Source organism: Microbacterium awajiense, assembly GCF_039536545.1.
Classification (GTDB): Bacteria; Actinomycetota; Actinomycetes; order Actinomycetales; family Microbacteriaceae; genus Microbacterium; species Microbacterium awajiense.
Window position 1 is genome coordinate 230159 of sequence record NZ_BAAAYU010000005.1, and the last position, 57671, is coordinate 287829.

Annotated in this window: 43 protein-coding genes and 1 pseudogene (2 of these 44 running past the window's edge); 11 read left to right on the forward strand and 33 right to left on the reverse strand. The window is 70.8% G+C overall.

Features of this window, described 5'->3' with window-relative positions; all coding sequences use genetic code 11:
• The 22 genes and pseudogenes from ABD663_RS07915 to ABD663_RS08020 form a co-directional block, all read right to left on the reverse strand.
• Window positions 1-439, reverse strand: the 5' portion of a protein-coding gene (locus ABD663_RS07915; RefSeq protein ID WP_344737433.1) for a glycosyltransferase. The gene continues 509 nt to the left of window position 1, outside the view; 439 of the gene's 948 nt are visible here — the first part of the coding sequence; it begins with the start codon at window positions 437-439; its stop codon lies beyond the left edge, outside the window.
• Window positions 440-452: 13 nt separating this feature from the next.
• Complete coding sequence (locus ABD663_RS07920) at window positions 453-1949, reverse strand: sugar transferase (protein WP_344737434.1); 1497 nt, start codon at window positions 1947-1949, stop codon at window positions 453-455.
• A 170-nt stretch (window positions 1950-2119) separates the two neighbouring features.
• Window positions 2120-3319 (reverse strand): glycosyltransferase, encoded by a 1200-nt coding sequence (locus tag ABD663_RS07925; RefSeq protein ID WP_344737435.1) that lies wholly within the window; start codon window positions 3317-3319, stop codon window positions 2120-2122.
• Window positions 3316-3480, reverse strand: a pseudogene (locus ABD663_RS15630) (DapH/DapD/GlmU-related protein); the annotation flags it as partial. The pseudogene ABD663_RS15630 and the gene ABD663_RS07925, both read right to left, overlap by 4 nt.
• 392 nt (window positions 3481-3872) lie before the next feature.
• Window positions 3873-5093 carry a polysaccharide pyruvyl transferase family protein gene (locus ABD663_RS07935; protein ID WP_344737437.1) on the reverse strand — a complete coding sequence of 407 codons (1221 nt, stop codon included), beginning with the start codon at window positions 5091-5093 and terminating at the stop codon, window positions 3873-3875.
• Window positions 5094-5175: 82 nt separating this feature from the next.
• Window positions 5176-6408 (reverse strand): hypothetical protein, encoded by a 1233-nt coding sequence (locus tag ABD663_RS07940; RefSeq protein ID WP_344737438.1) that lies wholly within the window; start codon window positions 6406-6408, stop codon window positions 5176-5178.
• A gap of 110 nt (window positions 6409-6518) precedes the next feature.
• Window positions 6519-8357, reverse strand: coding sequence for a DUF4012 domain-containing protein (locus ABD663_RS07945; RefSeq protein ID WP_344737439.1), 1839 nt, complete (start codon window positions 8355-8357; stop codon window positions 6519-6521).
• Window positions 8358-8424: 67 nt separating this feature from the next.
• Complete coding sequence (locus tag ABD663_RS07950; protein ID WP_344737440.1) at window positions 8425-8640, reverse strand: hypothetical protein; 216 nt, start codon at window positions 8638-8640, stop codon at window positions 8425-8427.
• 199 nt (window positions 8641-8839) lie between these two features.
• Window positions 8840-10033 carry an elongation factor Tu gene (gene tuf / locus ABD663_RS07955; RefSeq protein ID WP_344737441.1) on the reverse strand — a complete coding sequence of 398 codons (1194 nt, stop codon included), beginning with the start codon at window positions 10031-10033 and terminating at the stop codon, window positions 8840-8842.
• 182 nt (window positions 10034-10215) lie between these two features.
• Window positions 10216-12330, reverse strand: a complete 2115-nt coding sequence (fusA, locus tag ABD663_RS07960; protein WP_344737442.1) for an elongation factor G — start codon at window positions 12328-12330, stop codon at window positions 10216-10218.
• A gap of 80 nt (window positions 12331-12410) precedes the next feature.
• The gene (rpsG, locus tag ABD663_RS07965; RefSeq protein WP_204978408.1) at window positions 12411-12881 is read right to left on the reverse strand and encodes a 30S ribosomal protein S7; all 471 of its coding nucleotides are present in this window, start codon (window positions 12879-12881) and stop codon (window positions 12411-12413) included.
• Window positions 12882-12886: 5 nt separating this feature from the next.
• The gene (rpsL, locus tag ABD663_RS07970) at window positions 12887-13255 is read right to left on the reverse strand and encodes a 30S ribosomal protein S12 (protein WP_344737444.1); all 369 of its coding nucleotides are present in this window, start codon (window positions 13253-13255) and stop codon (window positions 12887-12889) included.
• 276 nt (window positions 13256-13531) lie between these two features.
• Window positions 13532-14047: a hypothetical protein gene (locus tag ABD663_RS07975; protein ID WP_344737445.1), complete on the reverse strand. Its 516-nt coding sequence runs from the start codon at window positions 14045-14047 to the stop codon at window positions 13532-13534.
• Window positions 14044-15525 carry a DUF5684 domain-containing protein gene (locus ABD663_RS07980; protein WP_344737446.1) on the reverse strand — a complete coding sequence of 494 codons (1482 nt, stop codon included), beginning with the start codon at window positions 15523-15525 and terminating at the stop codon, window positions 14044-14046. Before ABD663_RS07980 ends, ABD663_RS07975 begins: the two co-directional genes overlap by 4 nt.
• Window positions 15526-15527: 2 nt before the next feature.
• The gene (locus ABD663_RS07985) at window positions 15528-17990 is read right to left on the reverse strand and encodes a transglutaminaseTgpA domain-containing protein (protein WP_344737447.1); all 2463 of its coding nucleotides are present in this window, start codon (window positions 17988-17990) and stop codon (window positions 15528-15530) included.
• Window positions 17987-19348 carry a DUF58 domain-containing protein gene (locus tag ABD663_RS07990; RefSeq protein WP_344737448.1) on the reverse strand — a complete coding sequence of 454 codons (1362 nt, stop codon included), beginning with the start codon at window positions 19346-19348 and terminating at the stop codon, window positions 17987-17989. The genes ABD663_RS07985 and ABD663_RS07990 overlap by 4 nt, the downstream gene beginning before the upstream one ends.
• The gene (locus ABD663_RS07995) at window positions 19345-20310 is read right to left on the reverse strand and encodes an AAA family ATPase (RefSeq protein WP_344737450.1); all 966 of its coding nucleotides are present in this window, start codon (window positions 20308-20310) and stop codon (window positions 19345-19347) included. Before ABD663_RS07995 ends, ABD663_RS07990 begins: the two co-directional genes overlap by 4 nt.
• A gap of 31 nt (window positions 20311-20341) precedes the next feature.
• On the reverse strand, window positions 20342-26311 hold the full coding sequence (locus ABD663_RS08000; protein WP_344737451.1) for an Ig-like domain-containing protein: 5970 nt from the start codon (window positions 26309-26311) through the stop codon (window positions 20342-20344).
• Window positions 26308-27444: a serine/threonine-protein kinase gene (locus ABD663_RS08005; RefSeq protein WP_344737452.1), complete on the reverse strand. Its 1137-nt coding sequence runs from the start codon at window positions 27442-27444 to the stop codon at window positions 26308-26310. Before ABD663_RS08005 ends, ABD663_RS08000 begins: the two co-directional genes overlap by 4 nt.
• A 120-nt stretch (window positions 27445-27564) precedes the next feature.
• Window positions 27565-28221 carry a spermidine/putrescine ABC transporter substrate-binding protein gene (locus ABD663_RS08010; RefSeq protein WP_344737453.1) on the reverse strand — a complete coding sequence of 219 codons (657 nt, stop codon included), beginning with the start codon at window positions 28219-28221 and terminating at the stop codon, window positions 27565-27567.
• Between the two features lie 66 nt (window positions 28222-28287).
• Window positions 28288-28758, reverse strand: coding sequence for a hypothetical protein (locus tag ABD663_RS08015; protein WP_344737454.1), 471 nt, complete (start codon window positions 28756-28758; stop codon window positions 28288-28290).
• 1 nt (window position 28759) lies between these two features.
• Window positions 28760-29713, reverse strand: a complete 954-nt coding sequence (locus ABD663_RS08020) for an ABC transporter (RefSeq protein ID WP_344737455.1) — start codon at window positions 29711-29713, stop codon at window positions 28760-28762.
• A gap of 116 nt (window positions 29714-29829) precedes the next feature.
• Between ABD663_RS08020 and ABD663_RS08025 the strand changes: the two genes are divergently transcribed.
• Window positions 29830-30423: a hypothetical protein gene (locus ABD663_RS08025; RefSeq protein WP_344737456.1), complete on the forward strand. Its 594-nt coding sequence runs from the start codon at window positions 29830-29832 to the stop codon at window positions 30421-30423.
• A gap of 9 nt (window positions 30424-30432) precedes the next feature.
• Here the strand turns inward: ABD663_RS08025 and ABD663_RS08030 are convergent, their stop codons facing one another.
• The 4 genes from ABD663_RS08030 to ABD663_RS08045 all read right to left on the reverse strand — a co-directional run bounded on the left by ABD663_RS08030 (window position 30433) and on the right by ABD663_RS08045 (window position 39213).
• The gene (locus ABD663_RS08030) at window positions 30433-31047 is read right to left on the reverse strand and encodes a hypothetical protein (protein WP_344737457.1); all 615 of its coding nucleotides are present in this window, start codon (window positions 31045-31047) and stop codon (window positions 30433-30435) included.
• 115 nt (window positions 31048-31162) lie between these two features.
• On the reverse strand, window positions 31163-35035 hold the full coding sequence (gene rpoC / locus ABD663_RS08035; RefSeq protein ID WP_344737458.1) for a DNA-directed RNA polymerase subunit beta': 3873 nt from the start codon (window positions 35033-35035) through the stop codon (window positions 31163-31165).
• A 44-nt stretch (window positions 35036-35079) separates the two neighbouring features.
• Window positions 35080-38574: a DNA-directed RNA polymerase subunit beta gene (gene rpoB / locus ABD663_RS08040; protein WP_344737459.1), complete on the reverse strand. Its 3495-nt coding sequence runs from the start codon at window positions 38572-38574 to the stop codon at window positions 35080-35082.
• A 300-nt stretch (window positions 38575-38874) separates the two neighbouring features.
• Window positions 38875-39213, reverse strand: coding sequence for a hypothetical protein (locus ABD663_RS08045; protein ID WP_344737460.1), 339 nt, complete (start codon window positions 39211-39213; stop codon window positions 38875-38877).
• Window positions 39214-39445: 232 nt separating this feature from the next.
• Between ABD663_RS08045 and ABD663_RS08050 the strand changes: the two genes are divergently transcribed.
• Genes ABD663_RS08050 through ABD663_RS08060 form a run of 3 tightly spaced genes read left to right on the forward strand, consistent with a single transcriptional unit; the run spans window position 39446 to window position 45296 of the window.
• Entirely contained in the window at window positions 39446-39946 is a 501-nt protein-coding gene (locus ABD663_RS08050; protein WP_344737461.1) for a hypothetical protein, read from the forward strand.
• A gap of 39 nt (window positions 39947-39985) precedes the next feature.
• A complete protein-coding gene (locus ABD663_RS08055; protein WP_344737462.1) occupies window positions 39986-42646 on the forward strand; it encodes a DUF4062 domain-containing protein in 2661 nt (886 codons plus the stop codon).
• 7 nt (window positions 42647-42653) lie between these two features.
• The gene (locus ABD663_RS08060) at window positions 42654-45296 is read left to right on the forward strand and encodes a DUF4062 domain-containing protein (RefSeq protein WP_344737463.1); all 2643 of its coding nucleotides are present in this window, start codon (window positions 42654-42656) and stop codon (window positions 45294-45296) included.
• A gap of 12 nt (window positions 45297-45308) precedes the next feature.
• On the opposite strand, the gene ABD663_RS08065 is transcribed toward ABD663_RS08060, so the two are convergent.
• Both ABD663_RS08065 and ABD663_RS08070 read right to left on the reverse strand, forming a co-directional pair.
• On the reverse strand, window positions 45309-46919 hold the full coding sequence (locus ABD663_RS08065) for a 5-oxoprolinase subunit B/C family protein (protein ID WP_344737464.1): 1611 nt from the start codon (window positions 46917-46919) through the stop codon (window positions 45309-45311).
• Window positions 46913-47668: a 5-oxoprolinase subunit PxpA gene (locus ABD663_RS08070; protein WP_344737465.1), complete on the reverse strand. Its 756-nt coding sequence runs from the start codon at window positions 47666-47668 to the stop codon at window positions 46913-46915. The genes ABD663_RS08065 and ABD663_RS08070 overlap by 7 nt, the downstream gene beginning before the upstream one ends.
• Before the next feature lie 68 nt (window positions 47669-47736).
• On the opposite strand from ABD663_RS08070, the gene ABD663_RS08075 reads away from it, so the two are divergent.
• From ABD663_RS08075 to ABD663_RS08090, 4 genes are all read left to right on the forward strand, one after another.
• Window positions 47737-48597 carry a spermidine synthase gene (locus ABD663_RS08075; protein WP_344737466.1) on the forward strand — a complete coding sequence of 287 codons (861 nt, stop codon included), beginning with the start codon at window positions 47737-47739 and terminating at the stop codon, window positions 48595-48597.
• 125 nt (window positions 48598-48722) lie between these two features.
• Window positions 48723-49250, forward strand: coding sequence for a hypothetical protein (locus tag ABD663_RS08080; protein WP_344737467.1), 528 nt, complete (start codon window positions 48723-48725; stop codon window positions 49248-49250).
• Between the two features lie 29 nt (window positions 49251-49279).
• Entirely contained in the window at window positions 49280-49774 is a 495-nt protein-coding gene (locus tag ABD663_RS08085) for a SprT-like domain-containing protein (RefSeq protein ID WP_344737468.1), read from the forward strand.
• A 72-nt stretch (window positions 49775-49846) separates the two neighbouring features.
• Window positions 49847-50755, forward strand: coding sequence for an alpha/beta fold hydrolase (locus ABD663_RS08090; RefSeq protein WP_344737469.1), 909 nt, complete (start codon window positions 49847-49849; stop codon window positions 50753-50755).
• Window positions 50756-50777: 22 nt separating this feature from the next.
• On the opposite strand, the gene ABD663_RS08095 is transcribed toward ABD663_RS08090, so the two are convergent.
• Window positions 50778-51425 (reverse strand): 2-phosphosulfolactate phosphatase, encoded by a 648-nt coding sequence (locus tag ABD663_RS08095; RefSeq protein ID WP_344737470.1) that lies wholly within the window; start codon window positions 51423-51425, stop codon window positions 50778-50780.
• A 33-nt stretch (window positions 51426-51458) separates the two neighbouring features.
• Here ABD663_RS08095 and ABD663_RS08100 point away from each other — a divergent pair, with 33 nt between their 5' ends.
• Together ABD663_RS08100 and ABD663_RS08105 are read left to right on the forward strand one after the other, a co-directional pair.
• Complete coding sequence (locus tag ABD663_RS08100; protein WP_344737471.1) at window positions 51459-52001, forward strand: hypothetical protein; 543 nt, start codon at window positions 51459-51461, stop codon at window positions 51999-52001.
• A gap of 91 nt (window positions 52002-52092) precedes the next feature.
• Window positions 52093-52776 carry a hemerythrin domain-containing protein gene (locus ABD663_RS08105; protein ID WP_344737472.1) on the forward strand — a complete coding sequence of 228 codons (684 nt, stop codon included), beginning with the start codon at window positions 52093-52095 and terminating at the stop codon, window positions 52774-52776.
• 15 nt (window positions 52777-52791) lie between these two features.
• Here ABD663_RS08105 and ABD663_RS08110 read toward each other — a convergent pair whose 3' ends face one another.
• The 4 genes from ABD663_RS08110 to ABD663_RS08125 form a co-directional block, all read right to left on the reverse strand.
• A complete protein-coding gene (locus ABD663_RS08110; protein ID WP_344737473.1) occupies window positions 52792-54255 on the reverse strand; it encodes an FtsX-like permease family protein in 1464 nt (487 codons plus the stop codon).
• A complete protein-coding gene (locus tag ABD663_RS08115) occupies window positions 54252-55025 on the reverse strand; it encodes an ABC transporter ATP-binding protein (protein ID WP_344737475.1) in 774 nt (257 codons plus the stop codon). Before ABD663_RS08115 ends, ABD663_RS08110 begins: the two co-directional genes overlap by 4 nt.
• A gap of 84 nt (window positions 55026-55109) precedes the next feature.
• Window positions 55110-55748 carry a response regulator gene (locus ABD663_RS08120; RefSeq protein WP_344737476.1) on the reverse strand — a complete coding sequence of 213 codons (639 nt, stop codon included), beginning with the start codon at window positions 55746-55748 and terminating at the stop codon, window positions 55110-55112.
• The gene (locus tag ABD663_RS08125; protein WP_344737477.1) at window positions 55745-56926 is read right to left on the reverse strand and encodes a sensor histidine kinase; all 1182 of its coding nucleotides are present in this window, start codon (window positions 56924-56926) and stop codon (window positions 55745-55747) included. Before ABD663_RS08125 ends, ABD663_RS08120 begins: the two co-directional genes overlap by 4 nt.
• A gap of 212 nt (window positions 56927-57138) precedes the next feature.
• Here ABD663_RS08125 and ABD663_RS08130 point away from each other — a divergent pair, with 212 nt between their 5' ends.
• Window positions 57139-57671 carry the 5' portion of a nitrilase-related carbon-nitrogen hydrolase gene (locus tag ABD663_RS08130; RefSeq protein ID WP_344737478.1) on the forward strand. The gene runs 316 nt beyond the window's last position, so 533 of the gene's 849 nt are visible here — the first part of the coding sequence; its start codon is at window positions 57139-57141; the stop codon falls past the right edge of the window.

Here is a 57671-nt window from a genome sequence, read left to right on the forward strand (position 1 = left end):
CGTAGCCCCACCGACTCGTCTGCCAGGACGGGTACTGCGTGTACGTGAAGACACGGCGACGCTTCTCGAGCAGGCGGCCCGACATGCTCGGCCCGTCGGCGCGTGCCGCGCTCTCGATGTAGTGGGCCGTCGCGCCATGCGCCGCCGCGAGCGGGAGCACGGCGACGGCGGGGCTCGACCCGGTGCTGAACGCCCGGTCGTAGGTGTGCTGGCCCAGCACCTTCTCGGCGATGCGCCGCAGCGTCCACAGATTCCGCAGGTCGCGGGGGGCGACGAACGGCGCGAAGTGCACCTCCCGCTCGGCCAGCAGACTCGTCGACAGACCGTTCTCGAACGTGATCCAGACCTGATCCTCCGGGTCGACGCCGAGCCGCTCGGCGAGGGTGAACAACTGCTTGAGGTGCCCTCCCCCTGAGCACACCATCATCGTCTTGGCCATCGTCGGTCTCCTCTCAGTAGGCGCCGTCGCGCTTGAAGATCTGGGTCAGCGTGCGCAGGATCAGCAGCAGGTCTCCGGTGAACGACCAGTTCTCGACGTAGTAGAGGTCCAGACGCACGCTCTCCTGCCACGTGAGGTCGCTGCGCCCGCTCACCTGCCACAGACCCGTGATCCCCGGCTTCGACAGCAGCCGCCGGGTCTCCGCCCCCTCGTAGCGGTCGACCTCCGCCGGAAGCGGCGGACGCGGGCCGACCAGGCTCATGTCGCCCCGCAGCACGTTCCACAGTTGCGGAAGCTCGTCCAGCGACGAGCGCCGCAGCACCCGTCCGATCCGGGTCACCCGGGGGTCGTCGCGCATCTTGAACATGACGCCGTTGCCCTCGTCCTGCGTCACCAGAGCGGCCAGGCGCTGCTCGGCATCCACGCTCATGGACCGGAATTTGAGCATCGTGAACGGAACGCCGCCGCGTCCGATGCGCTCCTGACGGAAGATCGCGGGGCCCCCGTCGGTGCGGACCAGCACCGCGATCACGGCCAGCAGCGGCGCGAGGACGAGAAGGCCCAGCAGGGTCGCGGTGACGTCGAAGACACGCTTGACCGAGTGCGTGAAGCCCGAGTACTGCGGCAGCTGGACGTGCACCATCGGCAGACCCGCGACCGGACGCAGGTGAATGCGGGGACCTGCGACATCGGTGAGGCGTGAGACCAGGATCAACTCGACGCGGCTGTTCTCGAGCTGCCAGCCCAGTGCGCGGATCTGGTCGCGTCCCCCGGGCAGGTCGCCCGCGACCATGAGCGCGCGGATGCGAGCGGTCTTCGTGGACGCCACGACGTCGTCGTAGTCCACGACGGGCAGACCCGCCACCGCGAGCCGGGCGGACGCCGACATTCCGGCCGGATCATCGGTGATGCAGATCGCGACCGGCCGGTACCCGGCCTTCACGTTGCCGCGGAGCTCGGTCACCGCGCGCGCCACATCGGCTGCCGGGCCCACCAGCATCGCCCCGTTGAGACATCGCCCGTCACGCCGCAGCCGGAGCAGCGTGCGACGCCAGAAGAGCCGGTTCGCCAGCAGCAGCAGCCAGCCGAGGGGCATCGCCAGGGCGACGTACCCGCGGGCGAAGTCGATCTGACCGACGTAGAACACGATGGCCACGAGTCCGAACGCGATGAGCGTCGCGTTCGTGACGCGCTGGTACTCGGCCATGCCCTGGCCGATGATCCGGCGCGCGCGCGACTTCGACGCCCACAGCGTGAGCAGCCAGGTCAGCGCGATCAGCACTCCCGCCGCCGCGGATGCCGCGCTCACGTCGAGGAGCCGCCCGTTTCCCACCCCGAAACGGACGAAGCTCGCGATCACGAGCGACACCGACACCGCGAGCACGTCTCCGACGACGATGCCGCGCACCAGGCGCTGGAACCAGACCAGCGCCAATGGCTGCCGCGGTACGCGTCGAGAGCCGGGCTGCTCGCTCGCCGGCTGCAGGTGCGTCGATAGTGAACCACTCACTGCGACCCCCCAAGGTCATGAGTGTGGATGGGATGGGACTACGTCGTCCAAGGAGTGGGCCCGACGGGCGCACGATGTTCCGATGTTGCGTAGTCGTCGACGTCGCCCACGGGCTCCCGTCGTCGTCCACTGTCAGGCTAGAGCTGTCTCACCGTCGTGACGGACACGTTTCACACGACGTGAGCGAACTCTTCACTTCGATGTAACACAGGCGGGCGGAGCACCAGATCGACGACCGCGCGGTGGCGCGCCTCCCAGCTGTTCTCGGCGAGGAAGGCCGTCCGCTCCGACTCGCTCGCGCTGCCGAGCGCCAGCGCCTCATCCACGCGGCGCGCCGTGTCGGCGGTCGATTCGACGAACAGCACGCGCTCGGAGATGCCGTGCACGGGCGGCAGATCGACCGAGACGACAGGTAGCCCGGCGGCGAGGTACTCGTACACCTTGAGCGGGCTCATCGCCTCGGTCAGGTCGGTACGGCGGTGCGCGAGCAGCGAGAGCTGGCAGTTGCGCAACGCTGCGACGACCTCGGCGCGTCCGACGCCCGGGTGCACGTGGACGTTCGGATGCGCGCCGAGCGCGGCCACGTATCCGATCTCGGGAGCAGGACCCAGCAGCACGATGTGCAGGTCGGGACGAGCGGACGCGAGCACGGCCAGGCCCTCGACGTCGACCCGGTCGTCGATCGTTCCGACATAGATCGCCCGTGGCTGGGGAATGCGCTCGAGCCACGTCGGAGCGGGGGGCGTCGGACCGGCCCACTCGGCCGGGTCGATCGCGTTGGGCACCACGACGTGCGGGCCGCGCGGCCGGATCCGTTCGATGATCTGCGCCGAGACGGCGGCGACGCCGATCTCGGCCTCGCTGATCTGGTCGTAGGCGGCCGCGTAGGCGGGCCAGTACTCGCGTCGGCCGGCGTAGCTGAGCCAGTCGTCTCGCGCGAAGTACGTCACCGCGGACGCCCACGCGAACGGGCAGTAGGCCGCGACCAGCGGGTTGGCGGTCACCACGGCGGGCGAGACGAGCCCCAGCTCCGATGCCGACTCGCGCAGCCACCGGTCGTAGCGCCGATAGCTGCGCACGATCGCCGGGACTCCGACAGGGTCGGCCCGGCGCAACCGCACGGGCGTGACGAGGCGCTGCTGCGGCGTCGGCGGAAGAGCAGCGGCGCGCCGACCGCTCAGACGCCGTGCCGCGACGCCGGGGAGCGAGCGGAACGGGTTGGCGACCAGCAGCCCTCCGACCTCGTCGGACGACATGAGCGTCTGCAGGATGCGATCGGGCGGGCGCATCATGCCGCGCGCGACGGCATCGGCGTAGGTCTCGTACGAGAACGTGAAGACGACGTCCCGCGCGACGGTGGCGGCCGTCACGTCGCGAGCTCTCGGATGACGCGCGCGGGCGCCCCGACCGCCACCGTCCGCGGGGGCACATCCTTGGTGACGACGCTGTTGGCTCCGATCACGGCGCCCGCGCCGATCGTCACCCCCGGCATGACGACGACGTTCTGACCGAGCCATGCCCCTCTTCCGATCCGCACCGGGGCGACGCGGATGAGGGGTTGGTCGCGGATGGGCACGTCCGCGTCGTCGAACCCGTGCATGTGGTCGGAGATGTAGACGCCACGAGCCAGTTCCACCGCCTCCTCGATCACGACCTCGCGCACCGCGGTGATCGACGTCTGGTTCATCCGCACCCGGTCGTGGAGGAAGATCACCGGACCGGGCGTCTCGAGCCGGGGCACCATGAACCACGACGAGGGACCGATCAGCACGTCGCGACCCACGACGACCTTCTGCGGATTGCCGGACCGGAACGGCAGCATGATGCGCGACCCGCGACCGAACGACGCGAAGCCGGTGCCGGCGAGCGCGCTGTACACAGCGTCGCGCACACGCATCGCGCCCTGGATGACCGTCATGCCGTTCACGAGACCCGCTCCCGCGCCACGGCTGCGATGCCCTCGACGTTGGCGAGAGCGAGCTCCCGCACCCGGGGCAGCGCCTCGCGGATCGTGCTCGCGTACCGAGGCGCGCTCGCGAGCGTCGTCGCCACCACGTCCCCCATGCGCTGGGCGAACCCGTCCGATGGCGACACGCACAGCTCGGGAAGACCGAACAGGTCCATGAGGCCCTCGACCTTGCCCTGCGTGGCCACGGTGATCGCCGGGACGCCCGCCATGAGCGACATCACCGCGAGGTGCATGCGACCGGTCACGGTGACGACGGCCCGGGCGGCGAGGCCGCGGATCTCGCGCGGCGACAGCAGGCCCGTGACCATGCCCACGCCCGGATCCTCGGCGAAGCGCTCGGCGAGGGCGCGGCACGGCGGCAGATCGTCGGCACCGTGCCGTGACACGTGCGGGACGACCACGACCCCCAGGTCGGCATCACGCAGACGCCGGATCGTGCGGACGTAGGCCTCAGTCCGGTCCCCGACGAGTCCGGATGCGTTGACGATGGCGAACGGCCCCGACACCGCGTCGATGCCGAGGCGATCGACCGCGCCCGGGTCGGCGGTCTGGGATGCGAAGACGATGTCGGCGCTGTCGAGGGCGGTGAGCCCGTCGGCGCGGGCCCGGGCCGCAGAGCGCGGATCGCGCACGTAGAGCCGCACGCCGGCGGCGTCGGCGCGGCGCAGGGCGGCCAGCGCGCGGGCGTCGGGTCGATCGTTCCAGCTGAATCCCACCACGCGGCTCGACCACCCGCGGTCGGCGAGGCGCTCAGCGAGCGCCGCGCGGTTGACCGAGGCGCGCGGCACGTATGCGCCGTCCATGATGTCGGCGCCCAGCACCGAGAACGAGGCGGCTCCGTCGAGCGCGCGGTCGACCGTCCTCGCATCGCGGGCGTGGCCGAGGGCGGTTCCATAGACCAACGCCGGCACCGGCAGGACGGTCATCCGGTCGGTGAGGTGGGCGGCCACGTCGATGTCCCGCCGCGAGCGCGTCAGCACCGTCACCGGCCCGTCGACGGCCTCGACGAATGCCTCGACGAGGGCCTGGTCGCCGATGTTGCCCGCCCCCGGCGGAGCCAGGAGGATGTGGCGTCCGCCACCGGGTGCGGGGCGCCTGCGCAGTATCGCCGCATCGACCGCGCGGATCAGCGACTCACCGCGCAGCGGGTTGAGCATCCACTCGGGTGGCCTCATCGTTCTCTTCCCCCGATCCGCGTCGCGCGCGCGACGCTGCCGGCGCGTTGCGCGCTGCCGAGCATCCCGACCTCGGCTTCCGTCAGACCGACCACGCCGCTCTCAGCCGGTCGTCCGACGGCATCGGCGCCATCGACTCCAGCCATTGGTCGTCGATCCCCGACAGGGCGGGGTCGCTGGTGAAGCCGCCGGTCGTCACCGTGGGCGCGCGCGTTCCCGACACCGTGCAATCCTTCACGTCGAGCCAGGTTCCGGACACCCCGCCGATGAACACCGAGTCCGCGCCGGACAGCTGGTCGACCGACCCGCTGCCGTTGACAGCCTGTGGAAAGCCCGAGGTGAAGGCGTTCGCGCCGGACGGAAGCGGATACCTCTCGAGCATCCTGTCTCCACCCACCACCAGCGAGTGATCGAAGATGACGCCCGTCGCTGCCCCGGACGGGATGAAGGCCGCATTCGTCGAGGCGAAGATCACACTGTCGCGGATGACCAGGCCCGTGTTGGCAGAATTCCCCGAGAGCTGGAGTGTGTCGCAGTGCGCGCTCGAGCCGGCCTGCTTGTACGAGGGCGAGACGTAGCATCCGATCATCGAGACGTTCGAGATCGACCGATCGACCGTGCGGAACGCCCACGTGTCCGAGTCCTTGAGCTGAGCCTCAGGAGTCACGCACTCGACGAGCTCGACGTCGTCGACGGGGGTCGCCGAATTCCCCGTGATGTTGAGCGCCTGGACCTTCGACCAGCCCCACGCCACGTCGGTCACCGCCGACATGACGACGCTGTACGGGTACGGCCAGAAGCCCATGAACGATACGCCGGAGACCAGCTCGAGCCGCAAGGACGCGCTGTGCTGCACGGTGCCGGCGCCGTCGCGGGGCGCGACCAGGATCCGGTACTTCCGTCCCGCCGCGCCGACGCCCTTGAGCACCGCGCGTGCGGTCGAGCCGGCGCCGTACCCGGGCAATGTGCCGGGCCGCACGAGGATCGCCACCCTGCCGTTGGGCTGCTCGTCGACGGCGCGCGTGATCGCCGCCGCGATGGCCGTCCACGACGCGTCCACCTCGAGCACCATCGTGAAACGGTCGGTCGGCCGGGGCGTGCGCGACGGCCAGTGCCTGCCCGTCGGACCGAATTCGGCCGTCGACAGCAGCGCGGCAGGCCGCGCCTTCGTCGTCGACCACGCGGTCGTCGTGCCCAGCGTCTGGTGAGCGCCGGTGCGTTCGGCCGCGGTCCGCTCCTGCGTGCAGGCGGCCAGCGCGAGCGCCGGGCCCAATGCCAGAAACGCCGTCGCGGTCCGTCGTGAGATGTCTGTCATCCGCGTCCCCCCTTGCGGTCACCGTGCGGAACGCCATTGCCCGACACAGGCACAGTACCCCGGGGGTTGATTCGGGCAGGTTACGGCGATGAAAACGAATGGCGCCGACGTCAGCCGCCGACAGCGGCCGTGCACGTCTGGGACACGTCGACCGGCGTGCGGGTGACGGTCGGGCTGTAGCGCACGGTGAGCGGGCCGTTCGCGTCGTCGGGGATGCTGCTGGTGAACGACACGGTGCGGGACTGACCCATCGGCACGCCGATCGTGATGCTCGCGCCGTCTCGCCCCTGTTCCCGACCCGAGCGCGACAGCGGGGGCACGTCTCCGTCGACGGGGTCCGAACCGGTGATCGTCGATCCCGGGGGCGCGACGTAGACGACGTCCAGGAGCATCGTGGTCCGCGGCATCCCGTACGTGCCGTTGCGCAGGCTCAGCGTGTACTGGCTCAGGTCTTCGCCGGGAACCGCGCTGTTCATCGTGATCGCCGTCGTCATCGTGCCGGCATCGGCGTCGCACGTGACCGCGATGGTCGTCGACAGGTAGTACTCGAGCTTGCCGACGCCGAAGTCATTGAGGAAGATGCCGACCTCGGTACCCTCGGCGTTGTCGGTCGCCAGCGCGCCGTCGATGCCGAGGTCGACCGCCATCTGCTCCTCGTCCTCGCGCGGGAACCACGCGTACACGCGCTGGTCGTCGGCAGACCCCTGCAGCGTCTCGATCATCGTGACCGGATCCCAGCTGCCCGCGATGAGCTTGGTGAACACACCCGCCGCGACGGCGGCGAAGTAGCGGTCGGCCGCCGGTCCGTCATGCCCGAAGCGCTCGTACGTGTCGCTGAGCAGGACCTTGACGGCGTTGTCGGCGGTGAGTTCGCCGCCGTCGATGCCGAGCGGCCCCGCGACGCGCAGGATGTCGGCGAGCACTACCGGATCGATTGCGATCACGCCGTCCACCGGCGTGCCGGTCGCCGCGAGCAGATCCGAGAACATCCGGGCCGAGGTCGGGAAGTCGGGCGTCATGGTGTAGTTCTGCGAGTATCCGGCGAACTCGTCGTAGTACAGGTCGAGGGTCTCCTGCGGCAGATCGGTGAAGACCTTCCCCCCGAGTCCGGCGTCGATGAAGGTCGACGAGCTGAGCTGCCCGACGAGCGTGATCCGGCCGTCGTCGGCGCGCATGAGGGCGGAAGCCGCCGCGTTGCCGCCCGTTGCGCGGATCTCGGCGTTGTTCTGGAAGAGCACGAGATACGTGCGCGGCCCGCTGTCGCCGGCCAGTTCGAGCGCGGGCGGCAGCACCTGCTCGATCGTCCGCAGCAGCGGCGCACCCTGATCGATCACGTCGAGCACCTGTCCGACGGCGTCCGACACGATCGGCACGAGCGCACCGCGGTCGATGTCGGCGACGTGAGCCTCGGCCTCGGCGAAGGCCGCGTTGATGGTCGGCAGTACGGCGATCACCTCGCGGAACGGCTCGAGGTCGAAGCCGCCGCCCTCGAGGCGGATCCGGTCGATCTGCGCGACGCCGAGCACATCGATGCTGGCCGGCAGGGCGTCGCGCACCAGGATGTGCGTCGCCTCGGTCGCGCCGCGCACGGCGGCGACGTTCTGTCCGACCCACGGGACCCAGGTCGCGGCATCCCACAGCGGGCCCTGCACCGTGCGGTCCGCGTTCGTGGTGTGGACGAGGATCTCTGCGGCCGCGGCCTGGAACCCGTCGGCGTCGCCGGCGCGCACGAGGGCCGGAACCTCGGCCATGCCGACCTTGGCCGCCTCGAGGTCGTCCCGCACCGAGAACGCTTCGCGCGCGAACGCGGCCCCGGCGAACCCGACGGCGACCAGCACGATCAGCAGAACGCCCAGAACGCCGACGACCCACGGCCACACGCGACGCCGTCGGCGCCGCTCGCGGCGCTCGACGGGAGTCTCGAGAAGATCGTCCAGGGAGTCGGGCACCCCTGGATCCTAACGAGGGCGGCGGGGAAATCGCCGTGAGGACGCCCTCGCTCGCCCCCGACGACGACTACTTGTCGCCGATGGCGCCGTCGACGTTGTCACGCACGTCGTCGACCGTGCCGTGGAACTGCTCGGGCGCGACCTTCTTGACGAAGTCCGCGGCCGCGTCGAGCACATTGTCGCTGACGTCCTCGACCTGCTCGGACTTCATCACGTCCTCGATCTTGTCCTTGTTCTGGTCGAGGAAGTCCTTGCCCTGATTGACGAGGTCGTCGATGCCCATGTGTCCCCCTTGAGGTGATTGGCCCCATCCTCTCGGTAGGGGGCGCACACGTCAACGGCACCGGGCACGCAGAAGGGCCGGATCCGTATGGATCCGGCCCTTCCGTCAAGCTGAGATCTCGATACGCCGCCTGCGGCGGCTACTCGATCTGAGCGGTTTCGACACGCCGCCTTCGGCGGGTGCTCAACCTAGACTCGGCTCACTTCAGGATCTTCGTCACCGTGCCGGCGCCGACGGTGCGGCCACCCTCACGGATCGCGAAGCCGAGGCCCTCCTCCATGGCGATCGGCTGGATCAGCTCGACCGACATCTCGGTGGTGTCGCCGGGCATGACCATCTCGGTGCCCTCGGGCAGCGTGATGACGCCGGTGACGTCGGTGGTGCGGAAGTAGAACTGCGGGCGGTAGTTCGTGAAGAACGGGTTGTGGCGGCCACCCTCGTCCTTGGACAGGATGTACGCGGTGCCCTCGAAGTCGGTGTGCGGCGTGACCGAACCCGGCTTGACGACGACCTGGCCGCGCTCGACCTCATCGCGCTTGGTGCCGCGCAGGAGCAGACCACAGTTCTCGCCGGCCCAGGCCTCGTCGAGCTGCTTGTGGAACATCTCGATACCGGTGACGATCGTCTTCTGCGTCGGGCGCAGACCCACGATCTCGACCTCGGAGTTGATGGCCAGCGTGCCACGCTCGGCGCGGCCGGTCACGACGGTGCCGCGGCCGGTGATGGTGAAGACGTCCTCGACGGGCATGAGGAAGGGCTTGTCACGGTCGCGCACCGGGTCGGGAATCGACTCGTCGACGGCCTCCATGAGCTCGACGATCTTCTCGCCCCACTCGGCGTCGCCCTCGAGGGCCTTCAGGCCCGAGACGCGGATGACGGGCGCGTTGTCGCCGTCGAAGTCCTGCGACGACAGCAGCTCGCGGACCTCGAGCTCGACGAGCTCCAGGATCTCCTCGTCGTCGACCATGTCGGCCTTGTTCAGCGCGACGAGCAGGTACGGCACGCCGACCTGCTTGGCGAGCAGAACGTGCTCACGGGTCTGGGCCATCGGGCCGTCGGTCGCCGCGACCACGAGGATCGCGCCGTCCATCTGGGCGGCACCGGTGATCATGTTCTTGATGTAGTCGGCGTGACCGGGGGCGTCGACGTGGGCGTAGTGACGCTTGGGGGTCTCGTACTCGACGTGCGAGATGTTGATCGTGATGCCGCGCTGACGCTCCTCGGGAGCCGAGTCGATCGAACCGAAGTCACGAACGACGTTGACATCCGACGGGTACTTGTCGGCGAGCACCTTCGAGATCGCCGCGGTGAGCGTCGTCTTGCCGTGGTCGACGTGTCCGATCGTTCCGATGTTCACGTGCGGCTTGGTCCGCTCGAACTTGGCCTTGGCCACTTGGTCCTCCTCAGGACTGTCGTGTAGAAGCTCCGGGCGCTGGTTTGCGACCGGCTCTCTACGGGGATTCCTCCACCCTAGTGGAGGGGTTTCTGGTGATTCCTTGTATGCAGTTGTGGGCCCGAGCCCCGGATCTCGATACGGCGGCTGCGCCGCCACCCGATCGCCGGGGGCCCGGAGGGCTACTCGCCCTTGTTCTTCTGGACGATCTCCTCGGCGACCGCCTTGGGGACCTCCGAGTAGCTGTCGAACTCCATCGAGTAGACGGCGCGGCCCGAGGTCTTCGAGCGCAGGTCGCCGATGTAGCCGAACATCTCGGACAGCGGCACGAGAGCCCGTACGACCTTGACGCCCGCGGCATCCTCCATCGACTGGATCTGACCACGACGGCTGTTGAGGTCGCCGATGACGTCGCCCATGTACTCCTCGGGCGTACGCACCTCGACCGCCATCAGCGGCTCAAGCAGCACGGGGCTCGCCTTGCGCACGGCCTCCTTGAAGCCCATGGATCCGGCGATCTTGAACGCCATCTCCGACGAGTCGACGTCGTGCGACTGGCCGTCCATCAGCGTCGCCTTCACTCCCACCAGCGGGTAGCCGGCGAGGACGCCGACGTTCATGGCGTCCTGGAAGCCCGCGTCGACCGAGGGGATGTACTCGCGCGGAACGCGGCCACCGGTGACCTTGTTCTCGAACTCGTAGATCTTGTCGGCCGTGACCTCGAGCGGCTCGATCGCGAACTGGATCTTCGCGAACTGGCCCGAGCCACCCGTCTGCTTCTTGTGGGTGTAGTCGTGACGCTCGACGGTCTTGCGGATCGTCTCGCGGTACGCCACCTGGGGCTTGCCGACGTTGGCCTCGACCTTGAACTCGCGCTTCATGCGGTCGACGAGGATGTCGAGGTGGAGCTCGCCCATACCGCGGATGACGGTCTGGCCGGTCTCGGCGTTCTGCTCGACGCGGAACGTCGGGTCCTCTTCGGCGAGCTTCTGGATCGCGAGACCCAGCTTCTCCTGGTCGGCCTTGGTCTTGGGCTCGATCGCGACCTCGATCACCGGCTCGGGGAACGTCATCGACTCGAGCACGACCTGCTGGCCGGAGTCGGACAGCGTGTCACCCGTGGTGGTGTCCTTGAGGCCGATCACCGCATAGATGTGGCCCGCGGTCACCGAGTCGACCGGGTTCTCCTTGTTTGCGTGCATCTGGAAGATCTTCCCGATGCGCTCCTTCTTCTGCTTGGTCGCGTTGACCACCTGCGAGCCGGAGTCGAGCTTGCCCGAGTACACACGGATGTAGGTGAGGCGACCGAAGAATGGGTGCGACACGATCTTGAACGCGAGGGCCGCGAAGGGCTCGTCGGCGTCGGCGTGACGCTCGATGACGACCTCTTCGTCCTTCGGGTCGTGAGCCTCGATCGAGGGCACGTCCAGCGGCGACGGCAGGTAGTCGACGACGGCGTCCAGCATCGGCTGCACACCGCGGTTCTTGAACGCCGAGCCGCACAGGACGGGGTAGACCTCGGAGGAGATGGTGAGCTTGCGGATCGCGCCCTTGATCTCCTCGGGGGTCAGCTCCTCGCCGCCGAAGTACTTCTCGAGCAGCGTCTCGTCGCTCTCGGCGACGGTCTCGAGCAGCTGCTCGCGGTACTCGTTCGCCTTGTCGACGAGGTCGGCGGGGATCTCCTGGATCTCGTACTTGGCACCCATGGTGACGTCACCCTTGGCATCGCCGGGCCACACCAGTGCACGCATGTAGACGAGGTCGACGACGCCGACGAAGTCGTTCTCGACGCCGATCGGGATCTGCAGCACGAGCGGCTTGGCCTTCAGACGCGACACGATCGTGTCGACGGTGAAGTAGAAGTCGGCGCCCAGCTTGTCCATCTTGTTGACGAAGCAGATGCGGGGCACGTCGTACTTGTCGGCCTGGCGCCACACCGTCTCGGACTGGGGCTCGACGCCCTCCTTGCCGTCGAAGACGGCGACCGCGCCGTCGAGCACGCGAAGCGAGCGCTCGACCTCGACCGTGAAGTCGACGTGGCCGGGAGTGTCGATGATGTTGATCTGCGAACCCTCCCAGAAGCACGTGACGGCCGCCGACGTGATCGTGATGCCGCGCTCCTGCTCCTGCTCCATCCAGTCGGTGGTCGCAGCGCCGTCGTGGGTCTCGCCGATCTTGTGGTTGACGCCGGTGTAGAACAGGATGCGTTCGGTCGTCGTCGTCTTGCCGGCATCGATGTGCGCCATGATGCCGATGTTGCGGACCTTCTTGAGGTCGGTCAGCACTTCTTGTGCCACGGGGTGGGTTCCTTACGTGTCTGAGGTGGTCGCTGTGGTGCCGGCCGGAGGGTCGTCTCCGGCCGGCGACCGGTTGCTGTTTACCAGCGGTAGTGAGCGAAGGCGCGGTTCGACTCGGCCATCTTGTGGGTGTCCTCGCGGCGCTTGACCGCGGCACCCAGGCCGTTCGAGGCGTCGAGGATCTCGTTCTGCAGACGCTCGGTCATCGTCTTCTCACGACGACCCTTCGCGTAGCTGACGAGCCAGCGCAGCGCGAGCGTGTTCGCGCGGTGCGGCTTGACCTCGACGGGCACCTGATAGGTCGAACCGCCGACACGACGGCTCTTGACCTCGAGGGTGGGGCGGACGTTGTCGAGCGCCTTCTTGAGCGTGGCGACGGCGTCCTGGCCGTTCTTCGACTCGACGCCGCGGAGGGCGCCGTAGACGATCGACTCGGCGAGCGACTTCTTGCCGTCGACGAGGATCTTGTTGACCAGCTGGGTGACGACGGGGGCGCCGTACACCGGGTCGTTGACGACGGGGCGCTTGGGCGCGGGTCCCTTACGAGGCATCTTTTTCAGCCCTTCTTCGCGCCGTAGCGGCTGCGAGCCTGCTTACGGTTCTTGACGGCCTGGGTGTCCAGGGCTCCGCGGACGATCTTGTAGCGCACGCCGGGCAGATCCTTCACACGACCACCACGCACGAGCACCAGCGAGTGCTCCTGCAGGTTGTGACCTTCGCCGGGGATGTAGGCGGTGACCTCGGTGCCGTTGCGGAGCTTGACACGGGCGACCTTGCGCATCGCCGAGTTGGGCTTCTTGGGCGTGGTCGTGTAGACGCGGGTGCAGACGCCTGCCTGCTGCGGGTTCGACTTCAGGGCCGGCGCCTTGGTCTTGGTGACCTTGGGCTTGCGTCCCTTGCGAACCAACTGCTGAATGGTTGGCACGTTCTTCTCCTGATTGTGCTGCACGGTGACAGCGTTCGTGGGTCTCCCCCGGTCGGATGCGGCATCCGCCCGGGCTCACGTGGATCCACCGACACGCCGAGAATCCGTCGCGTCTGGGTGGTGGATATGCCGTGGGGGTGACCTGTTCGCAGGCCGTTCCCTGAGATGAGGCGCCTACCCGCCTCCTCTCGGGCCGGGGCACGACAGGAGGAGCGCACGGGCGCACACCGACTCAATGATACGCGCCCCGGGGCGGGGCGGTCAAACGGATGCCGGTCAGCCTGCGACGGCGAGCAGAACCACCGTCGCCGCACCCGCCAGCACGATGCCCGCCGCGCCGAGCGCGAGCCAGATGACGCGCCGCAGACCCAGCCGCCGCTCCTCGGCCTCGACCCCGGCGGTGTCGGCCGCGGCCTGCGGCGCCCGCGGCCGGGGCGGCGTGCGCGCGACGACGACGGGCTCGCCCGCGCGGGGTCGGTAGATGCGCTGCGGGGTGCCCCCCTCCTGGGCTTCGCGTCGGCCCGTCGCCGCCTCCGGCGTCGCGTCGGCGGCACGTGAGACGGCGGGATCGCGCGCCACGATGGTGTCCTCGCCGGCGTCGAGTGACCGCGATGCCGGCATCGTCGCGGTCGGGTGGACATCGACCGGAGCGGTGTCGATCTGCGCAGACCCGGCAGCCGCTGCGCCGCCCGCATCGGCGACGCCGGTTGCTCGACGTGTGGAGCGCTGCGTGCGGTCGGCGACGGGGCCGATCCTCACCGGGATCGTGTCGTCGTCGGGCGGATCGGTCACTCGTCCACCCTCGCCAGCCGCATCTCGGCATCGCCGAGGAGGAAGCGCTCGCCCGCCTCGGTCTCCTCGCCGGGTGTCGCCTCGACGTCGGTGCCGAGCACCGTCGGGAAGAGCACCCCGTTCGTCGAGTCGAGGTCGGTGATGAACCAGCGGTCGTCGCGCAGCACCATGCGGGCGTGCGTCTTCGACACGGTGCCGTCGTGCACGGCGACGAGCTGCGCTGCCGGGTAGGCGGCATCCGGCGCGGGGCGCCGGCCGATGATGACGACGTCCGAGGTCAGCGCGACGGGCTGACCTCCGACCGGACTGAGCGTCCACCGCGAGCGACGCCGACGGGCGACGATCGTCTCGTCGAGCGGATCCTCGGGGATCTCGGCCCGGGTGTACAGGGCCGACACCGACGTGCGCGCCGAACGGGGCCCGCCCGCATCCGGTGCACCGGCGATCGCCGACACCTCGGCCGAGGTCTCGTCGGAGGTGTCGGCATCGGGGGCGGGTGAGCGCGACGGGGTCCACCCTCCGGCCGTGACCGGCGGGGCGAAGATCTCGGCGGCGTCGTCGGCGGCGGCGTCGTCGGTCTCTCCTGCGGCACGCGGGGCGAACAGCGGTGCGTCGTCGCCTGTCGTCGCGCCTCGCGCCGGCGGAGCGAACAGCGGGGCATCGCCGCCGGTCGTGGTGGCCGGACGCGGGATCGCCGAGATCGGCGTGGGCGCGCCGGGCGCGGCTGCGGTGACCTCATCGGTCGGCTCGAGGGTGGCCGCTCGCGGCGCCTCCCACTCCGCGCCGTCGGACGCGGGCTCGTCCGTCTCGTCTTCGCCGTGGTCGACCGCCGCCACGGCGGACATCGCCGGAGAGGGAGCGGCCGCCGCCTCGGGTGTGCGACCCGTCGTGACGTCAGCCGCGGTGGGAGCTGCGGTGGGAGCGGCGGTCGGAGCGGCGGTGGGAGCGGCGGCGGCGACGGCCGCGGCGTGTGCCGCCGGGATCGTCGGCGGCGGGGGGAGCACCGCCGGAGAGCCCACGCCGGGGCTCGACGCGACGTCGATGTCCGCGCTCGCCGGCCCGCGGGCATCGATCGCCGTCGACCGGCGCAGCCCGCGCGAATCACGACCGATCCAGCGCGCCGGCCCGAAGCCGAGCACCGACGCCCACACCGGGAAGAGGAACGCGGCGAGCACCGTCATCCCGCCGCCGTACCCGAACGCCTTGTTGAGGCTGTGGCAGGCGATCAGGACGCAGATCGCGAAGGCGAGCGCACCGATACCGGGCACCAGGAGAAGCAGCGCGAGCCAGCCCGAGAGACCGCCGAGCTGGAGGACCACGATCTGGTTGAGGACCGGCACCCAGCCTTTCCACGCCTGTTCTCCGGACTTGCGGAACATCGCCGCGAGGGCGATGGCGACCCACACGTACAGCAGGATCAGGACGATGCCGGTCGTCAGCCCCAGTGCGACGGCGGTCGAGTCATCGATGGTGCCCATGGTCAGCGGCGCCGGGTGCGGCGCCTCCCCCTCTCGGCCGTGGCGCTGCGGGGCGCCAGGTGTCGGATGAACGACTTCAACGATACGGTCGCCAGGATGACGCGCCAGCCGCCGTCCTCGGCGGCGAAGCGTCGGCGTTCCTCGTCGACGATGCGCCAGAACGCGGCGGCGTCGTCGTCGGAGGCCGCTGACCCTGAGAAGGCTGCGCGGTCGGCGTCCAGCGCGAGCGCTCCGGCGCGGGGGGTCGCGAACGTCGAGGCGAGCTCGGAGCGCGTCGACCACGTCGGCACCTCGCGGCCGGCGTCGACGGCGGCATCCACGTATTCGTCCCAGCCTGCGGCGATGCGCGCCGCAGGCCGACCCTGCGTGCGCCGGGATCGGCGCCGCACGTTCTTCGCGGCCACGATCGCCAGCAGCGGTCCGAACGCGATCGCCGCGACGGCGAGCACGATGCCCGCCACCCGGAGCACGGGCCACAGCCATGCGAGGTCGATGCCGCCGCCGTCGTCGGACGCCTGGTCCGAGCCGGTGTCCTCCTGCAGCGGGTCGGGCGGCACGACCTCCTCGACCGCCTCGGGCCGCACCTCGGTGACGATCTCGGGGTCTCGCAGCTCGGTGACCTCGAGGCTGGGCGACTGCTCGTACTGCGGCGTGACGTCGATCGGAACCCACGCGCCCGCCGCCGTCTGCACCTCGGTCCACGCCGAGAGGTCCTGAGCGCGGCAGACCCCCTGCTCGCACGCCGAGAGGCCCTCCGGGGCGGCACCCAGTCGCGCTCCCACCACGACGCGGGAAGGAAAGCCCAGCTCCTGGGCGATGAGCGCGACGGCGACCGCGAACTGCTCGTCGTCGCCGACGGCCGCGACGAAGTTGTCGCCGGCGACCGCGCGGGGGTCGTTCTCGCGCTCGAGCAGCCGCGTGAACATCTGATCGATGCGCGCAAGGGAATGCCCGGCGACGGCGGGCTGGAACCGGTAGCCGGGCAGCGCCTCGGTCCACACGGTGTCGCTCTCGGTCAGGCCGTGGCTGAGGTAGCCGCGCTCGCGCAACAAGGTCACCAGACCCGCGAGTGCCGCACCGTCGGTGCCCGACGCGTGCGTCTGGACCCACTGCCGGAGGCTGTCCGGAGGCGTGACCGACGCGTCGACGCCGGGAGCGTCCACGGCCGCCAGGTCGGGCGGCGCAGACACGACCGCCCGCAGCGTATAGGCATCGCCCGAGGCCAGACCCGAGCCCGCCGTCTGCACCCCGGCCGAAGCGGCAGCGCTGTAGTAGAAGCCGTCGGCGAGCGCAGCCGCCCGTGCACCGTCGAACTCGACCGATTCGAGTGCGCCGACGGTGGGCATCCAGATCCCGTCGAGCCCCTCGATCGCGATGTCGACCGATACCGGCGGTCCGCCACCGGCGTCCAGCGAGGACGGGACGCGCACGAAGCGGGCATCGGATGCCGCGGTGGTGCCGCCGCTGCGGAATGTCTCGCCGTCGTAGTCGTCCAGGGTGGCCAACCGCACGCGCTCGGGAAGCGCGCCGTCGGCGGACACGGTGAACAGGACCTCGCCCGCCGACTCGTCGGCGAACAGCGCGCGATACGACGCCAGAGGGCTGATCGCGGCGGCGAGGTCGACCTCGGGTCCGGCAGCCGCACGCAGCACGTCGCGCTCGGCGCCCCGCGCGGCGAGCGGGATCACCGCGACGGAGGCGCCGAGCGCGACGACGACCATGAGCGCCGCGAGCGCAGTGCGCCGCCGGTCGGCCGCCGAGGTCGCGCCGCCGCCCCGGACACCGCTGGAGAGCGCGGCACGTTCGAGCGCACGCAGCCGCTCGTCGTGCGTGCGCCAGGCCAGCCACAGCAGGGAGACGATCAGGGTGGCCGCTCCGAGTGCGGTCTCGAGCGGTGCGTAGAGCACGAACGGGCCGAGGTCCAGCGGTGCACTCACGCCGGCGCGCCCGAACACCAGACCGAACGCGACCATGCCGATCGCCACCGCGACCGCGGCATACGCCTTCCGGTCGGCGCGCCAGGCGAGCATCAGCAGTCCGGCCGTGCCGACGAGGAAGACGACGAGGGCGGGCACCATGAGGTTGCGGTACGTGCCGACCGGCAGCTCGACCGTGACGAGGTCCTTCCAGCCGAAGACGATGCCGCGGCCGACCTCGACGACGGCGGCGACGAGGTCCGAGCCGAGCAGCGACGGCACCGCGAGCAGCACGCCGAGCACGACGGTGGCCGCCGCCAGGGCGCCGGTCGTGACCCAGCCGTTCCACCGCAGTCGCGCGGACGATGCCGCGACCACCCCGCCGACGAGGGCAGCGACCGCGACGAGGAGCGCGTAGGCCGGCTCCCGGTAGATCGGCCAGGCCGCCGTCGCTGCGAGCGCGACCACGGCCACCCCGTACACCGAGCCGACGACGACCCGCGGCGCGCGGACGGGACGCGCGGCGGGGATGCGGCGGCGTCGGCTCACGAGGTCGCACCCCGCAAGAGCAGTCCCGACAGGTCCTCGAGGGTGCCGACGGTCATCACGGTGATACCCGCCAGAGTCTGGATGCGCGGGTGCGCGCGCTCGTCGCAGCGGACGGCGACCACGCTCGTATCGGCGGGGAAGCCGAGCGCGGCCTTCTGAAGGCTCGTGAGCGACACGGTCGAACCGACCACGACCACCGCGATCGACAGGCGTTCGTTCGCTTCGGACGCGAGCCGGCAGACGTCCGCGACGGCCATCGTGTTCTCGAGCGCGGACACTCCGCTGAACGCGTCCAGCAGCGGGCGCGGCGCTTCGGCGGGAAGATGCCGGATCGACCGTATCCGACCGCGCACGACGCGGGGGATCTCGGATCCGACGACGATGTCGAGCTCCCGGGCATCCCGCACCGCCCGCAGCCCGACCGATGCGGCGACCGACACGCCCAGCTCGAACTCATCGGAGTCCAGGTACTCGTCGGTGGCGAGCGAGAGCACGATCGCCATGCGGGACCGTCGAGACTCCTCGTACTGCCGCACCATGAGCCGGCCCGTCTTGGCCGTGGACTTCCAGTGGATCTGGCGCCGCGAGTCGCCGGGGGCGTACTCGCGGATCGCGTGGAAGGACATGTCGGCGTCGACCAGCCGCTTGGTGGGGCTGCCCTCCAGGTCGCGGATGAGCCCCGCGCTCGTCGACGGCAGATCGACCGTCCGCGGATGCACGAACAGCTCGTGCACGTCGTCGAACGCGTGTTCGCGGCGCAGCAGACCGACCGGGTCGCTGCGCACGGTCGTCGCGGGACCGACCGTCACGATCCCCCGGTGCAGCGCCGGGATCTCCAGCGGCTGCTCGATCGAGTGGTCGGGTCGCAGCAGCGGCACGCCGAACTCGACCAGTCCGTCGCCGACGGGGATGTCGAGACGGCCGGGCAGTGCGAGCCTGCCGCTGTCGTTGCGGACCAGGATGCGGCCGGCGACCTCGTCTCCGGCGACCACGCGGGCGTGCCCCAGCGTGAGCGAAACAGCGTACGCGCGCGAACCGAACAGGAACGGCACCGCCATCACCAGCAGCAGCACGGATGCCGCGCCCGCGACCATCCACTCGACCCAGCCGAACACGATGCCCACGACCAGTCCCACGGTGGCGGCGAGCACCACGAGCACACCCGCCGGTCTCACCGTCCGCGACACCCACTCGACGGCCGTCTCGGCGCCCACGGAGAGCGCACGCCACGCAGCCGCGCCGCGCACCACGGCGCGCAGCATCCGGCCGCCGCGCGCCGACGTGACCTCGGTGCGCGAGCCGGTGCCGCTGCCGGTGCCGGCGGCGGTGCGCGTCAGACGGGACTCGGTCAGGCTCATACGGCCTCTCGACGTGTGGGCGGGGCGACGTCGAGCAGGACCTGGCCGACGACCGCTTCCTGGGTGACACCGTCGAACTCCGCCTCGGGGTGCAGGATCAGCCGATGCGAGAGCACGGCGACCGCGAGCGACTTGACGTCGTCGGGGGTGGCATAGGTGCGCCCCTGAGACGCCGCGCGAGTGCGCGTCGCGCGGGTGAGCGCGAGGGCGCCGCGGATGCTGACGCCCAGGCGCACCTCGTCGGCCGAGCGCGTGCCGTCGACGATGCGCGCGATGTAGTCGAGAACGAGCGCGTCGACGTAGACGTCGGCGGCGAGGTCGGCCATGCCGACGAGAGCCTGCGGTGTGATCACGGCGGCCAGGTCGGCGGTCGCCACCGCGGCCCCGTCCAGGATGCGCACCGTGGCTGCATGGTCGGGGTAGCCGAGCGAGGTGCGCATCATGAACCGGTCCAGCTGCGCTTCGGGAAGGCGATAGGTGCCGGCCTGCTCGACGGGATTCTGCGTTGCGAGCACCAGGAACGGCACGCCGACCTCACGCGAGACGCCGTCGACGGTGACGCGACCCTCCTCCATGACCTCGAGCAGGGCGGACTGCGTCTTGGGGCTCGCTCGGTTGATCTCATCGGCGAGCACGATGTTGGCGAAGACCGGACCCGCGTGGAACTCGAAGGCCCCCTCCTTCTGGTCGTAGACCGTGATGCCGGTGATGTCGCCGGGCAGCAGGTCGGGCGTGAACTGGATACGCGTGTTGGTACCCTGCACCGACTGCGCCATCGCGCGGGCGAGCGAGGTCTTGCCCGTGCCGGGCACGTCTTCCAGCAGCACATGGCCGTCGCTGAGCATCGTCGTCAGCACGAGCTCGACCACGTGGCGCTTGCCCAGCACGGCACGCTCGACGTTGTCGGCCAGTTGCGCGAAGGTCTGGGCGAACCACGTCGCCTGCTCCTGGGAGATCGTCATCTCGGCATCCTCATTCGTGTGTCGTACGGCGTCAGGGGGTCGGAGTGGGGGTGGGATCGGGCGGCGGTCCGGGATCGTTGGGATCGCACGTGGCCCCGAAGGTCGTGCTCGCCGGCGCGAGGCCCCAGCCGTGGGCACTCCAATCGACGTTCACGGTGATGCCCTCGACGCGTTCGGCACCCACCGGCACCTGCCACGTGCCCGCTTCGTGCGCGATCACGCGCCCGTTCTTGCCGTAGTAGGTCAGGCCGCCGTTGCCGAACGTGATCGCCGCCCCGCTTCCCGACGGCGCCTGGGAAGACGAGGACGAGCGGCCGAGCGCAGCGCCGCCGACGCACGAGACCGACCACGTCGCCTGCACTTGGTACGGCGCGCTTCCGGTGGAGGGCACGACGGTGGACCAGGCGGTCGCCGTGCCCCACCAGTCGTGCACGTAGCGCACCTGGATGCCGGGATCGCGACCGAAGACGCCGGTCGGGAACCCGGCGAACTCGACGTGGTTGCGGTTGGGCACGCGCTCCGACGAATCGGGCTGCGAGCGGATGACCCACTCCGCGCGCGATGAGCTGACCTCGGGCGAGCCGTCGACGGTGAAGGAGTACCCGCGCGGCGCACGCCCGGACTGCTGCGCCCGCACCGTCGCGGTGGTCGACGCGCTGCCGAACGACTCGCCGTTCCAGATCGATTCGACGCAGACGAGGAAGCGGTACTCCTCACCGTCGGGCAGCCCGCTGAACGTGGCGGTCTCGCCACCCGGCGCGACCGTGCACGACGATCCGTCGCGCACGATGCCGTACTGCAGCGTCGAGCCGTCGCCGTTGCGGACGGCCACCGCGCGGGCGGTCACCGTCGAGGTGCCGTCGCCGTCGGAGGACGAACTCAGCGTGAGCTGCACGTCGCGCGGTGCCCCGACGCCGTTGCCCGTCACGGTGATCGCCGCGCCCGACGTGCTGCCGCCGAGGCCGGGCGGCAGACTGAACCGTGAGACCGGGGTGATGGTGATCGCGCTGGCCGAGTTGGTGCCGACGCGGTACGACGGCACCTCGACCTGCGTCTGGTTCGGACGAACCGGGATGCGGACGCGGTCACCCGAGGCACTCGTGATCTCGAGACTGCCCGTCTGGCCGGGGTCGAGGTCGTCGATCGTGAGCGCGACGACACGGCCCTCGCCGCTCGTGGTGACGACGGGCCGCACCGTCACCGACCCCGGCGCGCCCGGCGCGTCGTACGCCCACGCGATCGTCTGCACCGACCCGCGCGAGGCCCCCACGGCGTTGACCGCCACGGCCTCGTACGTGCGCTGCTCGCCGTTGGGAGCCGCGATGGGCGGGCACGTGCCGTCGGCGGCGCACTGGGCGACCACCTGCCCCGCCGAGCGCACGGTGAATCCGGTGAGCGCGGGGTACGCCTGACGGGCTTCACCGGGATCGACCCGCAGCGTGAGGCTCCCATCGGCGAATCCGGTCTGCACGAGGCTGGCGGGCGCCTTCGGGTATCCCTGCAGGTCGAGCAGCAGACGTCCGTCTCGTTCCGCGTTGGTGCGGCGGCCCTGCGCGTCCTGCACCGAGAAGGTCGCCGTACACGTCGCACCGGGGGCGTCTGCGGTCCACGATGCCGCGATCGTCGAGGCCGACGCGACCGAGAAGCTCACGCCGACGCACGCACCGGTCGCCCGGACGTCGACGACTTCGAGGGGAGTCCGCGGCAGCGGATTCACCTCGCCGCCCGCTCCGATCACCGTGACGGTGCACCCCGAACCGGAAGCCTGCGAACAGGCCTGTGCGACCGACCCGCCCTGCGGCAGCGTCGACGGCGCCTGGCCGACGCGCAGGATCAGCCGCACCGGCTGCACATCGGCGTGGCTCGCGACCGACACGATCACGGCGTCCTCGGAGCCGGGTACCGCGCGGTCGGCGCCGGTGACCGTCACCACCGATCCCGACAGCGACACGGCGAACGCCGAGCCGCCGTAGTCGATCCGGTAGCGGATACCGGCCCAGTCGGCCCGCAGCTGCCATGTCGTCATGTCGCGAAGATCGAAGGTCGCCGTCTCTCCGGGGCCGACCGTCATCGATCCGGCGCGCAGCTCGGGCTGCGGATCGAGCGGGCGCACGTGCACCGGCACGGAGAGGTAGGTCCACTCGTCCTGGCCGGTGACGCGCACCGGAACGACGCACGCGTCAGCCCACGGCGCGCCGGGTCCGGCGTCGTACCGCACCGTGGTGCCCGATTCGAGCGTGCACGACGCATCGGCGCGTGCACCCGAGGTGCGCACATCGTCGCCCACTTCGAGCACGCTGCCGCGGGGCTTCGCCACCAGCGCGGCCATGTCGAACGACACGCTCTCGAGCTCGTCGACCTCGGGGGTCTGCGCGCCGGAGCGCAGCGCGAGGGTCAGGTCGTCGTCGCCGGGCACTCGCAGGAACGCGTAGGTCGTCACGTCACCTGAGGAGCCCTCGCCGGTGACGGCGAACGGAATGATGCGGGTGCGGTCGGCGAGGTCGCCGCGCAGCTGGCGTCCCGACGCGGCGACGCCGGGCGGGTCGCCCCACAGCGACACCTCCAGGTCGGAGACGTCGCCGCCCGACCACGTGACCTTCCCGTCGAGCACGTCCACGCCACGCGGGAAGTCGTCGCGGGTTTCGGCTGTGAGCACCGTGTCGTCGACGACGGGGTAGTCGGGCACGCTCTCGCGGACGACCTTGACGACGATGAGTCCGCGCCCGGTGTTGCCCGACGACGACTCGACGTCGTAGAGGAACGACATGGTCGCAGGGGCCGTGCCCGCAGCGATGACGACGGTGGTGTCATCGCTGTCTCGGATGCGCGCGTCGAGCCGGGTGTACTCGGGGTTGGGGCTGCCGTCCACGAGCGCAGCGGGCAGGTCGGGGCGCAGGCCGGTCAGGGCGAGCGTGCCGCCGGTCGGATCGACGTCGTTGGCGAGAGGACTCACGCGGATGGTGCGGTCGGCGCCCGCCTGCACCTGCACGTAGTCGGTGAAGGTGATCGGGCTCGGGTTCGATTGGCCGTCGAGCACGCCGATGCGCACGGTGCCCTCACCCGTCTCGCCGAACGCGTCGACGACGCGGTAGCGGAACGAGACCTGGCCGGCGTCACCGGGCACACTCGTGTAGACGATCGAGACGCCGTCCGGCGCGATCGCCGCCGACCCGCTGGACGGCTGGCTCACGATGCGGTCGAGTGCCACGACGTCGCCATCGGGGTCCATGCCGAACCCGTCGAAGTCCACGACGGTGCTCTGCCCGCTGAGCACCCGTCCGACGAGGGTGTCGGGAAGCGGGGCGCGGTTGGCGTCGTCCGCGAGCACCTGGATGCGCACGGTGGCGGTGTCGGCGAGCGAGGGTGCCCCCGTGGTGAACACGGCGTAGTCGACGCCGTACTCCCCCGGCTCGTCGGGCGCCAGGTATCTCAGCAGGTCGCCCGCGGCGAAGGCGAGCGCCCCATCGGTCGACGAGACGATCGAGGCCGGGTTGAGGGTGGGCCGGCCGCCGGCCGGCGAGATGTCGTTGTCGAGCACGGGGATGTCGATCTGCGAGCCTGCGCGCACGACGACCGTGTCGTCGACGGCGATCGGCGCGACCTCGGGCGCGGGCGGAAGCAGGAAGACCGTGGCTTCGCCGGCGACCGTCGCACCGGCGTCCTCGCTGCCGTCGCTGACGGTGTACTCGACGGTGCCGAGCCGCCCCGCCGCGCCCGTGGCGGTGGTGCCGGTCACCCGCAGATGGTTCTGTCCGACCGCGTCGACGACCAGTGACGCACCCGGGTCCGCGCGGCCCACGACGTCGCTGAGCAGCAGCACGCGTCCGGTCGGATTCGACACCGCGGCGAACACATCGAGCGTCGCGTCCTGCTGCGGCCGGACGAATGCGACGACCGGGGCGGTGGCCAGCTGCGGCGGTGCGTCCTCGGCGAGCAGCGTGATCCGCGCCGTGCCCGTGGCATCCGTCGTGCCGTCGGTCACCGTGAAGCCGACGCGGAACGTCCCGGGCTCGGCGGCCGTGAAGTCGAACGATGTGGTGCCGTCCACGACGGTGGCGGTCGCCGTCGCATCGTCGAGCACGCGGACCGAGTCGAGCGACATCGCTCCGGTCGTGCCCGTGACATGCGGCGCGACATCCACCGTGATACCGGTGCCCACGCTGTCGACGACCGCGAACGACTGGACGTGCATCGCGGGTTGGGGGCTGACGCGGATGACGAGCGGCTTCGTGGTCGTGCGCCCCCGGGTGTCCGACACCGTCACATCGATCGAGACGACCTGCTCACCGCCCGAGCCGTCGTCGGAGTGCTGATAGACGACGTCGCCCGCCGGCGTCGCCGCGACGCTGCCCGACGCGTCGGCGCTCGTCGCCGACAGCAGCAGCAGCGGATCACCCTCCGGGTCGACCCATCCCGACAGCACGGGCACGGTGACCGTGCCGCTGCGCGCGACCTCGGGCGTCGGCCATTCCTGCAGGCATCCCTCGACGCCGCACCACTGCGGGGCGGAGTCCTGTGTCTCCGAGGCGACGGTCAGCGTCACGGTCGTCGGCGCCGACAGCAGGCCGCCGTCGGTGGTCCCGTCGTCCACGGCGTACCGGAAGGCCGCGGTTCCGGAAGCCCCCGGCGCGGTGCGCACGGCGAGGCGTCCGCCGTCGTCGGTGATCGAGACGGTGCCGAATCCCGGGTCGAGACCGGTCACCGACTCGGGATCGATGCTGAGCACATCCTCGTTGGGGTCATGGTCGTTGAGCAGCACGGGCAGAGTCACCAGGCTTCCCGCACGCACTCCGAACTCGTCGGGTTCGGCGATGGGCGGCTTGGGATCGATGACGAGACTGAGCTGCTCCTCGCTCTCGACCGCGTCGGGGTCGCTGCGGTCGTCGAGGGTCCAGTCCTGACTGGAAGCCACGAGCTGTCCGTCGGGTACGGTCCAGACCCACCCCGTACGCGTCTCGTTGAGGATCACGGCGTCGTCGCCGGCGACGAGCACGGGTCGACGCTGATCGGGAAGCGACTGGCCCCCGTAGTCGAGCGTGGTGGAACCGCCCGAGCTGCTCCACAGCGTGCCCGGGGCGTTCCCGCGCGGCAGCCACGCGGCCAGAAGGGCGCCGTCGTGGACGATGGGCTGCGCCGGCGCACCGAGCACCGTGGTCCCGGTGCCGAAGACGAGACGCGGCTGGGTACCGTCCACAGGCACCTCGATCAAGGACGTCTCGTCGACGACACGCACGACGCTCGCGCCCGGATCCGGGGCGGCGACCACGACGGTGCCCGTGGTCCCCGCAGAGACCGGTCCCTCGGAGCCGCGCACCCAGACCTGCCCGTCCTCGGTGTCGACCACCGCCCACGTGTCGCCGGCGGCCGTGACCTGCGGAGAGCTCAGCCCCTCGGGCTGGAACGCGTCGCGCTGGCGCACCTCGGATGAGGCGATGTCGTAGCGCAGCACCGACCCGTCGGCCGCAGAGACAGCGAACAGCGTTCCCCGCGCATCCACGGCGATCGCCTCGGCCGCGTACTGCGTCGCATCGTCGTCGTCCGAGCGGAACGGGTCGAGGACGGTGGCGTCGCCGGTCGACAGGCGACCGACGTAGACCGCACCGGCGTCGGTCCGGTACGCCACGAAGTCCCCGGCGGTGGCGACATCGGTGGTGCCCGCCGGCGTCGACGGCGACGCGCGCAGAGTCTGCTCATCGAGGTCGACCGGCATGGCGGCATCGATGCGGGTGAGTTTGCTGAAGCTCTCGCTGAACAGGAAGGCGCCGTCGGCGGTGTGCACGACCTCGCTCGGGTTGCCGACGCTGCGAACGGTGTCCAGCTCGCCGATGGTCGTGTTGACACGCGCGTACCGACGGCCGTCGCCGGTCTGCAGAGCCCACACCGAGGCGTCGACCTTGGGCGTCTCCTGCGCATCGAGCCCCGGCCACACCACGCTGATGCCCACGATGAGACCGACCGCCGCCAGCCCCGCGGTCAGCCCGGCGACGACACCGCGCCTCACGAGAACGCCCCCATCGCCGCCGCCACCGCGACCCCCGCCCCGGCCACGACGGCGAGCGCACCGACGCCGACCAGCCACGGCAGGGCGCGGCGCCCGCGCGGGGCATCGGCCGTGAACGCGGTCTCTTCGTCGCGGGCGAGCCCCGCGATCCCGGCGCTCTCCCGTGTCTTGCGCGACGAGGGGCGTTCGATGCGACTGCGCGCGGGTCCGCGCATCGACTCGTCCGCGAAGTCGACGGAATCCGTGGTGGGATGCCACTGGTCATCGGCGACCTCGAGCGGTGTGCGCGACCAGCCCTGGTCGGCCTGGACCTCGCGGAAGGCCTCTCCGAGCTCGCGCGCCGAGCCGTAGCGCTTGTCGGGGTCCCGCGACATCGCCCGGGCGAGCACGTCCTGCAGCGCCGGCGGGACGTCGGCGCGCGCGATCTCGCTGTAGGAGGCACGCGCGATGCGGCGACGCAGCTGCTCCTTGGAGTTCTGGCCCTTCTCGCGGCGCTCGAACGGACTGTGCCCGGCCAGCAGCGAGTACACGGTCGCCCCGAGGCTCCACACTTCGCTCGAGACGGTGCCGGGCGTCGTCTCGGCGATGACCTCGGGCGCGCTCCACGGCACCGACATCGCGAGCACCTCGCTGTCGGCGCGACGCGTGAGCGATGACGAGATGCCGAAGTCGGCGAGCACGGGAGCGCCGAATGTGGTGATGAGGATGTTGCTCGGCTTGACGTCGCGGTGGACCAGGCCTGCGCGGTGCGCTGATTCCAGGGCGCTGGCCATCCGCACGCCGATCGCCAGCACCTCGTCGACCGGCAGCCGCTCGACGCGGTACCGCTGCGCGAGTGAGCCCGGGCAGTACTCCATGACGATGTAGGGCCGCCCGTCGGCCGAGATACCCGCCTGGTAGACGGTGACGATCGAGGGATGGGCCGACAGGTGCGCGAGCACATCTGCTTCGGCGTTGAACATTCGCCGCAGATCGGGATCGCGCACGTCCGCGGGGAGCACCTTCACGGCGACGTCGCGGCGAGGCATGTCCTGCTCGTAGAGGAACACGTCGGCGAACCCGCCGGAGCCGAGCGGACGGATGTACGTGAGACCGGGCAGGATGGGCGGAGCAGACGGCAGGCGGTGGGCCACCGATCCCTCCCCCGGAGTCAGCCGCCGGGACCCGGCGGGGTGTGCGCGAATGCGCGACGGAAACCCGGCCATGCTAACAAAGCGAACTCCGTGTTCCGCTCAGGGTTGTGGACGCGACGGTCAGGCGCTCGACGCCTCGCCGGGGTCGAACGGCGCGTCGAGGGACTTCGTCAGCTCGTCGAGCAGCGCCTCGATCTGGGGCTCGACGTACTCGGCGAGCGCGGCCTGGATCCGAAGGCGATGGTGGAGCAGGATGCTGCACACCTCACGGCCCACCATGTTCGCGTAGTCGTCGGCGAGGCCGACCTCCTGCCGCAGCGCGGCCTTGGCCTCGTCGCTGAGCGGCGGCAGCGCGGGGACGTCCGCGTCGGCCTCTTCGGCCATGCCCGCGATCGTGAACAGGAACGGCGCACCCGGCACGGGATCGGGGTCGAGCGGCATGCCTTCGAACTCGGGGTCGAGCCCTTCCGATGGACGATACGTGCGCGCCCTGTTGCGCGCGGCCTGCTGATCGAGCTCGGCCTGCAGCATCGGCAGATTGAGCGCGGTGTACTCGGCGACGGCGTGGTCGACGATCGTCTTCATCCGGGTCGAGAGCCCGTGCTGCACGCCGTGGGGCACGTCGGCGCCGAGCCCTGCGGCCGAGAGCACCGGCGAGCCGAAGCAGCGACGGCACGGTGCGACGCGACCGCGGTGGGTGGCGGGCTCCCAGCGCGGCAGCCAGCGCAGCCAGGCGTCGACGGCCTGGCTCACCTGCGTCTCCAGCGAGCGCTCCACCCTTCCACGGTAGAGGCGAAGGGCCGTGGATGCATCGCCACCCGCCGCGACACGGCGCGTCGCGCGCTAGTATTCGTCCTCCCACGGCCATTTCGGCCGGTGGGCGCGCGTGCGCACCAGGGCGACACCCGCCCAGCCGCACACCAGCGCGGCCCCGGCGATGACCGCCCCGAACCAGCTCGTCGCGAGCATCCCGACCGCCGACGCGGCCTCACCGGGGCTCGCGACCGAGAGCGCACCCAGCCCGACGCCGGCGAGGTACGCGAGGAACGCCGCCGCGGCTGTCACGGGCGCCGACCAGTACGTCGGGCGCGGTCGTCGTACGCCGACGAGGAGCGCCCCCGCGAAAGCGAGCACCGAGAAGGCGACCCCCAGCACGCCCGGCAGCTGGCCGAGGTCGGGCACGGCGATGACATCCTCATCGAGGGCGAGGCTGGTCATTCCCAACCCGAAGACGACGAGGGCGAGGTCGGCGGCGGCGGCGAGAACGACCGCGAGGGCGGGGCGGACTCCCGCGCCGCCCTCGTGGTCGGTCATGTCACTGGCGGACGAGCTGGGGTCCGGCCTCGAGCGTGCGCTCGTACTCGCGCTGCGCCTCGCGGTTCAGCTCGGTCACCCGCTTGCCGCGCGCGGCCACCCATGCGCCGTACCAGATCGTGAGCTCGCGGGCGAAGACGAAGGCCGCGACCGACAGCGGCACGAGCAGCTGACTCTCGACGAGTGCAGCGCCCTCGCTGGCCGTGAGCATCCAGAACGGCGCCTGGAACAGCTGGCCGAGCAGGTGACCGCCGTACGCGGCGACTCCGACGAGGAGTCCGAGGTGCACCCAGATGCCCCAGCGGCCGCGATTGACGATCGCGCCCAGCAGCCAGAAGGCGATGAAGAAGACCACCGTGGGCACCCACAGCGACCAGGTGCCGAGAGCGGCCAGTGCCGTCGAACCGACGTTGTCGGCGGTGACCTCGCCCGAGACGGCTCCGACGATGAGCCCGGTCGCGAGGTACAGCGCCGCGAAGGTCAGGGCGGCGAGCAGCCCGATCGCGCCTGCTGCGGCGCGGTTGCCCCGGGGGCGCGGCGCCTCGGGCGCCTGCACGAAGATCGGCTGCGGCGCGGCGACGGCGGCTCCGGCGGCAGGCTCGCTCGAGGTGACCGCGGGAGTGTCGTACGCCGTGGTGGCGGTGGCGTCCGCGGCGGGTTCGGTCCAGACCTTCGTCTCGGCGTCGGGCTCGGCCGGGACGTCGGCGACCGGCTCGGCCACGACGGTCTCCTCGACCACCGTCTCCTCGACGACCGGCTCCGTCGACGGCGACGCGACGGGCGCGTCGTCCACCACGGTCTCCTCGACGACCGTCTCCTCGACGACCGGCTCGTCCACGGCATCGCGGCCGGCGGCCTCGGCATCCGCGAGACCCTCATGCGCGCTGCCGACGACGTCCTCGTCGCCGCCCGGCTCGTCGACGGGTTCTCCGTACGTGGCCTTGGGATCGCTCATCGGGTGCACTCCTCACGCGGGGTCGGTCCCCGTTCTGCGAGGGTATCCCGCACATGAGCGCTCACCGCGCAGGCGTGCCGTGTCGCCCGCGGGTGCGACCGGGTTAGGGTGACGACATGTCGCGACGACGGATCCTGCTCGGCGCGGCGGCCGCCGTCGGAGCCGCCCTCGTGCTCGCCGCGTGCGCACCCGAGCCGGGCACGCAGACACCGAGCCCGCAGCCGGGGTCATCGACCACGAGCACGCCGACCCCCTTCGGCAGCCCGGTTCCGACGCCGACGACCGACGACGGCGCGACCGCGCACGGCGGCATCCCCGACGACTGCCGCGCGATCCTCAGCCCGGGCGTGCTCGCCCAGCTCGAGGGCGTTCCGCTCAACGACACCGGGATGAACCCGTCCGGTCCACAGCCCGACGGGACGCTCGTCTGCGTATGGGGCGAGGCGGGCGACGAGACGATGCGGCTCACGACGACGATCAGCGGATTGTCGCGTGGACCCGCGCTCGACCTGCTCAACGAGCTGTTCGACGAGGGCTTCACGTGCTACCAGCCCGATGAAGGCACCCGCTGCGAGACCGCGAGCGGCAGCGGCGCGGCCATCGAAGGACGAACGCTGTACTACCTCGACGACGTGCTCATCGACACCACCTTCGTCGGTATCGCGCCGAGCGGCTACACCGACGCCATCATCGCCGCGATCCACGGCTGAGAGGGCCGCTCACCGCCACACGTGGGCGGCCAGGCGCGTCGCGTAGTCCTCCGGATGCCACCGCGTTTCGACGCTCGACAGCCACAGGCCCCCGCTGAAGACGTGACTCTCGACCACCGAGCCGCGCTCCCGCGAACACGACAACCCGCCGAATCCCTCGGCGCACGCGAAGCTGTTCGCGCCGAGCATCTGCGCAGCCGCCTCGCCCGCCGCGGGATCGACGACCGCGAGGGTCGAGACCACGGACTCCCCGGACTCGGTGCGCCACGCGCACGCGACCCGCACCGTCGGCGAGGCCGCCTCGACGAGTCCGGGCGTCGCGGTCACGGGCGGTGCGTAGTCCTGGGTGAGCAGAACGTCGCCGCGCCACACCATCTCGGACCACAGCCGATCGGGGTACAGCGCCCGGCAGTCGAGGTCTTCCGACGCCGCGATCTGCGCCGGCGAAGGCTCGGCCGTCACCTCGGCCGCGCGGGTGGTGGCATCCCGCAGGGTGTCGCCGGTCCAGGCGACCACCGACGGCACCATCGGCACGGCCAGGTAGACGAGCGCACCGACGATGCCCGCGCACAGCAGCCCCGCGGGCACGGCGATCCACAGATTCCTGCCGCCGATGCGCGCCATGCCGCCCTCCCCCTCCACGGTCGCCCCGCGTGCAGCGCAAGCCGTGCCGACACGCCGTGCGACGACGGCGAAGGGCCCCGGGGTGGTCCCGGGGCCCTTCGCAACATGTTGCCGATCAGTTATACGACGTGAAGTCGCCGTCGGTGGAGAAGCTGTCGAAGTCGACGTAGCTCAGATCAGCGTCGCTGTAGGCGCCGTCCGAGGCGAAGATGCGGTTGGGGTACCGCTCGCTCTTGGCCTCCTCCGTCGCCTCGACCGTGACGTTGCGGTACTTCGCGAGTCCGGTTCCGGCGGGGATGAGCTTTCCGATGATGACGTTCTCCTTGAGGCCGACGAGCGGATCGCTCTTGCCCTCCATGGCGGCCTGCGTGAGCACGCGGGTCGTCTCCTGGAACGACGCCGCCGACAGCCACGACTCGGTGGCCAGCGACGCCTTGGTGATGCCCATCAGCTCGGGGCGTCCCGAGGCGGGACGCTTGCCGGCGGCGACCGTCTCGCGGTTGATCGACTGGTAGCGCTTCGCGTCGACCATCTCACCGGGCAGCAGGCTCGTGTCGCCGTGGTCGACGACCGTGACCTTGCGCAGCATCTGGCGCACGATGACCTCGATGTGCTTGTCGTGGATCGGCACACCCTGCGAGCGGTACACGCCCTGCACGCCGCCGACGAGGTACTTCTGCACCTCGCGGGCACCCTGCACGCGCATGACCTCCTTGGGGTCGAGCGTTCCGACCTGCAGCGGCTGACCGACCGTGACGTGCTGGCCGTCCTCGACCAGCAGCGTCGCGCGCTTGAGCACGGGGTACACGTGCGCCTCGTCGCCGTTGTCGGGGGTCAGGATGACCTTCTTCGACCTGTCGGTCTCTTCGATCGTGATGCGACCGTCCGACTCGGCGATCGGCGACGCCCCCTTCGGGGTGCGAGCCTCGAACAGCTCCTGCACGCGGGGAAGACCCTGCGTGATGTCATCGGCCGAAGCAGAACCACCGGTGTGGAACGTACGCATCGTCAGCTGGGTTCCGGGCTCACCGATCGACTGGGCGGCGATGATGCCGACCGCCTCGCCGATGTCGACGATCTTGCCCGTCGCGAGCGAGCGGCCGTAGCACTTCGCGCAGACACCGACGGCCGAGTCGCACGTGAGCACCGAGCGCACCTTGATGGACTCGATGCCGCCCTCGACGAGCTTGTCGATGAGCACGTCGCCCACGTCGTCGCCGGCGGCTGCGAGCACGGCGCCCTGGGCGTCGACCACGTCGGCGGCGAGCGTCCGCGCGAACACCGAGTTCTCGACGTTCGGGTCCTTCACGAGGCCGCCGTCGGCGTTCATCGTCGCGATCGGCAGGTCGAGGCCCTTGACGGTGCCGCAGTCCTCCTCGCGGATGATGACGTCCTGCGACACGTCCACCAGGCGACGGGTGAGGTAGCCCGAGTCGGCGGTGCGCAGCGCGGTGTCGGCGAGACCCTTGCGGGCACCGTGCGTGGCGATGAAGTACTCCGCCACCGACAGTCCCTCGCGGTACGACGAGATGATCGGACGCGGGATGATCTCACCCTTGGGGTTGTTCACCAGGCCGCGCATACCGGCGATGTTGCGGATCTGCAGCCAGTTACCACGGGCGCCGGAGCTGACCATGCGGTTGATCGTGTTGTCGGCGGGGAAGTTCGCCTTCATCGCGACCTGCACCTCGTCGGTGGCCTCGGTCCAGATCTTGATGAGCTCCTGACGACGCTCGGCGTCGGTCGTGAGGCCCTTCTCGAACTGCGCCTGGGCCTTCGCCGCGGCCTTCTCGTGCTTGGCGACGATCTCGGCCTTCTCGGGCGGGGTGAGGATGTCGCTCAGCGCCACGGTGACACCCGAGCGGGTGGCCCAGTGGAAGCCGGCGTCCTTGATCCGGTCGAGCGTCGCGGCGACCTCGACCTTCGGGTACTCCTCGGCCAGCTTGTTGACGATCTGCGACAGCTTGCCCTTGTCGGCCTGCTCGCGCACGAACGGGTAGCCCTTGGGCAGCGCGTCGTTGAAGATCGCCTGGCCCAGGCTGGTGTCGACCAGGCCGTGGCGCTCGTAGCCCTCGGGGCCTTCGCCCTCGAGGAACGTCAGACCCGGGATGCGGATGCGGACCTTGGCCTGCAGGTCGAGGGTGCCCTCGTCCTTCGCCAGGATCGCCTCCGACACCGACCCGAACACGCGACCCTCGCCGGCGGCGCCCTCGCGCAGCGTCGTGAGGTGGTGCAGACCGATGATCATGTCCTGCGAGGGCAGGGTCACCGGGCGGCCGTCCGACGGCTTCAGGATGTTGTTCGACGCCAGCATCAGGATGCGGGCCTCGGCCTGCGCCTCGACCGACAGCGGCAGGTGCACCGCCATCTGGTCACCGTCGAAGTCGGCGTTGAACGCCGCGCACACCAGCGGGTGGAGCTGGATGGCCTTGCCCTCGACCAGCTGCGGCTCGAAGGCCTGGATGCCGAGGCGGTGCAGCGTGGGCGCGCGGTTGAGCAGCACGGGGCGCTCGCGGATGATCTCCTCGAGCACGTCCCACACCTCGGGACGCGTGCGCTCGACGGCGCGCTTGGCCGCCTTGATGTTCTGCGAGTGACCGAGATCGATCAGGCGCTTGATGACGAACGGCTTGAACAGCTCGAGCGCCATCTGCTTCGGCAGACCGCACTGGTGCAGCTTGAGCTGGGGACCGACGACGATCACCGAGCGGCCCGAGTAGTCCACGCGCTTGCCGAGCAGGTTCTGGCGGAACCGGCCCTGCTTGCCCTTGAGCATGTCGCTCAGCGACTTCAGCGCGCGGTTGCCGGTGCCGGTGACCGGGCGGCCGCGACGGCCGTTGTCGAAGAGTGCGTCGACGGCCTCCTGCAGCATCCGCTTCTCGTTGTTGACGATGATCTCGGGGGCACCGAGGTCGATCAGGCGACGAAGGCGGTTGTTGCGGTTGATCACGCGGCGGTAGAGGTCGTTCAGGTCGGAGGTCGCGAAGCGGCCGCCGTCGAGCTGCACCATCGGGCGCAGTTCCGGCGGGATCACCGGGACGACGTCGAGGACCATCGATGCGGGGCTCGTGCCCGTCGTCAGGAACGAGTTGACGACCTTCAGGCGCTTGATGGCGCGGATCTTGCGCTGGCCCTTGCCCTCCGAGATCTGCAGGTGCAGGCTGTCGGCCTCGGCCTGCAGGTCGAACGCCGCGAGGCGACGCTGGATCGACTCGGCGCCCATGTAGGCCTCGAAGTACTGTCCGAAGCGGTCCTGCAGCTCGTGGAAGACGTCGTCCTCGGGCTTGAGGGCGCCGACCTCGAGGGTGCGGAAGTCCTCCCACACGCGCTCGAGCTTCGCGATCTGCTCGTCGGCACCCTTGCGGGTGGCCGCCATGTCCTTCTCGGCGGCGTCCTTGACCTTCTTCTTCTGGTCGGCCTTGGCGCCCTCCTCCTCGAGCGCCGCGAGCTCTTCCTCGAGCTTGGCCAGACGCGCGGCGATGCGGGCGTCACGGCGGTCGCCGAGGTTCTTGATCTCGAGACGGAGGTTGTTCTCGTGCGTGGCGAGGTCGCGGTGACGAGCATCCTCGTCGACCGAGATCACCATGTAGGCGGCGAAGTAGATGACCTTCTCGAGGTCCTTCGGCGCCATGTCGAGCAGGTACCCCAGGCGCGAGGGCACGCCCTTGAAGTACCAGATGTGGGTGACGGGCGCGGCCAGCTCGATGTGGCCCATCCGCTCGCGGCGGACGGAGGACTTGGTGACCTCCACGCCGCAGCGCTCGCAGACGATGCCCTTGAAGCGGACGCGCTTGTACTTGCCGCACGCGCACTCCCAGTCGCGGGAGGGCCCGAAGATCTGCTCTCCGAAGAGGCCGTCCTTCTCGGGCTTCAGGGTGCGGTAGTTGATGGTCTCGGGCTTCTTGACCTCGCCATAGGACCAACGACGGATGTCGTCGGCGGTGGCCAGACCGATACGAAGCTCATCGAAAGTTGTTGCGTCGAGCACTGGTTCTCCTGTGTCGGAATTCTGTGTGAGTCGAATCGGTCGGGTCAGATCTCGTCGATGGACGAGGACTCGAACCGGGTGGAGAGGTTGATGCCGAGCTCTTCGGCGGCGCGGTACGCGTCGTCGTCGGTCTCGCGCAGGTTCACCGCGGTGCCGTCTGCCGAGAGCACCTCGACGTTCAGGCAGAGCGACTGCATCTCCTTCATGAGCACCTTGAAGGACTCGGGGATGCCGGGCTCCTGGATGTTCTCACCCTTGACGATGGCCTCGTACACCTTGACGCGGCCGAGGATGTCGTCGGACTTGATCGTGAGGAGCTCCTGCAGCGCGTACGCGGCACCGTAGGCCTCGAGTGCCCACACCTCCATCTCGCCGAAGCGCTGACCGCCGAACTGCGCCTTACCACCGAGCGGCTGCTGGGTGATCATCGAGTACGGACCCGTCGAACGCGCGTGGATCTTGTCGTCGACGAGGTGGTGCAGCTTCAGGATGTACATGTATCCGACCGAGATCGGAGCCGGGAACGGCTCGCCGGAGCGGCCGTCGAACAGCTGCGTCTTGCCGCTGGAGTCGATGAGGCGCTCGCCGTCACGCGTGGGCAGCGTCGAGTCGAGCAGACCCGCGATCTCCTCCTCGCGCGCACCGTCGAACACGGGGGTCGCGACCTTGGTGCCGGGCGCAGCCTCGCGAGCCACCTCGGGGAGCGTCGCCGCCCACTCCGGGGTGCCCTCGACCTTCCAGCCCTGCTTCGCGATCCACCCGAGGTGCGTCTCGAGCACCTGGCCGAAGTTCATGCGGCCGGGGATGCCGAGCGGGTTGAGGATGGCGTCGACCGGGGTCCCGTCAGCGAGGAACGGCATGTCCTCGACCGGGAGGATCTTGGCGATGACGCCCTTGTTGCCGTGGCGACCGGCGAGCTTGTCGCCTTCCGTGATCTTGCGCTTCTGGGCGATGTAGACCACGACGCGGCGGTTGACGCCCGAGCCCAGCTCGTCGTCGCCCTCCTCGGCGTTGAACTCCTTGACCGCGATGATCGTGCCGGCCTCGCCGTGCGGGACCTTCAGCGACGTGTCGCGCACCTCGCGGCTCTTCTCGTTGAAGATCGCGCGCAGCAGGCGCTCCTCAGCGCTCAGCTCGGTCTCGCCCTTGGGCGTGACCTTGCCGACGAGGATGTCGCCGGGACGCACCTCGGCGCCGATGCGGATGATGCCGCGCTCGTCGAGGTCCTTCAGCAGGTCGGGGCTGACGTTGGGGAGGTCACGGGTGATCTCCTCCTTGCCGAGCTTCGTGTCGCGCGCGTCGACCTCGTACTCCTCGATGTGGATCGACGAGAGGGTGTCGTCCTTCACCAGGTCCTGGCTCAGGATGATCGCGTCCTCGAAGTTGTGGCCCTCCCACGGCATGAACGCCACGAGGAGGTTCTTGCCGAGCGCGAGCTCGCCCTCTTCGGTCGCCGGGCCGTCGGCCAGCACCTCGCCGACCTCGACGCGGTCGCCCGCAGAGACGATGACCCGCTGGTTGTAGCTCGTGCCCTGGTTGGAGCGGTCGAACTTGCGCAGGAAGTACTCCTTGGTGCCGCCCTCGTCGAGCTGCACCGAGACCACATCGGCCGAGACCTCGACGACGACACCGGCCTTCTCGTTGATGATGACGTCACGGGCGTCGACGGCGGCGTAGCTCTCCATGCCGGTGCCGACCAGCGGCGACTCGGAGCGAACGAGCGGCACGGCCTGACGCTGCATGTTGGCGCCCATGAGCGCGCGGTTGGCGTCGTCGTGCTCGAGGAACGGGATGAGCGACGTCGCGACCGACACCATCTGGCGCGGCGAGACGTCCATGTAGCCGATGTCCTCGGCCGGGAACAGGTCGACCTCGCCGCCCTTCTTGCGGGCGAGCACGCGGGTCTCCTGGAAGTGGCCGTCGGCCTTCAGCGGCGCGTTGGCCTGCGCGACGATGAAGTTCTCCTCCTCGCTCGCGGTGAGGTAGTCGATCGTGTCGGTGACACGGCCGTCCTCGACGCGGCGGTACGGCGTCTCGATGAAGCCGAAGGAGTTGACGCGCGCGAACGACGCGAGCGCGCCGATCAGACCGATGTTCGGGCCTTCCGGCGTCTCGATCGGGCACATGCGGCCGTAGTGCGACGGGTGGACGTCGCGCACCTCGACACCGGCGCGCTCGCGCGAGAGTCCGCCGGGGCCGAGCGCCGAGAGGCGGCGCTTGTTGGTCAGACCCGCGAGCGGGTTGTTCTGGTCCATGAACTGCGACAGCTGCGAGGTCCCGAAGAACTCCTTGATCGCGGCGACGACGGGCCGCACGTTGATCAGGGTCTGCGGCGTGATCGCCTCGATGTCCTGCGTGGTCATGCGCTCGCGGACGACGCGCTCCATGCGCGAGAGACCGGTGCGCACCTGGTTCTGGATCAGCTCGCCCACCGCGCGGATGCGACGGTTGCCGAAGTTGTCGATGTCGTCGACGTCGAGACGGATCTCGGCGGGCTTGCCGCGACGGATGCCGTCGAACGTCGTGTCGCCGCGGTGCAGGCGCACCAGGTACTTGATCGTCGCGACGATGTCCTCGACGCTCAGCACCGACTCGGTCAGAGCCGACTCGAGACCCAGCTTCTGGTTGATCTTGTAGCGACCCACCTTCGCCAGGTCGTAGCGCTTGGGGTTGAAGTAGAAGTTGTCCAGCAGCGCACGCGCGGCCTCGGCGGCGACCTGCTCACCCGGACGGAGCTTGCGGTAGATGTCGCGGAGCGCGTCCTCCTTGGTGAGGATCGTGTCCTTCGAAAGCGTCTCCTCGATGGAGTCGAAGCCCGCGAACTCGCTGAGGATGTCTTCGCTGGAAAGGCCCAGGGCCTTGAGGAAGACGGTGACCGACTGCTTGCGCTTGCGGTCGATGCGCACGCCGACCTGGTCGCGCTTGTCGATCTCGAACTCGAGCCAGGCGCCGCGGCTGGGGATGATGCGGGCCGAGACGATGTCCTTGTCGCTGGTCTTGTCGGGCGTCTTGTCGAAGTAGACACCGGGGGAACGCACCAGCTGCGAGACGACGACACGCTCGGTGCCGTTGATGATGAACGTTCCCTTGGCGGTCTGGAGCGGGAAGTCGCCCATGAAGACCGTCTGCGTCTTGATCTCACCGGTCTGGTGATTCATGAACTCGGCTTCGACGTACAGCGGAGCGGCGTAGGTCTTGCCGCGCTCCTTGCACTCCTCGATCGAGTACTTCTCGGGCTCGATGTAGGGGTTGGTGAACGAGAGCTGCATGGTCTCGCTCAGGTCCTCGATCGGCGAGATCTCCTCGAAGATCTCCTCGAGGCCGCTGATCTCGGGCACGTCCGTACGACCGGCGGCCTTGGCCTCGGCGACCCGGGCCTTCCAGGTGTCGTTGCCGACGAGCCAGTCGAAGGACTCCGTCTGAAGCGCCAGCAGGTCGGGGACCGTCAGCGTGTCGGAGATCTTGGCGAACGAGAGGCGGGGTGCGCCTCGGCCGTTCTTGGTGGTGGTGGGGTTGGATGCGTTGCGCGCAGCAGCCAAGGGGATAACCTCCATGGGCCCGAGTGGGCTCGATTCCTTGTCGTAGGGGCTGAACGCTCGGTCATCCCCGAAGCCCGGCGCCGCTACCCGATCGCGGTTGTCCGCGGGACGGGGGCGCGCAGGCACAGCCGACCACCATATGAAGGCAGGGGGAATCCAGGAGCGCAACTACCGACTATACGTCCATTCCGGCTGCGTGTCCAGTCCTCGCCTTGACGAGCCTTTCATCCTCCGGTATAAGTCGCGCGAACACGGGGATCCCCAGGCACCGCGGCCCGGGGATCCCTGTGTTCGCGGGTCTCAGCCGCCGGTGCCGCGACAGGCCATGCCGGGGTTGATGCCGATGTCGATGCCGGCCCTCTTGAACATGCCGTAGTTCTGCACGCCGTGGAAGCCGTGCTTCTGATTGCCGCGCACAGCCAGCGCGTCATCGTCGAACATCGGGTCGTAGCCGGGCGACCCCGGAGCGTTCTCGATCGAGTCGAGCGTGTCCAGTCCCGAGTACACGCACTCGGACGCCGCCTTCCCCGGTGCCCCGATCGGATCGCCCTTCCCGTTGACTTCACCGGCCATCGCGGCGCCGCCGCTGCCGAACACCAGCGCGACGGCCGCAGCCGCGCACACCAGAGCCTTCTTCATCGCGTTCCCCTTCCCAGGTGAGGTACGCCCGATGCACCCAGACCACCGGGCGGGAGACACCCGCATCGGTGCCGCCATCGCGGGACGATACTCCCGTCGGAGCGGCGGCGGAAGAGGGGGTTCGGCGCCCGCGACGGCCGGCCTCCCTTGTCGGCCCGCGCAGCCCGCTGCTAGCGTGGCGCGCACCGACGAACACGACTGGGGGACGGCCGTGAACAGAAGGAACACACGCGTGCGCGCGCCTCGACGGATGCTCGTCGCCGGCGGGGTGGTCGCGATCGCGCTGGCTCTGACCGGGTGCGGCGACATGCAGCCCGAGGATCTCAACGATCTGTTCGACCAGGCCCGCGAGGCCATCGACGAGGTGCAGGAAGCCGTCGAGGACACCCAACCCGACCAGGGCGATCCCGAGTACGAGGAAGGCATGCGCGAGGCGCGCGACGACTGGGACACCTACCAGCAGCCACCGCCCGACATCGAACCGCTCGACGACGACCCCTACGCGTTCCATTCCACGGACGGCGACGGACAGCAGTCCGCGACCGAGGAGTACCACTACGACGGAGAGCACGAGGACGAGCTCTCCGACTGGTACTCCCGCGAGTACGGGTCGGAGCCGACCTCCAACGCCGACGGGACCGAGCAGACGTGGGAGGACGGCGGCTCCAAGACGACGGTGAAGCGCAATTTCGACGGCACGGTGAGCGCGAGGACGACCTGGTACAAGCCCTGACCTCTGGTGCGGCCGGGTCGGTCGCGCCATGATGTGGTCATGACCGGGGCCCGGAGGCCCGCGATCCGCACCCCCGACCAGCGGATCCGGGTGTTCGTCAGCTCGACCCTGCGCGAGCTCGCACCCGAACGCGCCGCCGTCCGCACCGCCATCGAACGCCTCCGCCTGGCCCCCGTCATGTTCGAACTCGGCGCACGCCCCCACCCACCCCGCGAGCTCTACCGCTCCTACCTCGCCCAAAGCGACATCTTCATCGGCATCTACGCCGAAAGCTACGGCTGGGTCGCCCCCGACGAAACCGTCTCCGGACTCGAAGACGAATACAACCTCGCCCCGCCCGGCATGCCCAAACTCATCTACATCAAGACCCTCGACCACCGGGACCCCCGCCTCGACACCCTCATCACCCGCATCCGCGACGACGACACCGCCGCCTACCTCCCCTTCACCACCCCCGACGACCTCGCCGAGCACGTGCTGTCCGATCTGGCGACGCTGCTGGCCGAACGGTTCGATGCGGCACGCGCCGAGACCGTCGCCGAGGACCAGGTGAGAGACCTGCTCGCGCGCGTGCCGGTGGCCTACACGCGGATCGTGGGGCGCGACCGGCTCGTCGACGACGTGGTGGGGATGCTGGCCGCATCCGGCAGCCGCGTGGTCACGCTCGTCGGCCCCGGCGGCATCGGCAAGAGCCGTCTGGCCATCGCGGTCGCCGAGCGGGCGGCCGAGCACTTCCCCGACGGGACGGTGTTCGTGCCGCTCGAGAACGTGCTCGAGCCGGAGCTGCTGCTGGCGACGATCGGCTATGCGCTCGGAGTGCGTGACGGCCCCGGACTCCCCCTCGAGCAGCGGCTCGCCCGCGCGCTCGCGGGACGCCGGATGCTGATCCTGCTCGACAACTTCGAGCAGATCGTGTCGGCCGCGCCCATCCTGGTGAGTCTGTACACGGTCGCCCCGGATGCGGTGTTCCTGGTGACCAGCCGTGCCGTGCTGCGCATCCGCGGCGAGCAGGTCGTCGAAGTGCCGCCGCTGCCGACCAAGGATCCCGACGCGCCGTACTCGCTCCAGCGCGCACGCGAGGCACCGGCGGTGGCGCTGTTCGTCCAGCGTGCGGCCGCCGCCAACCCGCGGTTCTCCGTGACGGACACGAACCTGGCCGCGATCGTCGGGATCTGCGATGCGCTCGACGGGGTCCCGCTCGCCCTCGAACTCGCCGCGGCCCGAACCCGCACACTGCCGCCCGCCGAGATCCTCCGCCGCCTGGATCACCAGCTCACTCTGCTCGTGGACGCGTCACGCGATCTGCCCCCGCGACAGCGCACGCTGCGCAGCACGATCGACTGGTCCACCGATCTGCTCGACGAGTCCGCGCGGACGATGCTGCGAGAGCTGGCCGCGTTCTCGCCGGGCTTCACCCTGGACTCCGTCGAACGGCTGAGCCGACTGCGCCGGTGGGACTTCGACGTGTTCGCCGCGATGGAGTCGCTCGTCGACTCGTCGCTGGTCTCGCAGGCCGAGGTCGACGGTCAGATCGTGTTCTCGCTGCTGGTCAGCGTGCGCGAGCACGGGCTCGCCGCCTTGAGCTCCGAAGGCCGCGAGCAGGAGGTGCGGGACGCCCACGCCGAGGTCTATGCGCAGCTGACCCGCGAGCAGGCGCCGCTGCTGGGCGGCGAGGGCCAGGCGGAGGCGGTGACACGCCTCACCCTCGAGCGCAGCAATCTGCGTGCCGGGGTGCGGCAGCTGGTCGCCCGAGGCGATGCCGAGACAGCCGCCGACATCGCGTGGCGGCTGTACATCTTCTGGTGGGTGGGCGGCTACCTCACCGAGGTCGCGACCTGGATGGAGGAGCTGCTGGGCCGCACGGCCGATTCGGCATCCGACCGGGTGCGGGCGATCGTCGCCTTCTACGTCGGCTGGCGCGACATGTGGCAGCCGCACAGCCGACAGGTCGCGGCATCCCTCATCGACGCGGCGGAGACATTCGCATCCCAGGGAGACCGCCTCGGCGTCGCCATGACCCTCACCGTGGCGTCGGTCGCGGAGATGAACCACAGCGAACCCGATGTCACGGTCTCGACCGCTCGGCTCACCGAGGCCGCGCGGCGGTTCGATGCCGAAGGCGCGGGGTGGGGCTCATGCCTCGCGCTCGTGGCGCTCGGTCGGCTCGCTCTTCTCGGGCAGCGCCTCCACGAGGCATCCGCGCTGTTCGAACGGGCGGTCGACGCGTCGCAGCGCAGCGGCGAGCGATTCGCCGGCACGATCGCCCTGCACCATCTGGGGCGCATGCGGCTGCTGGAGGGGCGCCTCGACGAGGCCGAGGATGCCTACCTGCACGGTATGGCAGGCTCCGAGATGCTGCGCCACGATGAGGGTCTCGCCTACTCGCTCGAGGGCCTCTGCGCGGTGGCGGCCGCACGCGGCGACGCGCATCATGCCGGGGTGCTCTCGGGCGCTGCGACGACGATCCGACAGCACACGGCCGTCGTCGACGCACCCCCGTTCCTCTACCACGCGGCGTTCCTCGAGCGGCTGCGCGGCGACCCCGCCACGGCCGCACTCGTGGACGAGGGCGAAGCCGAGGGCGCGGAGCTGGGCGCCTACGAAGCCGCGGAGCGCGCGCGCGAGCACGTGCTGCACGCACGCGAACAGGCGACGCGCCGCGCCGAGATGTCTGGCATGACGGCACCTCGCGCGCCATGATGTGGTCATGACCGGGGCCCGGAGGCCCGCGATCCGCACCCCCGACCAGCGGATCCGGGTGTTCGTCAGCTCGACCCTGCGCGAGCTCGCACCCGAACGCGCCGCCGTCCGCACCGCCATCGAACGCCTCCGCCTGGCCCCCGTCATGTTCGAACTCGGCGCACGCCCCCACCCACCCCGCGAGCTCTACCGCTCCTACCTCGCCCAAAGCGACATCTTCATCGGCATCTACGCCGAAAGCTACGGCTGGGTCGCCCCCGACGAAACCGTCTCCGGACTCGAAGACGAATACAACCTCGCCCCGCCCGGCATGCCCAAACTCATCTACATCAAGACCCTCGACCACCGGGACCCCCGCCTCGACACCCTCATCACCCGCATCCGCGACGACGACACCGCCGCCTACCTCCCCTTCACCACCCCCGACGACCTCGCCGACAAAGTGGCAGGCGACCTGGCCACCCTGCTGGCAGAACGGTTCGACGAATCCCGCGAGTATGACGCCATCGCCGGCGAGGACATCGACCTCTCGGCGGCGTCCGGTTCGCTCACCGCGCGGGTGCCGGTTCCGTACACGACGACGATCGGCCGCGAGCGCGAGATCTCCGACATCCGCGAACTGCTGCGCCGTCGTGAGGATCGCGTCGTCAGCCTCATCGGACCCGGCGGCATCGGCAAGAGCCGGTTGGGGATCGAGGTCGCGCGCGCCTCGGACGACCTCTTCCGGGACGGCGTCTACTTCGTGCCGCTCGAGGGTGTGCTCGAACCCGGGCTCCTCCTGCCGACGATCGCGTTCACCCTCGGCATCCGCGACAACGGGGAGGCCGCACTCGAGGAGCGCATCGCCCATGCGCTCGCCGACCGGCAGGTGCTGCTCGTGCTCGACAACTTCGAGCAGATCGTCACCGCGGCGCCGGTGCTGGTGGGGCTGTACACCCTTGCGCCGGACGCCACCTTCCTGGTGACCAGTCGCGTGGTGCTGCGCATCCGCGGCGAGCGCGTGTACGAGGTGGATACGCTGCCGCCGCCGGAAGCCTCGGCTCCGGCCACGCTCGAGCGCGCCCGGCGATCGCCGGCGTGCGCCCTGTTCGTCGACCGTGCCGCGTCGGCGAAGCCGGGGTTCGAGCTCACCGACGACAACGCCGGCGACATCAGCGACATCTGCCGCCGGCTCGACGGGCTGCCGCTGGCGATCGAGCTCGCCGCGGCGAAGACGCGGATGCTGGCCCCACGCCAGATCGCACAGCGGCTGGAGCAGAGTCTGCCGCTGCTGACCGCGGCCGTGCGCGATCTTCCCGACCGGCACCGCACGATGCGGGCGACGATCGATTGGAGCGTCGGTCTGCTTCCGGAGGCGCAGCGCGAGATGCTCGAGGATCTCGGTGTCTTCGCCCGCCAGTTCACCCTCGACGCCGTCGAGGCGCTCGGGCGCGGCCGCAGCTGGGACGGCACGGCGATCGAATCGCTGGCCGCGCTGGTCGACGCTTCGCTGGTCAAGCAGGTCGACAATCGCGGCCGCGCGGTGTTCTCGCTGCTGGCGATCGTGCGCGAGTACGCGATCGGCCGGCTGAAGGACAACGGAGCCGCCGATCGCATGCGCGCGGCCCACGCCGACTACTATTCCGGGCTCGTCGCCCGCATCGCGCCCGACCTCGGTGGGCGCGGGCAGGCCGAGGCGGTGGCGCAGCTCGAACTCGAGCTGCCCAACCTGCGTGCGGCCGTGCGGCACCTCATCTACATCGATCGCCTCGACGACGCGGGTGCCTTCGCATGGAACCTGCTCATCTACTGGTGGATCGCCGGGTTCTTCGCCGAGGTGCGGCTGTGGATGCTCGAGCTGCTGGACAAGCAGCATCCGATCAGTCAGCACACCCGAGCCGTCGCCTGGTTCTTCGCGCTGTGGGGCGAGATGTGGCAGCACCCCAGCGAGCAGGTCGTCGCAGGCCTCGGCGAGTGCCTGCGACTGTTCACCGAGAGCGGCGACGACGACGCCGCGGCCATGGTCCTCGCCGCACGTGCGACCTCGCGCGTGCAGTTCTCGAGCCTCGATGTCGACAAGGCCGAATCGGAATTGCGCCGGGCGGTCGTGCGGCTGCACGACCTGGGCAACCATTGGGCCGAGGCGATCACCGAGGTCTCTCTCGGACGCCTGTGCTGGGTCACCGGACGCACCGACGACGCCCTCACCCACTTCGTGACCGCGTACGAGATCGCCGATGCGGGCGGCGACCTGTTCACCAGTTCGGTGGCCGGCAACCTGCGCGCTCGCCTCACCTTCAGCCTCGGCGACGTGGGCGCGTCTGAGGAGTGGTTCGTGCGCACCCTCATGCTCTCGATTCGACTGCACTACGAGGAGGGGGTCGCCTACGGTCTCGAGGGGCTCTGCGCGGTCGCGGCGGCTCGGGGCGATGCGTGGCGGGCCGGCGCGCTCGCCACGGCGGCAGAGACGATCCGGCATCGCATCGGCGTCTTCGACGTCGAGGCGTTCACCGTGCACCCCGCCCATCTCGCCCGGGTGCGCGCCGAAGACCCCGCATCCGTCGCGGCCGGCGAGGCGTCGGGTCGCGAGCTGACCCTCACCGAAGCGGTCGCCCTCGCTCTGCCCCGGGTCGACGACCCCGCGGCAGAGGACGCGCTGCGCAGCTGGTGAGGGGGTCGCCGGTCACGCCGGGCGCGCATGCCGCAGGCGCACGCGCGTACCCGGCCGCGCCTGCGCCAGCAGATCGAGCGAGCCCTCCGCGACCACCGCGATGACGGGGTAGCCGCCGGTCACCGGCCCGTCCGCCAGGAGCACGGTCGGCCGCCCGCTCGGCGGCACCTGGAGCGCGCCGGGCACCATGCCCTCGCTGGGCAGCTCGTCGGTGCGCGCACGGGCGAGTTCGGGTCCGTCGAGGCGCATGCCGATGCGGTCGGCATCGTTGGTGACGGTCCAGACCGACTCGTACAGGGTGCGTTGCGCATCGGGGGTGAACCAGTCGGCGCGCGGGCCCGGAGCGAGCTCGATTTCGAGCTCGTCATCGTGCGGCGCGCCCCAGGGCGCGATGACCGAGGGGGGCACCTCGCGCGCAGCGGCACCGGCCGGCGCGATGCGCGTGCCCGCGGCGAGCCGCGCAGGGCCGAGACCGGACAGCACGTCGGTCGACCTCGAGTCGAGGATTGCTGCGCCGCCGACACCTCCCCGCACCGCGAGGTAGGCGCGCGCGCCGTGCGCGAACCAGTCGAGGTGCAGCTCGCGACCGCGCGGCCAGACGTGGGCGTCGTACGGGTCGATCGGCTCGTCGTCGACGGTGATCGGACCCCACGCGCCGGTGACGGCGAACCAGAGGTCGCGGTCGGCGATCGCACGGAAGCCGCCCATCGTGACCTCGATCACCGCGGCGTCCTCGTCGTTGCCGACGAGCCGGTTGGCCGCGCGGAGTGCAGCACGGTCGAGCGCACCGGAGTGCGAGACGCCGAGGGATGCCGCTCCCGGCCGGCCGAGGTCCTGGACGGTGGCCAGCAGGCCCGGCTCGACGACGGTGAAGGCGGAGTCGGCCGTTGTCGGGTCGCCGGTCCTGGCGGCACGCGCCGTCGCGCGGCCCGAAGCGACCGACTCGCGGAACCTCACCCGTGCGCCGGGGGTGAGCAGGGCCGGCTGTGCGGCATCCGGATCGAGGAGCACCGCATCGGTCGTCGCGATCAGTCGCCACCCGCCGGGCGTCTCTCGGGGGTAGGCGCCGGTGAAGCCTCCCGCCAGCCCGACCGCGCCGACGGGAACCCGTGTGCGCGGCGACTCGAGGCGCGGCACGTCGTACGGCCAGTCATCGCTCACGAGGTAGCCGAAGCCGGGAGCGAAGCCGGTGAAGGCGACCGTCCACTCCGCCGCACGGTGCCGGGCGACGAGGCTGCCGACGTCGATGCCCAGCAGAGCCGCGGTGTCGGCGAGATCGGGGCCGTCGTAGACGACCGGCACCTCGACCTCGTCCGCCTCCGTCGGGGCGTCGCCGACGGCCGCCTGCCCGGCGATCTCGGCGATCCACCCGCGCACGGCCGAGACCGGCATCCGCCCCGGGTCGAACGCGACGAGCACGGTGCGGGCCGCCGGCACCAGCTCAACCGGTCGAGCGGACGACCATGCCCGCGACACGCCGCCCGCAGCGTGCGTTCCTGTCCGCTCGATGAGGGGGAGGGCGGCCTGCAGGGCGGCGTGGAGCGCCAACACCTCGGCGAGCGAACCGACCTCGGCGAGCACGGCGCGATCGCCCATCGGCAGCAGCCGCACCTCGATCACCACGGCGCACGCACCTCGATCCCCGCCCCGTCCAGCGCGGCGCGCACCGCGCGCGCCATCGCGACGGCCGCCGCCGAATCGCCGTGCACGCACATCGACGCCGCCCCCGTCTCGACCACCGATCCGTCGGTGGCCACCACGGTTCCCTCGGTGGCCAGGCGCACGGCCCGGTCGGCGGCCGCCGCGGGGTCGTCGAGCACGGCCCCCGGCTCGCCGCGCGGAACCAGGCGCCCGTCGGCGAGGTATGCGCGGTCGAGGAACGCCTCGAGGACGAACGGGATGCCGACTTTCGCCGCCGCGCGCATCACCTCGCCGTGCAGACCGAGGATCGGCACCGGTCGACCGACCCGGTCCGACAGGTCGGCGACGGCGCCGACCACCGCGGCCGCGTGCGCTCGGTCGGCGAGCACGGCGTGGTAGAGCGCGCCGTGCGGCTTGACGTACCGCACGTCGGCGCCGGCGTCGACGAGGGCGGCCAACTGGGCGCAGACGGATGCCGCGAGCTCGGCGGCCTCGATCGGCATCGCCGAGCGGCCGAAGTTCGCGGGATCGGGATACGACGGGTGGGCGCCGACGGCCACGCCCGTCGCGCGTGCCCTCTCGACCGAGGTCCGCATCGATACGGCGTCGCCCGCGTGCCCGCCGCACGCGATGCTCGCACTGGAGATCACCGCGAACATCGCCGCGTCGTCGGCGGTGGGCGCACCGCCGACCGTCTCGCCGAGGTCGGCGTTCAGATCGATCGCGCGCATGGTTCCACGGTAGACCGCGCGCGCCACCGCCGAGCGGGTGACCGGCACACCGCCGATAGCGTAGGGGGATGGCCCGGGCGCGATTCGAGGAGACTCCGTCGGCACGGCTGTCCGACGGCGGCGAGGCGCGCCTGGTTCGATCGCGCTACGCGCCGGGGTGGGAACTCGAGGTCGACGGCACTCCGCAGTCGCACGTCGACCTCGACGATCCGACGCATCTGCACTTCGAGTACGTCGGGCGGATGGCCGCGGTGATCGACCGGCTGCGGATGCCGGGCCAGCCGCTGACCGCCGTGCACCTCGGCGCCGGTGCGTTCACGATCCCGCGCTACGTCGAGCACACGCGCCCGGGATCGCGCCAGCAGGTCGTCGAGCTCGAGCCGGCGCTCGTGGACTTCGTGCGCGCGCACCTTCCGCTGCCGCGCGGCGCGGCGATCCGGGTGCGCATCGGCGACGCCCGCGACGTACTCGGTCGCCTGCCTGCGGGCCTGGTCGGCAACGTCGACCTGCTCGTCTCCGACGTCTACGCCGGGGCGCAGACTCCGGCGCACCTGACGTCGGTGGAGTTCTTCGCGGACGCCGCCCGCGTGCTCGCGCCTGACGGCGTCCTCCTCGTGAACGTCGCCGACGGCGCCGGACTCGCCTTCGCACGCCGGCAGGTCGCGACCGTGCGCGCCGTGCTCGAGCACGTGGTGGTGCTCGCCGAGGTGCAGACCCTGAAGGGGCGCCGCTTCGGGAACCTCGTGATCGCGGCGTCCCCTTCTCCCCTGCCGACCGAGTGGCTGCCGCGGCTCATGGCGGCCGGCCCGCATCCCGCGAAGGTCGCCCAGGGAGCCGAACTCGACGAGTTCACGCGCGGGGTCCGCCCCGCCACCGACGTCGACGCGACGCCGTCGCCCAAACCCTCGGCATCCGTCTTCGACCGCTGACCGACCACGCCACCCCCGTCGGGTCGCGCGAGAGAACCAGACGGGGCGCATCGCGGCGTGCCGAAGAGCGGATGCCGCAACCACCGGGGCACACTGGAACGACAGCCGCCTGGAAGGAGTGGACGGTGAGCTACATCCTCGGATACGACCCGGATACCCTGCGCGAGAAGGTCGATGTGCGACGCTGCCGCGACCGGCTCGATGAGATCGGGGAGCAGCGGAGCCTCCCCTCGATGCTCGAGCGCGTGTGGCTGCTGAAGGTGCTCGACCGGCTCGACGACGCCCTCGCACTCTCGGAGGAGTCGGTGCGTGTCGCCCGCATGGGCGGCACCCGTAAGGATCTGCTGCGCGCCCGTATCCTGCACGCGACGATCCTGCAGTACCGCGGTGCATTCGCCGCCGCCGAGCAGGAGCTCACCACGTGCGCCACCGAGGCCGAGGGCCAGGAGTGGAACGCGATCGCCGCGTTCGCGTACCAGCACCGCGGCAAGACCTTCTACGACGCGGGCGACTTCTCGCTCGCGCGCGCTGACTTCAAGCGGGCGCTGTTCCTGCGACAGGAGGCCGGCACCCCCGACGATCAGCTCGAGTCGACCCTGCTCGCCATCGACGCCGCCGACCGCCGCCGCGCCACTGCGCCGTTGGCCGGCTGAGTGTCGTAGATCTGTTCTATTCTCGCCGCATGTCAGATCCCTCCGACGTCCGCCGCTGGGCGGAGGCGCTCATCACCCTCCACCTCGACGATTCGTGGTCGTTCGGGTTCGACAACGCCAAGCGCCGCGCCGGACTCTGCGACTACACACGCAAGCGCATCAGCGTCTCGCGGTATCTCGCCGCGCGCCACAGCGACGACGACAACCACCAGACGCTGCTGCACGAGGTCGCCCACGCCCTGGCGGGGCCCGCGGCGGGGCACGGTCCGCGCTGGAAGACCGTCGCGCGTGAGCTGGGCTACGTCGGGGGGACGACCCACCGAGGCGAGACCGCCGTCGAGCTCGCACCGTGGGTCGGCACATGCCCCGCCGGGCATGTCGTGCACCGGCATCGTCGCGCGACACGGCCGACCTCCTGTGCGAAGTGCGCACCCCATTTCGACGAGGCCCACATCATCGCCTGGCGCCGCCGTGAGATCACGCCGGCGGCACGGCTCGCCGCGATGACGCCGCGCGAAGGCTGACCCGCCCGCCGCCGCGCCGTTCGCCCAGATCGCAGGATGCCGAGACCGGTTCGGCACGGTACCGTTCAGGGCATGCGAGGTGACCGCGCGGGCAACGCCGCGCACATCAAGCGGCGCACGCCGCGGCGTCCCGCGTCCGCTCTGGCCGAGCACTGGACCGAGATCGAGGGCGCGCCCGTCTTCTACCGCGAATCGCCGAACCCGCCGACGTCGGGCGACGCGCGCGTCATGGTGCACCTGCACGGCTTCGGATTGTCGGGCCGCTACTTGCTGCCCACCGCCGAACTGCTCAGCGACGACTTCCACACCTTCGTGCCCGACCTGCCGGGTTTCGGACGCAGCGGTCGCGTCGGGACCCGGCTGGACATCCCCGATCTGGCGGATGCGGCGGCCCGCTTCCTCGATGACCGCGGCGTCGAGCGGGCGACGCTCGTCGGCAACTCGATGGGCTGCCCCGTCATCGTCGAGTTCGCCCATCGCTTTCCCGACCGCATCGAGCGCGCCGTGCTGGTCTCGCCCGCGGGCGGCGCCTACAACCAGCCGCTCGGTCGCGCGATCGGCCAGCTCGCCCGCGACGGTGGTCGCGAGCCCATCCGCATGGTCGGCGTCGCCACGCCCGACTACCTGCGCTTCGGTGTGCCCAGCACGCTGCAGATGTTCCGAGCGCTCACCGAGTTCCCCTCACTGGACCGTCTGCTCGCGCTGACCATCCCGACGCTCGCGGTGCTGGGCACCCGCGATCCCCTCATGCCCCACGCGCTGCGCATCCGCGAGATCGCCGAGCAGGACGACAACCACATTCTGCTCGTCGTCCTCGACGGCGCGGCGCACGCGATCAACTTCAGCCATCCGCGCGAGCTGGCCCACGTGATCCGACGGTTCATGGCGGACCAGCCCATCACCCAGCCGCCCGAAGCCCGGTCGCACGCTCGCGTCTACGAGGTGCATCGCGGCATCCACCATCCGCCTGCATCCGAGTGAGGGCCCTGACGCGATTGCTCGGCTACGCCGCGACCCAGGCCCCGTCCCGCAGCACGGGCGCGACGGATGCCGCGTCGACGGCGGCCGCCGCGACGACCTGATCGCGCAGATCCCGATCGACCAGCTCTCGCCCCGAGCCGCTCGCGGTGAGCAGATGCCGAACCGCGCCCCGCAGCGCGCGGAACGATTCGCATGCGGCGACCGCCTCGGGCGAGCAATGGTCGATGCCGATCGCCGCGAGCGCATCGACGACCGCGCCGGCACCGAGCTGATCTTCCACCGCGAACCGCAGCGGTGCACCAGGATCCGTCGACACGAGCTCGCCCGCCGCGATCACCGCGACGCCGGTGCGCGCACCGCGGCCCTCCTGCAGGCGCATCACGGCGTCGGCGACCGCACGGGCGTTGCGCAGCCCTCCGGCGAGCACGACCGCACCCGTCGCCGCCGCTGCGCGAGCGACCCCGGCACCGTTGATCGACGTCGCCCACGCCTCGGCATCCGGGCCCACGGGCTCACCCGCCTCGATCGCGGCGATCACCGTCGACGAGAAGCGCAGCACGTCGACGACGACCACCACCTCGGCGGGGGCGAGTCGCGCGAGTCCGGCGACGCCCCAGTCCATCCGCACCTGATACGCGGCCTGGTCGACGTGACGGGGTTCTGCGGGCATCCGCCCAGCGTAGGCCGGTGCGACACTGGGAGCATGCGCATCCTGTTGAAGTTCGTCATCGACTGCGATCCGGATGCCGCGTGGCGCGCGTTGCACTCCCCGCGCGCGGTCGCCGAGCTGTACGGGCCGTTCGTGGACCTCGCGCCGATGGCGCCGGAGGGCCTGCCGACAGCATTCCAGCCCGGCGACGACGTTCCGGTGCGACTGTCGGCCCTGGGCACCGTGCCGCTGGGGCAGCAGTTCATCCACATGAGCGAGCGACGCGTCGACGAGCGCGGCGGAGAGGTGCGGATCTTCCGCGACAGCGGCATCCCGCTCACCGGGCCGCTGTCGAGTCTCGACGTGTGGGACCACCAGATGGCGGTCTCGGCCGCACCCGGCGACCCCGGCCGCACGCTGTGGCGCGACCGGCTCGTGATCGGCGGCCCCACCGCGCCGCTGCTGTGGCCGCTGCTGTGGTCGGTGTGGCAGTGGCGGGGCGCCCGCATCCGTGCACTCGCCTCAACGTGGGCCCATGATCCCGAACCGGCCGCCTCCGAGTCGACTGCCGAGTCGACCGCCGACGACGAGGCCTGACCCGACAGCATCGGCGCACCCTCTTGCCGTCGACGCAGGTCGGGGCCACACTGGGCGCACCCGCGAGTCTCCACCCCCGAGGAGCATGTCGATGTCCGCCGAAGCCCTTCCCGCGAGCGGGGACACACCCCCGGCCAAGACCTGCGATGCCGGCGGCATGGCTGAGATCCATCGGCTCTGGCGCAGGGGGTTCGGCGAGGCACCCGACCTGGTCCGCGGCGTCGGCACCGCCGATCTGCCGCACGCCGACGCCGTCGGCGAGCACCTCGCGACGCTGTCGTCGACGCTGCATTCGCACCACGAGGCGGAAGACGAGAACCTGTGGTCGAAGCTCGAGGAGCGGGCACCGGCGTGCGCCGTGCACGTCGAGCGCATGAAAGCGCAGCACGCCGAGATGCTCGTGCACCTCACGGCGCTCGACGCGGCGCTGCCGGCCTGGCGCCGATCGGCGCTCGAGTCCGACGCCGCACCGGTGCTGAGCGCACTCGACGGCGTGAACGACGCCCTGGCGGCGCACCTGCCCGATGAAGAGGCCACCATCGTGCCGGTGATGGAGACCGTGATCACTCAGAAGGAGGTGGAGTGGTTCGCCGAGCACGGTCGAAAGAGCACGCCCAAGGGGCAGACCTGGAACGTGGTGGGCGCGATCGTGAACTCGCAGCCCGACCCCGACGAGTACCTCAAGCGCGACTTCCCCGCTGCGTTCCGGCTGCTGTGGCGGTGGATCGGGCGGCCGAAGTACGAGAAGAACCGCGCGGTGCTCGAGGGGCGCTGACCGCGCGCGCCTCGCTCACTCCGCGAGCGCCGCGACGGGCGTGACACGGGTTGCCAGGCGCGTCGGACCCACCGTCGCGGCCACGGTGACCACGGCGGCCGCCGCCGCGATCAGCGCGAGCGCGCTCCACGGCAGCGCGGGCGCCACGAACGTCGGCGACGTCCATGCGGGCGGCAGCGCCACCGAGCCGAGCACCGACTGCGCACCCGCCCACCCGTAGAGCGCGCCGAGCACGAGTCCGAACCCGACGGCGGCGACGGTGAGCTGCGCGGCTTCGAGCAGCACCATGCGGCGCACCTGCCCGCTCGACAGCCCCAGCACGCGCAGCAGCCCGAGTTCCCGCCGTCGCTGCGCGACGCCGAGCGTCAGCAGGTTGACGAGGCCGACGGCGGCGATGACCGCCGACACCGCGACCAGTCCGATCATCACCCCGGTGAACGTGTCGAGGATGCCGGCCACGTACGGGTCGATCTCGCCCCCGGCCGCGACCGCGGCGACCGCCTTCACCGTCTCGCCCGCGACCGCGAACATCGTCACGAGCGTCACGGCGATGACGATGCCGATCGCCGTGCGGCTCGACCGCTGCGGATGCCGCGCGGCGCTGAGCGTCGCCAGGCGCGCGGCGGCGGATCGGCCGAACAGCCGTCCGACGGCACGCAGCAGCGGCGGCATCACCCACGTCGCGCCGAGGGCGAGCGCGGTGAACGAGAGCAGCCCCCCGACGAACGCGACGGCGACGCCGATCGGATGCACGAGCCCGAGCGCGACACCGGCGACGAGCAGCAGCATCCCGAGCGATCCGAGCACGAGGGCGCCCGCGCGCAGGCCGCGTCGAGCGGATGCCTCGGCGACGGTGGGCTCGACGGATGCCGACAGCGCCTGGAGCGGCGTGACGTCGAGCACGCCGCGCGAACCGACCCAGGCCGCGGCCCAGGTCGTCAGCGCGACGACCGCGGGCGGGAGCAGCAGGACGGGCTGCACGACCTGGTGGCCGACCTCGCCGAGGCCGAACACGGAACGCGCGACCTCGACCCCCAGGACGGATGCCGCGGTGCCGGCCACGAGCCCGACGAAGGCGCCGATCGCCCCGGTGACGAGTCCCTGGCGGGCGATCTCACCGCGCTGAGAGCGCGCCGATGCGCCGATGAGCCTCAGCAGGGCGATCCGGCGCGTGCGCCCGGCGACCACGGTCGCGAAGGTGTTGGCGGTCACGACCGCGCTGACATGGACGGCGACGCCGACCAGCAGGATCGACAGGATGCCGACGACCAGCAGGGTCGTCCCGCCCCCGCCGATGTGGGGGTCGGCGAGCAGCATCGCGCCGATCAGTCCGGTCGCGCTCACGAGCACCGTCGCGAACGCGGCGGCGATCGCTGCGACCACGACCGTGGCGCCCATGCCGCGGTCGCGCAGCCAGGCGAGGTGCGGGCTCGTGCCGCGACCGACCGCGGCCGGCGGCACGGCGGCGACAGCGGTCACGCCGCCACCCCCGTGTCCGCCTCGGCTGCGAGCATCGCCGCGGCGATCTCATCGGCGGCCATGCGCGGACGGTCGGCGACGATGCGGCCGTCGCCGAGGAAGACGACGCGGTCGGCGTGGCTCGCCGCGATCGGGTCGTGGGTGACCATCGCGATCGACTGGCCGCGCTCACGGCTCGCCGCGGCCAGCAGCGCGAGCACCTCGCGTCCCGTCCGCGAGTCGAGGTTGCCGGTGGGCTCGTCGGCGAACACGAGATCGGGCGCCGTCGCGAGCGCCCGCGCGATCGCGACCCGCTGCTGCTGGCCGCCCGACAGCTCGTGCGGACGGTGACGCAGGCGTGGTGCGAGGCCGAGGCTCGCGACGAGGTCGTCGATGCGCGAGCGCTCGGCCTGCGACGGCGATCGGCCATCGAGCTCGAACGGCAGCAGGATGTTGCCGATCGCGTCGACGGTGGGCACGAGGTTGAACGACTGGAAGACGAAGCCGACGCGTCGGCGCCGCAGGACGGTCAGCTCGAGGTCGGAGAGGCCGGAGATCTCGGTGTCGCCGATCCACACGCGGCCGGCGGTCGGCGCGTCGAGACCGGCCATGACGTGCATGAGGGTCGACTTGCCCGAGCCCGAGGGCCCCATGATCGCGGTGAACTCCCCGCGCCGGATGCCGAAGGTGACGCCCTCGAGCGCGCGCACGCGCGATCCGCCGTCGCCGAAGCTCTTGTCGAGGTGCTGCACCCGGGCGGCGAGCCCGAGTTCCGAAGTGCTGATGTGCATGCTTCGACGCTAGGAACCGCCCGTACGATCGCGCATCGGCCGCGAGGTGGCATCCGCGTACATCGCGAGGATGATCTCGCGGATTCAGACGAGCCCGTGGTCGAAGGCGAAGACGACGAGCTGAACCCGGTCGCGCAGGCCGAGCTTGGTGAGGATGCGGCTGATGTGCGTCTTGACGGTGGCCTCGGACAGATACTCCGATGCCGCGATCTCGGCGTTGGACAGACCGCGGGCGGCCAGCGCGAAGATCTCCTTCTCGCGCTCGGTGAGGGTCGCGTACACGGGCGGCACCGCGCGTACGGCGGTGCCGCCGACGTGTGCGAAGAGGTCGCGGGTGGCTGATGCGGCGATGACGGCCGAGCCCGCGTGGACGGTGCGGATCGCGGCGAGCAGGAACTCGGGGTCGGCGTCCTTCAGCAGGAAGCCGCTCGCGCCCTGCCGGATCGCCCGGGCCGCGGCCTCGTCGAGGTCGAAGGTCGTCAGCATGACCACGCGCGGCGGATCGGGCATCCGCAGCAGCTGCTCGGTCGCGGCGAGGCCGTCCATCACCGGCATCCGGATGTCCATGAGCACCACGTCGGCGCCGGCAGCCGGGATGACGGCGAGCGCTTCGCTGCCGTCGCCCGCCTCGGCCACGACCTCGAGGTCGGGCTGCGAGTCGACGAGCATGCGGATGCCCGCGCGGAAGAGCGCCTGGTCGTCGACGAGCGCGACGCGGATCACGATGTCTCCCGCGCCGGCAACGTCGCCGTGACGACGAAGTCCGCGTCCTCTGCAGCCGCGTTCAGCCGCCCGCCGACGAGGCTCGCGCGCTCGCCCATGCCGATGAGGCCGTGTCCGGACCATCCCGCATCGACGCCGCCGCGCAGTCCGTTGCGCACCTCGAGGTGCAGCTGACCGGTCTGGCTCCGCAGGCGCACCGCGACGGGGCCGCCGTCGCCGTGGCGCAGCGCGTTGGTCAGGGCCTCCTGCAGGATGCGGTACGCCGCGAGCTGCACCGCTGAAGGGGTCCGCGCCGGGTCACCCAGGTCGACGTCGACGGCGAGGTCGACCCCCGCGCCGCGCACCTGTTCGAACAGCGCCGGCAGGTCGGCGAACGTCGGCTGCGGCCCGTCGCCCTCGCGCAGGCGCAGCTGGGTGAGCAGCATCCGCACGTCCGAGAGCGCCGATCGCGCGGTCGCCGAGATCGTGCCGAGTGCCTGGGTCGCCACGGCAGGGTCGGACGCCGCCGCGTACCGCGCGCCGTCCGCCTGGGCGACGACGACGGCGAGCGAGTGGGCGACGACGTCGTGCATGTCGCGCGCGATGCGCACGCGTTCCTGCTCCGCGGCCGCCTCGGCCTCGGCGCGACGCCGGTTCTCGCGGTCTTCGCGGGCGCGGATGCCGGTGCGAACGAGCGCGCCGATCGTCCAGGCGAGTCCGAGCGCGAAGACCGCGGCGACGAGCAGGGTGAGCACGACCGGCAGGGTCTGCCAGGTCAGCGCCGTCGACGAGAAGGGTGGCCCCAGCACGAGATACAGCGAGATCAGGATGCCGCCGGCGAGCGCCGAGACGAGCCCCGCCCAGTAGACGGCGCGCCCGCCGTACGCGGCGACGGCGTAGAGCACGCCGAAGATCGCGAGGTCCGCGACGCTCGGCGCCCAGCCGAGGCCCATCTGCAGCAGGGCCCCCGCCCATGCGAGGCCCAGGGAGAGCCCGGGTGACAGCCGCCGCACCGCGAGCGCGGCGGTGAACGGCAGCGCGATCAAGAGCGACGACAGTGACGCCGGGTACGACGCGGCCGGGACGTAGAGCCCGACGGTGAAGGCCGTCACCCCCTCCACCGCGACGACGAGGACGAGGAACGCCGCCGCGACGACGAGGTCGACGACGACCTGGTAGGTCTTCAGCGGGCGGAGCACGCTCACACGCTATGCGACCGCCCGGCCCGAGGCATCCGTCCAGCGATGTATCCCGCACGGCCTGCGCTCGGTCGAACCGCCGTCCCCCTTGCCGCCGCCGCTGCCGAGGCTTTACTGTCCGGACACAAGCCGAAACGGGCGGGAAACGTCGGAGTTGAAAGATCAGGACACCGGCGAGCACCCCGACTCGCGGCCCGAGGGGACGGAGAACCATGACGACCGTACGCGCCGGAATCAGCCAGACCACATGGACTGGCGACAAGGAATCGATGCTCGACAAGCACGAGCAGTTCGCTCGGGATGCCGCAGCCCAGGGTGCACAGGTGATGTGCTTCCAGGAGCTGTTCTACGGCCCCTACTTCGGCATCACACAGGACAAGAAGTACTACCGCTTCGCCGAGCCGTCGGACGGGCCGATCGTGCAGCGCTTCGCGGCGGTCGCCAAGGAGCTCGGCATCGTCATGGTGCTGCCGATCTACGAGGAGCAGCAGACCGGGATCTACTACAACACCGCGGTGCTCGTCGACGCCGACGGCACGATCCTCGGGCAGTACCGCAAGAACCACATCCCGCACGTCGAGAAGTTCTGGGAGAAGTTCTACTTCCGCCCGGGCAACCAGGGGTACCCGGTGTTCGAGACCGCGGTCGGCAAGGTCGGAATGTACATCTGCTACGACCGGCACTTCCCCGAGGGATGGCGCGAGCTGGGCCTGGGCGGCGCGCACATGGTCTTCAACCCGAACGC

Bases quoted from the DNA above. Each gene is read 5' to 3' on its own strand.
- ABD663_RS07935 (WP_344737437.1), bottom strand. From the start codon at position 5,093: ATGAGGCCACCCGAGTGGATGCTCAACCCGCTGCGCGGTGAGTCGCTG.
- ABD663_RS07940 (WP_344737438.1), bottom strand. From the start codon at position 6,408: ATGACAGACATCTCACGACGGACCGCGACGGCGTTTCTGGCATTGGGC.
- ABD663_RS07950 (WP_344737440.1), bottom strand. From the start codon at position 8,640: ATGGGCATCGACGACCTCGTCAATCAGGGCAAGGACTTCCTCGACCAG.
- rpsG (WP_204978408.1), bottom strand. From the start codon at position 12,881: ATGCCTCGTAAGGGACCCGCGCCCAAGCGCCCCGTCGTCAACGACCCG.
- ABD663_RS07980 (WP_344737446.1), bottom strand. From the start codon at position 15,525: ATGGGCACCATCGATGACTCGACCGCCGTCGCACTGGGGCTGACGACC.
- ABD663_RS07990 (WP_344737448.1), bottom strand. From the start codon at position 19,348: ATGAGCCTGACCGAGTCCCGTCTGACGCGCACCGCCGCCGGCACCGGC.
- ABD663_RS07995 (WP_344737450.1), bottom strand. From the start codon at position 20,310: ATGACGATCTCCCAGGAGCAGGCGACGTGGTTCGCCCAGACCTTCGCG.
- ABD663_RS08015 (WP_344737454.1), bottom strand. From the start codon at position 28,758: ATGACCGACCACGAGGGCGGCGCGGGAGTCCGCCCCGCCCTCGCGGTC.
- ABD663_RS08020 (WP_344737455.1), bottom strand. From the start codon at position 29,713: ATGAGCGATCCCAAGGCCACGTACGGAGAACCCGTCGACGAGCCGGGC.
- ABD663_RS08025 (WP_344737456.1), top strand. From the start codon at position 29,830: ATGTCGCGACGACGGATCCTGCTCGGCGCGGCGGCCGCCGTCGGAGCC.
- ABD663_RS08030 (WP_344737457.1), bottom strand. From the start codon at position 31,047: ATGGCGCGCATCGGCGGCAGGAATCTGTGGATCGCCGTGCCCGCGGGG.
- ABD663_RS08045 (WP_344737460.1), bottom strand. From the start codon at position 39,213: ATGAAGAAGGCTCTGGTGTGCGCGGCTGCGGCCGTCGCGCTGGTGTTC.
- ABD663_RS08055 (WP_344737462.1), top strand. From the start codon at position 39,986: ATGACCGGGGCCCGGAGGCCCGCGATCCGCACCCCCGACCAGCGGATC.
- ABD663_RS08060 (WP_344737463.1), top strand. From the start codon at position 42,654: ATGACCGGGGCCCGGAGGCCCGCGATCCGCACCCCCGACCAGCGGATC.
- ABD663_RS08070 (WP_344737465.1), bottom strand. From the start codon at position 47,668: ATGCGCGCGATCGATCTGAACGCCGACCTCGGCGAGACGGTCGGCGGT.
- ABD663_RS08075 (WP_344737466.1), top strand. From the start codon at position 47,737: ATGGCCCGGGCGCGATTCGAGGAGACTCCGTCGGCACGGCTGTCCGAC.
- ABD663_RS08085 (WP_344737468.1), top strand. From the start codon at position 49,280: ATGTCAGATCCCTCCGACGTCCGCCGCTGGGCGGAGGCGCTCATCACC.
- ABD663_RS08090 (WP_344737469.1), top strand. From the start codon at position 49,847: ATGCGAGGTGACCGCGCGGGCAACGCCGCGCACATCAAGCGGCGCACG.
- ABD663_RS08095 (WP_344737470.1), bottom strand. From the start codon at position 51,425: ATGCCCGCAGAACCCCGTCACGTCGACCAGGCCGCGTATCAGGTGCGG.
- ABD663_RS08100 (WP_344737471.1), top strand. From the start codon at position 51,459: ATGCGCATCCTGTTGAAGTTCGTCATCGACTGCGATCCGGATGCCGCG.
- ABD663_RS08105 (WP_344737472.1), top strand. From the start codon at position 52,093: ATGTCCGCCGAAGCCCTTCCCGCGAGCGGGGACACACCCCCGGCCAAG.
- ABD663_RS08115 (WP_344737475.1), bottom strand. From the start codon at position 55,025: ATGCACATCAGCACTTCGGAACTCGGGCTCGCCGCCCGGGTGCAGCAC.